This is a genomic window from Lysinibacillus sp. NPDC093688 (assembly GCF_050280145.1).
Classification (GTDB): Bacteria; Bacillota; Bacilli; order Bacillales_A; family Planococcaceae; genus Lysinibacillus; species Lysinibacillus xylanilyticus_B.
Map to the genome: position 1 here is coordinate 1 of NZ_JBNNUX010000012.1, position 57,671 is coordinate 57,671.

Sequence of the window (57,671 nt, forward strand, 5' to 3'; positions counted from 1 at the left end):
TTTGATGTCCAAAATTTTGTTTCGTTCCCTAACTCAAGGTTAGCTACTAAAAACTTTATTGATTACGTTTTGCTTGTTCAGTTTTCAAGGTTCATGTCGTTGCTGTTTTCTCAGCAGCAACTCTTATATAATATCATGTCGCAAACTCAATGTCAACAACTAATTTATTTAATGTGATTGTTGTTTTTTCAGTAGTTATCTTAACGACTTGTATAATAATACACCCATAATTCAAAAAGGTCAACACTTTTTCTAATAAATTTTTATACTTTTTCATTTCACTGAAAAGCTTCCTATATAATAACTAATTTTATTTTAATACTTTAGTGTCCAAGGTCCCCCCTAAGTTAGTAGCGCCCAAACTAAACCATACTTAATGAAAGGTAATTAAATGAGAAAGTACATTGTTTTTTGACGTTTAGAAGGGAGAGACTTTTTTGAGGGAGAAGTTAAATCTAAGTAATTAAACAAAAAGACCCTTTCCTTTTGATATAATTCCATTAATACTAATAGGTGACCTATGCGGAAAGGAGTTAAGTAAAAATGTCCTATATTAACAAAGATCTTGCTCGTACCTTAGAACAACAACATAAGCGAAGTGTAAGAGGTTTGTTTTTAAAATTCCAAGACTTAAATAATAATTGTACATTATTAAGAAAACGACTTGAACCACATATCGACTTAGCCGTTTATAAGCATGCTATTGATTATGTCAATCAATTCGTTTCTCACACTACCATCCTCAACTTAAAATTCATTACAAATACACAAAATTTAGAAGTCGTTGTGTTACATACACTTTTATTAGCGCATATAGTAGAAAACGAAGATTCTTATACTTTTGAATATGAACAGAAATTACTCCAAGGATACATTCATGAAATATTTGCGTTAAACGATCATGCCAAAGCACTTTATACTAATCACCAGGAAAAGATGCTTCATTATATAGAATCTCAACCAATATAAAAAGACGATCTTCGTAGCGCTTTACTACTCGATCGTCTTTTATATTATCTTCTTTCTTCTATTATTCCTTTAATAATCATTGACCGGACTGGTAAGAACTGCTCTCCTGTATCACCATAAGTGAGAATGACATCATCACCTTCTTGTAAATAAATTGCAAGCGGTTCTGTTTCTGAGCTTACCAAATAGTTTTCCCCGTTATTAAGTAAAAATGATACAACTGTATATTCACCAAGACGTTCCTTGTATACGCGAAGTACCTTTCCACTTACATTTTTCTCTTCTGCATGTGAGCTTCCTTCTACTGTACCTCCACCGCGACTTAAGGCTGTTTTATATAATTTCAAAGCCTCTTTAGGAGTTGTCGCATAAACGGAAATTTCAGGATTTGCCGCAGATACGATGAAATAATTTTGTAAGAAACCATTTGAGTCAAGCACCGCGGTTAGCCAGCTAGCCTCACCGTAAAAGTTATACAACACTGGCATTTCCCCAGACCATTTCTTCTCTATAAATTTCTTCTCGATAATTTGCAAGTTACCTTGTGAATCCATATAAGAAGCGTCTAAATTTCCAGTGTAATAAGTTGCTTGACCTGTTCGGGCATTTGTTAACGAATAACCAAGCATCGAATCGACACCCTCTTTAGGGCTCGTAAAGTCTGTGAAATAATACATATCGCCCTTCTCATCAAAAATTGGGCTAACATTTGACTCTGTTCCCTCATCGGAAGGAAGTTTTACGTCTTTCTTACCAAACTTACTATTCCAAAATCCGTGTACATAGTTACCGAAATAACTATTTTGTAAGCTTACTGTCTCTGGAGAAACCGCTCCATCAATAAATTCTGGGACATCTTCCAACTTGATTACTTCTGATTTTCCTGATAGCGCATCTACAAGCACGATCCCTTTTACATCGAAGCCATTACGTGCTGAAATAAATTCACCATATGAACGGATGTAGTATGGCTTACCTTCATCATCTATTTCAAGTTGAACATCTCCACTAAAAACAAGGAATGGATGTTGTAAACGTATATGACGCTCTAAATTTGAATTTAAATAAGCAGACGGAACATACTTCATTTCCTGCTCAACAAATTTAGGATTATCCGCTGAATCTGTTGCACTCATTATAAAGTAACCAGGAGTCGTCCCGCCATTGAACCATTTAAAGAAACCAGAGAACTCAACTGGCGCTATATAAACATACTCGCCATTCACTTTTTGAATTTGTAAGCGCCCTAGCTCGTAATAACTCGTATTCGGTACTTGTCCGAACGCTTTTTTCATCTTATTGCGCGCAAATTTAGGAGGAACACTAGCTGGAGTTTGTGTTTCATCGAATGGTTTTATTTCAACCTTTTCCTTCATTTCAGCTGATTTATATTTTTCGTTCGCATTCCATAAAGGAGCTGATAATACAAACACAGCAACACCTAAACTAGCTAAAAATAAAACACCCTTTATTTTTCTTTCAATACCACTTGCAAGAAGCGCGCCACCTAATGTTATTAGAATAATAGCGGGCCAAAAAGCAAGCCAGTTTACATCCATTTTTGTCACATAGACTGTTATACTAGTAGCTAAAAATCCTAGTACAAATACACCTATAAAGAAGTATCCAATTACCTTTTTAGATCCGTCTTCTCGCTTTTTCGTTATAAGCGGTGTTAATAAAACACTCGCGATTAGTCCGATGACTGCCGAAGCTATTAATAGCTTGGTCATTTCATTCACCCTTTCTTATCTACTGTCCACTTATTTACGGCTACATACTAAAAAAGTTTCATTCATACGATGAGTATAGAAACCTCTTTGTGCATTTCTTTCACAAAAGAATAAAGGAAATTCTGACATAGATAAAGAATTTCAAAGAAAAGGAGATGAGAAATTTGTCTAAAAAAATTTTATTAACATGTATTATTTTGTTTGGTCTTTATTATATTTTTTTCTTTACCCATATTGCAGAAAGCCTGATACTTATCTTTAAAGTGATTCCAATGCTTTTAATCATTATTTTAGCCGCTACACCAAAAAATTTAGGCATTAAAAAGTATCAACTACTGATCGTCATCGGACTTGTCTTTTGTATGGTTGGTGATTATACACTACAGTGGTTTCTAATTGGGCTAACAAGTTTCTTAATCGGGCATATTTTTTATATCTTCGCCTTCTTTTCTACTAATGAACGACAAGTACCTACTTGGGCGAAGATTGTCTTACTCGTTTACGGGGTAAGTATGGCTGCGTGGATTGCAGGTACAGTGTTTTCATCAGGAGAAGTCGTGCTTGGTATCGCGGTCATTGCCTATATTTCGGTCATATTAACGATGGGTTGGACTGCGATTCGAACAGGTTCTACATTTGCAACGATTGGAGCTCTGCTATTTATCTCATCAGATTCCTATTTATCTATTAACAAGTTTGTTATGCCCTTACCATTTTCACATGAGGTTATTATGTTGACCTATTACGGTGCCCAAATACTAATTGCGTTAAGCATCCTTCAATATTCCGAAATCCGAAGTAAAGTGTTACAATAATATCAATTATGCCTCGGCATAATTGCGTCTGGTATTGCCAGAGGCTAGTGGGTGTTTAGACACCCTCTGAAAGAAGTTAAACATACACATTAGGAGGCCATACTTATGAAAGAACAAGTAATCGAGCGTTTAATTCGTTATGCAAAAATTGATACACAATCTGATTTCACAAGCGAAACAACTCCTTCAACTCAAAAGCAATTTGACTTATTGCATATACTAAAAGATGAACTTGCTGCAATAGGCTTAACAGATATTACATTAGATGAAAATGGTTATTTATTTGCAACACTCGAAGCAAATACAGATAAAAAAGTGCCTACTATTGGTTTTTTGGCGCATGTGGACACAACAACAGATTTTACTGGAACGAACGTTAATCCACAGCGCATTAACAATTATGATGGTGGAACGATCCAGCTAAATGAACATCTAGCGATGTCGCCAGCAGATTTTCCTGAGCTTAAAAATTATGTAGGTCAAACGTTAATTACAACGGATGGTACGACATTATTAGGTGCTGACGATAAAGCTGGTATCGCAGAAATTATGACTGCCATGGAATACCTAGTTAAAAATCCTTCTATTAAACATGGTAAATTACGTGTAGCGTTTACGCCTGATGAAGAAATTGGTCGCGGTCCTCATAAATTTGATGTGGCTGCCTTTGGAGCGGAATATGCTTATACGATGGATGGCGGACCACTTGGCGAGCTACAATACGAAAGCTTTAACGCAGCAGGTGTAAAGGTTGTGACAAAAGGTACGAGTGTACACCCTGGTTCTGCGAAAAATAAAATGGTCAATGCTATCACAATGGCGATCGCCTTCCAAAATGAAATGCCTACTGATGCCGTACCAGAAAAAACGGATGGCTATGAGGGCTTTATTCACTTAATGGGCTTTAACGGTGCGATTGAACATACTGAGCTTTCTTATATCGTCCGTGACCATGACCGTCAAAAGTTCGAGGCGAAAAAACAATTAATGCTTGAGGCTGCAGCAAAAATTAAAGCCCAATATGGCGAGGATGCTTTAAGTATTACAATGGAAGATCAATATTATAATATGGGTGAAAAAATTGAGCCTGTAAAAGAAATCGTTGACGTTGCACGTACAGCAATGGAACAGTTAGATATTACTCCGATTACATTACCAATCCGTGGCGGTACTGATGGTTCACAGCTTTCTTACATGGGCTTACCAACACCAAACATTTTTGCAGGCGGCGAAAATATGCACGGTAAATTCGAATATGTATCTGCAGAAACAATGGAAAAAGCAACACAAGTTATTATTGAAATCGTACAGCTCTTTGAACAACAAGGAAAATAGTAACGAAGAAGGGTTTACCCCTTCTTCGTAATTTTTTCAGAGGTGATGACTGAATTTTCAAATTACGTAAAGGTATTGAGGTGACTTTAATGAAAGAAATTGCATTGGGCATAATAGCCTCGCTTTTTTTTGCGGTTACATTTATCTTGAATCATGCAATGGAAATGCAAGGTGGTAGCTGGCTATGGAGTGCATCCCTACGCTATTTCTTTATGCTACCGTTTTTACTTGTGATTGTCTTCTATCGAAAAGGTTTTTCCCAACTATCAGGTGAAATGAAAGCACAGCCTGTAGCTTGGCTGCTATGGAGCTTTATTGGGTTCGTATTGTTCTATGCCCCACTGACATTTGCAGCAGCATTCGGTCCTGGATGGCTCGTTTCCGGAACGTGGCAATTTACAATTGTCGCAGGCGTATTACTAGCTCCCCTATTTGTTTCAGTAGTAGCTGGGAAAACAGTACGTCAAAAAATACCGCTTATTTCATTACTAATATCATGTGTCATTTTAGTCGGCATTTTACTGATCCAAGTACCACAGGCACAATCTGTTCCATTTAAAAGTTTAATGCTTGGCATTTTACCTGTTGTCATCGCTGCTTTTGCGTACCCTCTTGGCAACCGCAAAATGATGGAAATCTGTGGCGGACGCATCGATACATATCAACGAGTTCTTGGGATGACCATCGCCTCGATGCCCGCATGGATTATTCTAGCCATTTATGCAATGGCAACGGTCGGCCTCCCTTCAATCAACCAAGTGATGCAATCGTTGCTTGTAGGTATAAGCTCCGGCGTCATCGCCACAACCTTATTTTTCATTGCGACCGACCGTGTTCGCAATCATCAAGGCAAGCTTGCAGCAGTTGAAGCAACACAATCGACTGAAATACTCTTTGTCATTATTGGTGAAGTATTGTTGCTCGGCATCGCATTCCCAAATCCAATTGCTCTCGCGGGTCTAGGTGTCATCATTGTTGGCATGCTATTACATAGCTACTATACGATGATACTAGGGAAAAAGAGTGCTGTTCCTAGCAGCAGTTCTACTTAGTCATATGAAAGGCATGTACATTACTAAATTACTTTTTAGTAGTGTACATTTTTTTATTCTAGAGAACACTAAAATTTATAAATCATTGTTTTAGATGTTCCTACTACTTCATAATCTTTAAAGCCTAGTTTTTGATAAATATGAATGGCAGAACTATTTTCAAGGTCTACGCTAAGTGAAATGGCATTGTATCCTTCATCCTTCGCTTGTTGAATTATGTTATGCATCAGTAAAGTTCCCACTCCTCTTCCCCTTACTTCTTTTGAAACAGCCATTCCTATTTCAGGCGTATTGCCATCAATATAACCATAGCTTTTATTATTGTCATCAAACAATCTGTACCAAACTGCACCAACAGTTTTATTTTCTGCGTCAACAGCAATCAACGCTTTATCTCCCTTTCTCCCCCAACCTTCATGATATTTTCTTATGTCAGGCGAAATGAGTAAAACTTCTTTTGATGGTTTATTCTCAGGAATGTGTATAGATTCATATAACATATCTTGAAAGAACTCAAACTCGTTTTCGAAATTTCTAATAGTAAACATGACATAATCACCCCTTCACCATAACGTGGAGTTGATTTCCGTTCCGGCTGGGCGCTTTCCTGGGGGCGTCCGATGAGCCGCTTGGGGCAACAGGATGTTGGTCACGAAGGCGTTATCACAGGACGTGATGCTTTTAGCCTTCGTTCCCCTACTTGCTCGCTCCAGGGTCTCGGGCCAACAGGATGTTGGTCACGAAGGCGTTATCACAGGATGTGATGTTTTTAGCCTTCGTTTCTCTATTGCTGATCCCCGAGGAGTCGCCCAGCCTCCACTCCAATCAACACTAATATATGTAGCGTACATTTAAAAATATTTAACTTTCGATCTCTGTACCAAATTGTTCCGATAAAATGCGATTATATTCCGTTAAATTTCCTAAGTATTCCTATAAAATGAAATCATCCCAAGATTTTTCAATCAAAAAAAAGACGACTCAGTCACAACGGAGTGAGTCGTCTAGAGATTTTACGTTCCCAAAAAATGAGGGGGGTTTTAGGAGCGTTATCATGAACTAGCAAACTTCTGGAGAAAAGTAGCTAAAGTCCATCCTCTCTACACTGTATTGTAGACGAGGAATAATCTTTATACGATAATGATAATCATTATCAATTATAAAGTCAACATTAATCTGAAAATTTCTCAAAGTTTTTTTAATTCCTTTCCACCGAAAGAAATAATGTCACAATGCCTTCTTCAGCGAGCGACGATATTGCCATTGCTTTAGCTGAAAATGTAGGAAACAACCTACACAAAAGCCTGCAATTGCTACCGATGAAGCTACAGCAACCATTCCCGTAAAGATATAGCCAACCACCTGCCATTTTAGCCAGTAACCTAAAATTCCACCTGCTAAACATAAGCTAGCAATACTGGAATTGACTTTTTGCTGCTGCGCATCCTCTGGTATATATGTAGATGGCGCCTTTTTTAGAAACAGCTTCCCTACTCGAATAATAGGGTTAAAATTGCATAAAACACCAAGTAAATTTGCTATTAAAGGAATTGCTAAAATCCAAAAGACACCTGTTACCCACGTTAGAATGACACTTAGAAGAATCGTCCATTGATTGAGTCGAACGAGCGGCCTTGGAATTGCATGGGGCTGTGACATTTTAAAACCTACCTTTCAGATATGTTTAATGTATTTTACTATATTGCCTTCCATTTGTGAAGCGAAAATGATTAATTTATAATAAACGTAACAGATGATTGAAAGAAAAGGTGATAACAATGCCAGCATTAACGATGGATCAAGTTCGACAATTGAATTCCTATAGCATTTATACGACAGAACCAAAGCGGACATTATTTACATTAGCTGATATACATAAAGACTTTTACCATCCTGATTTTTTAAACCTAGTGATGGGTATTACAGATGCAGCAACGGAAACTGCCGCTATTTCTCATTTTGCACGCCGCTACGGTATGTTTTTCGCTATGCAACTTTACATGCTAGCCGCCTATGACGAGGTGTGGGACGGTAAACCGATCGAGCTTCGCTTTGATGCAGCAAAAGAATTCGACAGTTTTACAGTTGCAATGTTTGTTAACCCAAACGATTGGCGCTATGTCGAGGAGGAAGAACGCCAAGCCGTTATTGAGAAGATTCTCTATGATGGGCATGTTATCGTTCAACAGCTTCGTAAAGTAACATCTATTTCCCCTCTCACTATTTGGGAAAATTTCTTTGGATATTTACTTTGGCACTATCATGTATTGCTTTCTAACCCTGGCCTAGCCGATCAAGCGATGGAGGATATTGAAACTTTAGAGGACCCTAAAACATGGGCTCGCTTCTCCAACAAATCTTGGTGGGCACAATATACAGAAGGTCAAAGTCCCACTAATTTAGTGAACGTCCCAGTACGAAAATCATGTTGTTTTTCTAAAGACATCCCTGGTTTAATGGCTTGTGGATTTTGCCCGATAAAATAAAAAAGCCTTACCTCTCATATGAAAAAGAATCCATTTTGATCAATCTTTTATTCAAACTGGATTCTTTTTATTTTTTTACTATTACTTAAAAAAGTTAAAACTTTTTCCAAATTGAGTCGTCTCTTTAGTGCGCGATATCTTACGGAGGATAAAAATGATTAATCAAAATCCATTTGAGGTGATTGAAGAGATTTACGAGGAGCATTACACATATTTGCGGAATTTTTTAATTGGATTAACTAAAAGTTATGACGTAGCCGATGACATCATTCAAGAGTTATTTGCAAAAATCTTAACAGATCCATCAAAAGTTCAAGAAGTTACTTATATGAAAAGTTGGTTAGTAAAGGTAGCCAAAAATACACTCCTCGATCATTACAAAAAAAGAAAACCAGCGCTGTTTCATGATGAAACTGTAATTGAAAGCTTATTAATTGATAATCAAACACCCGAATCAAAAGCAATCATAAATTCCCAAATTACAACTACCTTAGGTTATTTATCGACGAGTGATAAAGCCATTTTTTTAGCTAAGTTTCATTATGGTTATGATTATCAAGAAATAAGTACACTTTTGGATATACCTATCCCTACATTAAAGTCCAAGATATTTAGGATGAGAAAGCAGATGGCTAGAAAGAGGTGAAAAAGATGGAGGATTCCCAAAAGATTCATATTCTTTCGCGGGAGTTAATCTCTGTATTTGATGAGTTAGAACAAGAAACACAAGAAGTAGTCTTGGAACATATTCAAGACTGTAGTGAGTGTAGACAATTATTTAATGAATTAGCTGAGGGAAATTATCCGATGTTAGAGCGGCATGAGGAAGTAAAAATTAAGCCATTAAAGAAATTAGTTCAGTTTAATCACGGTCTTAAATGGTTATTTATTTCCATTAGAGCTCTCATTTTATTTTATATCCTATATTCTTCTTTTCATTTTTACAACTGGGAACTGTCTGCAGATGCGGCCCTTGAATATATCAAAAGTGTCACTTTTATATTCTATTTCCCAGTAGCTATTTTTTTATCAGTATTCACGATTGTATTTTTTTCTAAAAGGTGGATTATACCTTCAATTCTCTTTGATTTAGGAATTATATTTTTTTTAGACACATTGATATCGATTTTCTATGAATACATGGGGTGAACAAATTGGAAATGATAATTTTAGTTGGGTTCATTTTAGGGGCAAGTATTTTCCTTTTTACTTTAATAGCGTTGAAAAAAACAGGAAAGTTCTACTTGGCTCCGATTGTGACATTTTTAATTGCTGTGCTCATCGTCCTATACGGATTGTTCAAAGTGAGAGGCTTCGAAGGGATGGGGTTTGGCATTCTTGGAGTATGCATTTTGATAGCAGCCATAGTCGGGACGATATTACTTCCTTTTATGAAAGGCCTAAAAAAGTCTGAATTTAACAAAGTAGATAAATCAATCTTATTGATAATCCCAGTCCTTATTTTTGCTATTATTGGTTGGACGATTACTTCAAATAAAGGTTATTGGGTCAATGAAGAAGGTGTTATAGAGGCTGGTAAAGATACTTCCTCCTACTACGAGGTATCTACGATTTCAGAAGGAATGAAACAAATTCATATTCAATTAGGCGAGAGATATGAAGGAAAGCATCTGGAAGTAAAAGATGTAAAGACCTTAGGAAACACTGAAATTACAGTTAAGGTCGTCGATAAGGGAAATGCAAAAGAGGGGCTCCCATTTATAGAGATAGGTCTAGATAAAATTGTTGAGCCGCTAGTAGTCCAAACAACTGATGGAGAGATAATCAATTCTAAATCTAATAACTAAAAAACTAGCTATAATGTAAATTGTAACTGTATACCTTTATTAAACAATCGGGCTCTCTTGTTTGTGTAGTTAAATACCTTACATCAAAAATTAAACAACTATATTTTTAACCCCGTCTAAATTTAGAACGGGGTTGTGCTTGTTTGAGCTTTTAAAATTAAATAACTTTATTGTCATTTTAAATGGCTTTGTTTTTTTATCATGGTTATAATACTATTTTGGTTCAGCTTGTCACTCACACTAGTGATGAGGAGCTGTTGATTTTTCACGGAGAGTGGCGACTCCTGCGGGATTAGCTTGAGCTGAAAGCCCCGCAGGAACGTAGTGACGAGGAGATTGAAGCCAAGCCCGCGGAAAGCGCCAACTCGGAGTGAAAATCAACCATTGTTTATTGATACACCTTAATTTATATATTATTTTTTGTTGATAAGGTAAGGCTTTTTTCTGTTATTTATTTTTCATAAACGACGAACCAATCATCTTGATCCTCATACATAGAAGTACCTATATAGCCCTGCTTCAAAAGCTGTTGCTGGCCAACTGTATCCCCCATCGATATCGACTTCTTCTCTGTAAAGATTGATAGCTCTTGTCGCAAGTCTTTATAGAAAATATATCGTAGCTTATCTACATACTTAATTTTTAATCCCTTTACGACTAATCCTTGAGAAAATTTATCTTTTAAACTAGGGATATTATATGGCTTGACCGTTGAGCATACATAATCATATTTTGTTAAATCGATATGACCCATGACAACTTGGGCTAATGTTTTTTGTAATCCGTAGCCACGATATGTTGGTGAGACATTCGATATTTCTTGATATAACACTTTATGAAATTCATCCTCGCTAATCCCACAATCATAGCCAAGGTGCTCGTCGTCAACAGGAGGGTTCAATAGTGCGCGAAAGGCCATTAACTCATCCCCTACGTAAGCACCTATCATCATGCCATTGCCGCTTAAAATATAGTCAAATTCCTCCGTGCTTAATGGCTGTAATATACTTTGGTCTGCTAATGATTCATAAACCTCAAGCTGTAATGTTTCAATTTCTTGTAAATGCTGAAGATTTAATGGTGTCACAAAAAACGGCGTTTCCCCAAGCATACCTTCAAAAATTTTCTCCAATTCGCCGCCTCCTTAGTCTGTTACAATTGTTGAGAACTTACATAATTCTTTAAGGATTTCTTCATCTACGTCGACACCTAATCCTGGTTTTTCATTTAAACAGATAAATGGAACATCATAGTGTAAGTTTCCGACATCTTTAGAGAACTTTAATGGACCTGTTAATTCTACACTTGTCATTATTTTTTTAGAGAATGCTACATGGAAGCCAGCTGCTGAACCAACGGATGATTCGACCATTGAACCGATTTGGCATTCAATGCTTGCCATTTCAGCCATAACCACTAGTTTCATAGCAGGATAAATTCCACCGCATTTCATTAATTTAATATTTACTTTATCTGCAGCACGCTTTGCGATAATTTCACGCATTTCACGTACACCGCGAAGACCTTCATCAATCATTAATGGAACATCAGATTTTGACTTCACCTCTACCATTCCATCAATATCTTCACTATCTACTGGCTGCTCTAACCAATCGATATTTAGATCTTTCAATGCACGTAAACCTTGTAATGTAGTTGACGCATTGCCCCACCCTTGGTTTACATCTACACGAATGGCAATGTCTTCACCAACACGTTCACGTACCGCTTTGATACGAGCAACATCACGAGTTACCTCTGTTCCTACCTTCATTTTAAATGATTGATAGCCCATTTCTACACGGTTAGCCGCCTCTTCTGCCATCGCCTCAGGTGTTCCAATGCTCAATACATGAGTAATCGGGAATTTCTCATGATAACGTCCACCTAGTAGTTGATATACTGGAACTTGTAACGCTTTCCCTGCAATATCAAAACAAGCAATGTCAATCGCTGCTTTCGCTGCTGGGACATCCTTCACTACTTTGTTCATTTTATCGTGAAGCTTTTCAAAGGCCATTGGATTTTCTCCAATGATTGCAGGAGCAAGTTGGTTCTTTAATAGCGCGTACGTGCTTTCCCACGTCTCCCCTGTTACGTGTTCATCTGGTACAGCTTCTCCATAGCCTACAATACCTGTGTCTGTCGTAACCTTCAAAATAATAGAAGGCATCGTATCATATGTAGCATAACTGATGATAAATGGATCAATAAGTGGTAAATGGATTGCAAAAATTTCTACTTGTTGGATTTTCATTTTTATCAGTCTCCTGTATAATATAGTTGTCGCTAATACGTCGCTAATTATTAAAAAAAATAGAAAAGGAAGTTGCCTATGTCTACTAAAATAGCGGTTATCTGCTCTAAAGCATTTATGAAGCGTATAAATAGTATCGCACAAAACATAGAGAATATTCAAATAGATTTTTATCTTTACAAGCAACCTACAGAGGCACCCGCTTTGTTAAAGGAAATTAAACCATGTGATGCACTTTTATTCGGCGGAACGTTACCCTATTTACATGCCCAGTCTGCACTGTCCGAACTGCCAATACCTTGGAATTATATAAAACAAGATGAGACGGCAATTTCTACAACTTTACTATCGCTTATAGCGAATCATGCAGTGCCTTTAAATAGAATTTCCATCGATGTTATGAATCCAGCTATTGTCGAAAATGTTTTAACAGAAATAGAGTATTTTGGTCCCAAACCATATATACAGGCTATTTCTATCACTGTACCTACTCAATCTATATTGCAGCATCATATCGCTTTATGGAAGGCTAACAGCATTGATTTTGTCATAACAAGTATTCATAGTGTGTTTGATGAACTACAGGCTCTTCAAATACCGGTAATGCGTATGTTAGATGCAACTAACTCCATTGTTCAGTGCTTAGAGGAAACGAAATCCCAATCACTTCTTACAAAGTCCGAATCTGTGAAAGCTGCCGTTGGACTATTAGAAGCTTCTGAAAATAAACCTATAGACGATAACATGTTAACGCAAATCACAGCAGCTACACATTCAACTTATAAAGAAATTTCGCCGTATTCTTTTGAGCTATATACGACAGCTGGACATTTGCAAAAGGCACTCGAAAAAGAGAATTTACAGAACTTATTACAACAAACCGATCAGTCATTTAAGCTAGCATTTGGGTATGGTCATTCTATAGTTGAAGCTAACCATAATGCCAAAAATGCATTAACATTTGCCAAACCTTGTGAAATTTATATACTCGATGAGCATAAAAACTTGCTAGGTCCATTCCCTAAATCAGAAGTAAGACTAGCTTTAAAAACAGATGATCCCTTTGTTTTACAAATGGCAAAGCAAACAAACTTAAGTCCATTAAATATTTCCAAGATCATTCATTTTAGCCGAGAGCGACAATCAGCTCAATTTACATCCCATAATCTTGCAGAATATTTGCAGGTTACACGTCGCACAACAGAACGCATTATTAAAAAATTAGTGGATAACGGCTATGCAAACGTTGTTGGTGAAGAGATGCCTCACCAACAAGGTCGCCCACGTACAATTTATGAATTGAACTTTGCTGTCTATTAAGATCAATTATGCCTCGGCATAATTGCGTCCCTGATTCGGCTTTGTGCTTGCACAAAGAACTCCTTTCCGAATTCGTGACATCCGCCGGAGGCATTAACTCCTTTCAGCGGATGTTTGGACACCCGCTGAAAGGAGTTAATTGATAAGCTCTCGCAGATGTTTTTCCGTCCGCGAGAGCTTAACATCAGAGAAAAGTGAACTTTTAACTCTTGGATTTAGTCAGCCATGACCATATTAGCATCATCTATCTCTTGCTCTTTTTTGCGCTGCTCTGCTGCTTCCATTTCTTCAGGTGTCAGCTTAACAATCGCAAATCCGATATATGCGTAAAAAATTGAAATAATAGGTACTAGGAAGTTAATAATTGCATATGGTGCGTATTCCATGGCTCCTACACCTAACGTCGCTAAAATAAAGACTCCACAAGTATTCCATGGGAAGAATACAGAAGTTAGTGTTCCTCCATCTTCTAACGCGCGAGATAAGTTTTTCGAATGCAAGCCACGCTCTCGATACACATTCGCAAACATACGTGATGGAACAACAATCGAAATATACTGCTCAGAACATGTAGCATTTGTTGTAATACATGCAGCAATCGTTGAAGCAACTAGGCTTCCTGTAGATTTTGCAAATTTTACAATGACATCCATAAGTGCTTTTAACATGCCGGAATATTCTAACACCCCACCGAATGTCATAGCCACAATTGTCATTGAAACCGTATTCATCATCGAATCTAAGCCACCACGGTTAAATAGGTTGTCCACCATGTCATTGCCAGTTGAAATAACAAATCCTTCTTGTAAAGCATGTACAGCCATTGTAGGTGTGCCGCCTTGTACGAAGATTTGTAGTAAGAATCCTGAGACAATTCCGACAACTAAAGCTGGAATCGCAGGTACTTTTTTCGCTACCAATACAATTACACCAACTGGTACAAGCAATAACCAAGGAGAAATAACGAAACTTTCCTCCATTACTTTTAATGTTGTTAAAATGCTTTCTGATTTCATTGAGATATCTGCGAAGCTTCTTCCCATAAATCCAAATACAACGATTGCAATGACTAAAGCTGGAATTGTCGTATAAAGCATGTGCTTAATATGATCAAATAAGTCGGTACCTGTTAAACCTGCTGCGAGATTAGTAGTATCTGATAACGGTGACATCTTATCACCAAAATATGAACCCGAAATAACCGCTCCAGCAATCATTGCTGCAGGAATTCCCATACTTAAACCAATCCCCATACCAGCAACGCCGATTGTTGCCATCGTCGACCATGAGCTACCAATTGCCAAGGAAACAATTGAACATAACAGCATGATTGTTACTAAAAACCAAGCTGGGGAAATTAATTTTAAACCAAAATAAATCATTGTCGCTACGACACCGCCGCCAATCCATGCGCCGATTGTCAAACCTACTAAAATAATAATAACAATTGCTGGCAAAGCTAGACGTATCCCCTTATACATCATTTCCTCAATTTCCATCCACTTAAATCCATGCATTTTGGCCACAATTGCCGCTACAGTTGTTCCAACAATAAGTGGTACGTGAGGACTTTGCTCTAACACGACTACTGTTATTAGCATAGCTATAATCATTATTGCAAAAGTCAGAATTGCCCAACGAGCATTAATTTCCTTTTTCATATATTCCATCCCCTTTTTTGCACCAGTAGCCAATCTCCGTTGTCAAAGACGCAAATATTTTTATATGTTTTTTAGCATAATATTCGAAAAATTAAAAGTCAACGCAAAAAAATTATGCTTCTCGAGCAATTTCGACTATTTTAGCGCAATAAAACGCTTTCAAATAGCTATTAGGGACAATCCCAAATATTCATACATTTCGATAAAAAAGAATATAAAAAGGAACTATATCAAATGAATTTTGATATAGCTCCCTCTCGCAATCATTATTCGTATTCAGGTTTTTTTTCTAACACACAAGCAAGTACTTTCGCAGCATCCATTAATGCACTTCGTTCAAAAGTCATTTTTGGATGGTGTAATCCAGGCGTTAAGTTCGCACCAATACCAACCATCGTTGCTTTTAATTCAGGCTTTTTAACTGTGTAAAAATGGAAATCATCACTTCCAGGTGTTGTAATTTCCCCTGCTAGATGCTCTTCCCCAAGTGTTTCAATAATTGCGTCTTTAGCCATACGCGCGGCAACTGAAGAAACCTCAGCACCAGGTGTGAAATCTATCCACTTCCAGTCCATATCAATCTCAAACTGCTGTTTGATTGAGTTTAAGCCAAACTCAATCCGACTACGAAGTAATTCTAGTTGGTTATTATGTTGCGCTCGAATATCCATCGAGAAGCTCGCAGTTCCTGGAATAATATTTGTACTCCCACCATCAGCAACAATCTTCGTTAGCTTTGCAGAATGAGGCTCGAAAGGTGATAAATGTATGCTATTGAGCATTTGTTGTACGGCCATAATCACATCGATTGCATTTTTCCCTTGATGAGGTCTAGCACCATGGGCATCAGTGCCTCGTATTGTTCCTTCTAAAAAATAAGCTGCCCCATGATGAATAGCAGGCGAAACCTTGCCAAGTGGCAGCTCTTCAATTGGTCTTAAATGAACACCAAATAAATGCGATACGCCATCAACAGCGCCGCGCTCAAAAGCTGCACAAGCTCCATTCCCAAGCTCTTCAGCAGGCTGGAAAATAAAACGAACGCGATGTTGCAACGGTCGATCTTTCAGCAGTAATAAAGCGCCCAGTACCATCGTTATATTGGCATCGTGCCCACATGAGTGGTTCGCTCGCCACTCCCCATCCACTTCCTGCCATAAAGCGTCTATATCTGCACGTACAGCAACAATTTCATCACCTGTCCCAATTTCAGCAATTAGCCCTGGAACATCTCCTAACAACCGATAGGATACGCTAAACTCATCTAAAATCGACGCGATCTTTTTTGTAGTCTCAAATTCCTTCCAACTTACCTCTGGGTATTTATGAAAATGTTCAAACCATTGGTAAATTGTTTCCTCTAACACTGCATTTGACATAACGACACCTCTATACGCATTTTTGTTTCCCATTATACATGAAACGATTTCAAAAAAAAGAGGACAATGACCGTAGCGTGTGGTTGATTTCCGTTCCGACTGGGGGCGTTGATGAGCCGCTTCGGGTAGGATCTCATCTGTATTACTCCCAAAAAACAAAGGACTGTGTTAAAAGTAATTTCTACCTTTAGCACAGCCCCTCAAATAAATATTATAAACTTGTAAAAAAACCTTCTGGATATTCTTCATAATGTACCATTGTTAGTTGCTCCCCATTTTTTTCCTCTTCCATATTTAGCTCCATTTCCTGATCCATTAAATACGTTTCAAATTTTGAATTAAAAATTTTTTTCATGTAATCACCTCCTCAATTAATTTAATTGAATTTTCTGATAAATTAATTATATAATGACCTTTGTAAAAAAAGCAATAAACGATGCTCATTATGCATAAAAAACATAAAACCAATCTACTTTTTAGATTAAAATTCCATCAAAAAAAGAGATGTATCAAATTATGATACATCTCCCTTCATAGTAAAGCTTATAAACCAAGTGCTCGGTATATAATCGCCGTAAATTCTGCTCGTGTTAAGTTTTCATTTGGTCTAAAATTACCGTTTTCATCGCCTAGCGCAATGTTATGGTCTGCTAAAGCAGCAATATATCTACTCGCCCAATGTGATGGATCAACATCCTTGAATGTACTATTGCCCTCAGGCGTTAAACCAAATGCAATCACTATCACTTTTGCCATTTCTGCACGTGTTATAGAAGCGTTTGGTCGGAACGCACCATTTGAACCGTCCACGATACCCGCTCGTTGTAGACGTGTAATTTGTTCATAATTCACATGGTTTTTAGGGACATCCGAAAAGGATTCAACATCTCGAATTGGTGCTGGTTGTAAGGCACGGTCAATCATAAGCACTACGTGTTGACGTTGAATCATATCATTCGGTAGGAAAGTGCCATCTGGAAAACCTATAATAATGCAGCGCTCGGCAACTTCTTTAATCATATCTTGTGCCCAGTTATGATCAATATCCTTGAAAGTAATGTCACAGCCATGGCTTTCCTTCATCCATCGCGCATATAATGTGAGGTCTTCTGTAACAACATCTTTTGCAAAATCCCATGCTTTTGTGAATTTTTTATTTTTATACCAGCCGATAAATAGGTAGCCTTCCTTCTTCGGATTAGTAGGGACTTTCACTAAAGCTTTATATGGTACTGTTTGCGACGGAACTTCACTGCCTCCATTTGAATCAAACGTAACTATATAATCTTTTGTCCACTTCGCATACAACGTGATGTCTGCGGTTACTTTATCTTTCGCAAAGTCCCATGCATTGTTAAGCGCTGCCTCCTTATACCAGCCATCAAATCGATAGCCTTCTTTCACCGGAGTAGTTGGGGCTTTCACGAGGTCGTTATAACCGACTGTTTGGGATGGCACTTTACTTCCACCATCGGAGTCAAAAATGACTTTATAGTTTGGCGAACTTCCGCCCGATCCCCCACCGGAACCTCCACCCGACGTATGATCCTTCGTCCATTTCGCATACAACGTAACATTTTTTGTCACTACGTCTTTTGCAAAATCCCACGCCTCTGTTAGATCTTTGTCTTTATACCACCCCCCGAATGTGTATCCTGCTTTTACTGGAGTGGATGGGGCTTTTATTAATTCACCAGATTCTACTGATTGAGATGGAACTTCGCTTCCGCCATTGGCATCAAAAGTAACGATGTAGCTTACTTTCTTCCATTTGACGTAAAGTGTGATATCTTTTTCCACTACATCTTGATCGAAATTCCATGCTTCTGTCAGCCCTTTATCTTTATACCAACCTTCAAATGTGTATCCTTCTTTCACCGGAGTAGAAGGAGCCTTTACTAACTCACCAGAGCCTACCGTTTGGGATGGAACTTCGCTTCCGCCATTGGCATCAAAAGTAACGATGTAGCTTTCCTTTTTCCATTTAGCATATAGCGTGATATCTTTTTTCACTACATCTTGATCGAAATCCCATAGTTCTTTCAGTTCTTTATCCTTATACCAACCTTCAAATGCGTAGCCCTCTTTCACTGGATTCGACGGAGCTTCCATTTTTTCGTTATATGCTACCATTATCGATGGAACTTTACTTCCACCGTTGGAATCAAAAGTGACAGCATAATGGCTCCACTTTGCATAAATTGTCATTGGTTGTACTACTGTGTAATCCCAATCTTTCGTAAAGTCCTCATCTTCAAACCAACCTAAGAACGTTCTCCCTTCCTTTTTTTGTGGATTGAATGGAGAATTTTTTTCAGTCCATTGGAAATTATGTGAACCATTAAACGTTACAAAATCAAGACTGTTATTATAAAAAGCACTACTCTTAATCGTTGTAACACTTTCTGGAATTTCTAAACTTGTTATCGGATTTCCGTTAAATGCTGATGTTCCTATCGATGTAACACTCGATGGAATCTCTAAGCTTGTTAACTTATTATTAGTAAATGCAAAATCCTGTATCGTTGTTACGCTAGATGGAATCTCTACGTTTGTTAATCGATTATTATAAAATGCGGCCGCTTCTATCGTCTTAACGCCTTCAGGAATTTTTACGGTTGTTAACTGATTGTTATAAAATGCACTTTGCCCTATCGTTCGAACATTCGATGGAATATCCACATTCGTTAATTTATTACCAGAAAATGCAAGCTCCCCAATCGCTATTACACTTGATGGGATTTCTACACTGGTTAGCTTCTTATCCGAAAATGCTCCATGTCCTATTTCTATAACTGGTTTACCTCCGATTTCACTAGGGATAATAATATAATCCTTTGCTATACCAAAATAATGCTTAATAATTGCAACGCCATTGCCAAGATCCTTCGTTATGAAAACATCTTTTGGTGGTGGTTTGTTTTCATCATCCTTTTGAACACTTTCATCCTCTAAATTTCTCGATTGTACACTATCATTTTCATTGTTGCTTGACGCATAAACAGATAGATTACCCAAAGACAATTGAGAAAAGACTAAAAGCATAATAATTAAAAGTAATCTTGCTTTTTTCATTTAGCAATCTCCTTTCAACTCATTTAAAATATAAAAAGGATATCTATCTTAAAGTGGATATCCTTTAATTACAGTTATAAAACTAACAATCCTGACAAAAGTATGCAAATCAACTTTTTCTGGTTTTTGAACAAATTTTGATAATCAATTTTATTGCAATTTCTTTAAAGTTGAGTTATGTAGATGCTTCTTATCCTACTTTCATTTTCACTACCTGCAAAAGAAAAAGAATCTGCTCGTTCCCGTAGCTTGTAAGTTAAGCAAAATCCTTGTAAACATACAAGGCATGCACTTACTAACTCAGAGAATGAGCAGATTCATATTTTTTACTATAACTTCGTACCTAAACCCTTTTCCTTCTTACTTAAACTGTGACACTTGTTTTACTATTTCGATTGTCATCATCGTTACCTTTATGCTGTGTTACGTATTGGATAACAAACATTGCAATAAAGATTGCTAAACCAGCCCAATCCGAGAATTTTTCTGGATAGATAAGAAGTAAACCAGCTGCAATCGCAATAATGCGTTCAAACCAAAGCATTTTGCGATACCAGTAACCGATTACTCCCGCCCCTATAGCTACCATTCCCGTAATGGCCGTGAAGACTACCCATATAATTTCAGGTATAGTTGTATCTATCATTAACAATGCAGGTGAGAATACAATCATATACGGAATAATAAACGCCGCAATAGCAAGCTTTGCTGAGTTTACACCTGTTTTAATCGGATCTCCACCAGAGATTCCTGAAGCCGCAAAAGCAGCAAGTGCAACAGGTGGTGTTATATCAGCAATAATACCAAAGTAAAATACAAAGAAGTGTGCCGATAATAAAACGACCACTGGTACTAATTCCTGCGGTGTATTCGGCGATAATAATGCAACGATTGCCGGAGCAGCAATTGTTGACGTAATTACATAGTTAGCTGTTGTCGGTGCCCCCATCCCAAGAATTAGGGAAGCAATCATTACAAAAATCAACGTTAAAATAATACTACCACCCGCTAATTCTACTAAACTATTCGCTAAACTTAAGCCTAGACCTGTTTTCACAACAACACCTACGATAATACCCGCACAAGCTGTTGCCGCTACAACACCAAGTGCTGTACGAGCCCCTTCAACTAATGCCTCAATAATATCTTTTGGCTTTAAACGTGTTTCCTTATTAAACATCGCAACACCAATAGAAATAATAATACCGTAAAGTGCTGCACGCATTACCGGTGTACCCGTTAACATTAAAATGATAATTGCGACGATCGGTAATAGAAGGTAAATTTTCTTAAATACCTCTCGACGATTTGGCATTTGATCATCACGTAAACCTTTTAAACCTACGCGTTTCGCTTCGAAGTGAGTCATAATCCAAATACCTGTAAAATAAAGCAATGCAGGTATCGCCGCCGCTTTTGCAATATCCCAATACGTAATTCCGCGACCGATAAATTCAACCATTAAAAACGCTGCTGCACCCATAATCGGAGGCATTAACTGCCCACCTGTAGATGCCGCCGCCTCAACTGCACCCGCAAATTCTTTACGATAGCCCAATTTTTTCATCATCGGGATTGTATAGGATCCAGACGTTACAACATTCGCTACAGAGCTTCCCGAAATCGTACCTTGAAGTGCACTAGAAAATACCGCCACTTTTGCAGGACCACCAATTAATTTACCCGCAAGAGATACCGCTAAATCATTAAAGTATTGACCAACACCTGTTTTAACAAGGAATGCACCAAAGAGTAAAAACACAAAAATGAATGTGGCTGAAACACTAATTGGTGTTCCAAAAATACCATCTGTCGTAAAATACATGAGATTGACAATACTCTCAAAATCTTGCCCTCTATGTGCCATAAAATCTGGGAAGTATGGTCCGAAATACGCATAAATTAAGAAACATATAGCAATGATGGTAATCGGTAACCCTACTGCACGGCGAGCTGCTTCAAGTACTAATACAACAGCTATGAGACCTACAATAAAATCTGTTTGTGTAATGGTACCATTACTATTAACAAGCTCTGAATAGTTCATCGTCCAATACGAACCTACCGCAATGGATAATACCGCTAAAATATAATCGAACCATGCGATTTTATTCTTTGCTGCTTTTTTTCGAGCTGGGAATAATAAGAAAATTAAGGTCAAACCAAAACCTAAATGTATCGTACGCTGAATTTGCGCTGGAAATTGGCCAAAAACCGCTGTGTAAAGCTGAAACAATGAAAATGCTAGTAGTCCAAAGAAAATGATATGTTTCATAACGCCCGATACCGTTCGTACATTGGATTCAATATCATATTTCTCAAGTATGGCTTGCTGCTCTTCCGCTGATATTTGTTCGAATTCTTCTTTTTTTACTTCGTCGTTTGATTTATGCTGTGTCGTCATTTCATCCTTACTCCTTTCCATTGTTCATAAAGCGATAAACGCTTCAACTCAAATAAATAGGACTTTCCCCTTTGCAAATCTTTTTTTAAATCGTATTCATAATCCTCGTAATCTAATACAAGATCTAAATCTAAATCGCCTATATAAATCGTAAAATTTTCAATAACCTCATTGTCAAACTGCAAAAAATATTTACCATTTCGTTCTGTTAATGTTTGATTTTCCTCTGCATAGCTTGGCATGCCGATCGCTAAACTTTCATACTCCATCCCTAGCATTTGAATACTTGTTCCGTCTACACATTTATAATGTTCGAGTACATCCGTTTTATGAATAGAGTGAGTGTATCTAATATCAAATGTGTCCTCAGTTGTAAGTGGTATATAATGCACTACCGGGTCATTTATACGTGTTTCCGTAAATGCGAATACCTTTTGAAGAGGAAGAAAAATGACCACACTAAAGCAAATACATAAAAAAGCTAACACAATAATTAATTTTCTCTTTCGCACTACATCTGTTCCCCCACATCAATTATGCCCCGGCATAATTGCGTCCCGAATTCAGTGACATCCGCCGGAGGCTTTAACTTCTTTCAGCGAATGTCTTTTGTACCGAAAGCGTAGCGACAGGTACAGGTGTTTGAATACCGCTGAAAGAAGTTAAAGCTATTCGCTATTACTCACGATTTAGACTTAACGGAAGAAAGAGACTCGAAGCTTTACGCAATCCGAGCCTCTTCGTATTTAAGAAAATAACTTTTTACTCGCTATAAGCTATAGTTTGAGAAAATCTAAACACGAATGTTCTGTTATTTTTTCACTTCATCAAAGTATTTTTGAGCACCTGGGTGAACGTCAATACTAATACCCTGTAAACCTGTCTCAGCTTTGATAAATGCCCCTTTAGCGTGGGAAATTTTATTTGTATTATCATAAATAGCTTTTGTCATTGAATAAACAACATCTTCTGGAAGATCTTTTTTCACCGCTAGCATTGCAAGTACTGAAACTGTTTCAGTATCTTTCGCGATACCATACGTACCAGCTTTTACAGTATCTTTTGCATAGTAAGGGTATTTAGCAATTAACTCATCCGCTTTACCAGCATCCATACCGATGATATTTACTTTAGTTGTTGCATTTAATGCCTCAACAGCGCCTGTTGGCGTACCCGCAGTAATAAATGCTGCATCGATTTGGCCAGATTGTAGACCGTCAGTAGACTCACCAAAATCAAGGTTTTGTGCTTTGACATCATCCATTGTTAAACCATGAATTTCAAGTAATTGTTCAGCATTTGCATAAGTTCCAGAACCTGGTGCACCTACAGAAACCTTTTTCCCCTTTAAATCAGCGTATGATTTAATGCCCGACGCTTCAGTCGTTACTAATTGTACTGTTTCTGGATAAAGTGCACCTAACGCAGCAATTGTATCGATTTTTTTACCATCAAACATCATTGTTCCTTCAGTAGCGTAATAAGCAATATCTGATTGTACGAAAGCAATTTCACCTTTACCATCTTGCAAAGCCGTCATGTTGGCAGCAGATGCTTGAGATACTTCAGCAGTTGTTTTAATGTCTGTTTCTTTAGAAATTAGATCAGCAAACGTTCCACCTAATGCATAGTAAGTACCTTGTGTTCCACCTGTTAATAAGTTCAAAAATTTTGGCTTATCAGATGCTGTCGAATCACCCTTATCCGAGTCCTTTGAACCCGATCCGCTATCAGACCCACATGCAGCTAAAATCAATAGCGCAAAGGCACTTAATAGCATTAATAGCCTGAATTGTTTTTTCTTCACAGTAATATTCCCCCTTGGTTAAAAATAATAATCTATTTAAAATTAGCAAACATAGTATAATAATGTCAATCTATTTATTGTAAATTCAGTCTTTTATAATTATACCATTTTCCTCAAATACCCAACATTTCCGCATTAAATTAATAACTTCTTTACACCAATTTTATCTACATTAAGCTATTAAATTCTTTTTCCAAGAAAGCAATTTTAATTTTCAAATGTATAAAAAATGCATGTTCATTATCAAAGTAACCATTACCTTCTTCTTTAAAGTGGGGAGGTTATGTGATAAAAGGAATGTTATGTATATAAGTTGATTGGAGTGGAGGCTGGGTGACTCCTCGGGGATCAGCGATAGGGGAACGAAGGCTAAAACCATCACATCCTGTGATAACGCCTTCGTGACCAACATCGGTGCTGCTGCCGCTACGTTAGCACTACGCTTTCGCGCAGAAAACATCTGTTGGCCCGAGACCCTGGAGCGAGCAGCGAAGCGAAGCGGCTCATCGGACGCCCCCAGGAAGCTTTGCTCTGTGCGAAAGCGAAGCGTCAGCAACAAAGCGCCCAGCCGAAACGGAAATCAACCCTACGTTATGATGACGATTTATTTCGGACATTAATCATTTGTTGTCGATTTTTACCCTTAAAACAAAAAAACTGTATCTAAAGTGATATACTTCGGATACAGTCGATTCATTTTCCTTATTGAATAATGCCACAAGCCATTCTAGCACCAGAATTACCGGAAGGATCTGTTTTATAATCATCCTCAGATTCATGAATGATTAACGTAGTGCCCCCATCACGTAACAATGAGTTGGCAGCATTTTTTTCTAATGTTAGCCCTTCAGCTAAAAAAGTCAAATCCACTTTACCATCTTCTCCAACTTCTAAATTCGGAAGATCCCCTAAATGATATCCTTTAGGATTAAGCTTCCCATGCTCTTTACTCGTTGGATTAAAATGAGGACCTGCTGATTCAAACGTTGGTGGTTCACACTTCCCAACGGAATGAATATGAATGCCATGTGTTCCCGCTGGCAATCCTGATAGTGCGAGTGTCATCTTAACCCCATTACCCTCTTCCTCAAAATATGCATTGCCATAGCTTTCATTATTTTTACCAATTACTTTCGCGGTTGCCGTTGCTGCTGAATTTGCATTTACTGCCACTTTTTGCTCCTTCTTTTCAAAGAAACCACAACCACCAACAAAAACTAATAAAGAAATCATTATTAAGCTCATTTTTTTCATGAAAATCCCTCCTCTTTTTGATGGTTTCCAACAAACCTTCCACTTATGCAATTTCAATGAGGATTTTGCGAATTATTGATTAAGGAGTAAATTTTTGTAAACTTTTAAAAATACAAAAAGGATATCTCCAATTCAAGGGGATATCCTTCAACTTACATTAATTTAAAATTTTTACAGTTACGTTTTTAACGCCCCACTGACGAGCTTGTCCCTCGGTAGGAATAAATACATCTATTTTATTACCTTTTATCGCTCCGCCAGTATCTGCTGCAATTGCTTCACCATAACCTTCAACCCAAACCCTTGTCCCAAGAGGAATTACTCGTGGGTCTACTGCAATTACCTTTAAGTTTGGATTCGATCTTATATCTGTTCCATTCGCTGTAATCCCTGAACATCCCGGACAATATGCTGTATAGGCTGTAGCTCGCATTGTTAACGTTTTGCCAGAATTTGTTGGAGCACTCTCTGAATTTGCGCTTGATGTTGAAGTTGTTACTTGCTTTTTACTAGTTGTTGCTGCTACCTTTTTAGGTCTGCTTTCGGACGTTTTAGGTTTTGCTGCTGAAGCTTCGATAGCCAATGATTCACCTACATAAATTACATCAGATGCGAGGTTATTCCATTCCTGCAATTCTTCCACTGACACATCATTCACACGTGCAATTGAAAATAAAGTATCCCCGGCCTCAACAAAATGTTGGTCTTTCTTTGAATTATCTTTTTTCGTTTCGACTAAATCTAAACTTTGCTCTGGGTAAAACCATTTCGCGTCTGCACCAATCATTGGCTCATAATCTTCTAAAGATAAATTGTAAATTTTCGAGATTCCCCACAATGCGTCGAATGGCGTAAAAGTGGGTTTGTCCTTTGCAGATGACGGACTAGCAAATAAACTTAATCCCAAGGTCAATGTTACAGCTAAAGCTAAAGCTTGTTTTTTCATATTTTGTAACCTCCAAATATTTTTATTTCGCAGTCTTCTGCTAGCACACTAGATTTAGGCTTTTAATGCTAGAGAATTCAAGCAATAATTCAGGACAACAGACCTGATATTACGAATTATTGCTAAAAATTCGGAAAAATATACAAGTTCAATTATATTTTTGGTAAACAAACAATTTTATGGAGGAAATATTAGAACTCTATTTGCAATCTTTATATGTTGGAAAATCAGTGCTTTTATCCGATAATATGGTAAAGGAGGAATGTAGGATGGAAATTAATACAATTATGTCTTCTCAGATGATGGAGCTACAACATACTGTGCAAATGAGTGTTATGCAAAATGCGCTCAATCTAAATACTGCAGCAGCGGTTGAACTATTAAAAGATCTGCCACAGCAGCAAGCGACCATACATCCGTATAAAGGGTCAGTCATTGATATTTCAATTTAACCTACTTCACTGAAAATTTTAACATTGGAAAGTTGGTGCCCATTTTGATTCGAGCGATAGTAATGGATGATGAGCCATTAGCTCTTATAAACATGGAGAAAAAGTTAAAGGAATTTAATTCAATAGAGGTCGTTAAATCTTTTACGACTGTAAAAGGTTTGCTTACAGAGGGGCCAAGCTTAGATTTCCAAGTAGCCTTTTTAGATGTTGAAATGCCTGGCATGAACGGTTTAGAGATTGCACAGCTTTTAAAAGAACGGAACAAAAACATTTATATCGTATTTGTCACTGCTTATCGGGACTATGCTGTACAAGCATTTGAAATTCACTCCACTGACTATTTATTAAAGCCTATTTCAAAAGCTCGTCTAGAGACAACTATTAACAGAATCCAAGAACTCCTTCAACTAGAAAACAAACCGAATTCTATAGAAATACGAAATAAACCCGCACTTACAATACAATGCTTTGGCGGATTCGTTGTTTTACATAATGACAAAGCAGTCCATTGGAGAACGCTTAAAACAAAAGAATTATTTGCCTTTCTTTTTTCCAATCTTAATAGCCATGTACCTCGTGATACAATTATCGAAGCTTTATGGGCAGATACAGAATGTAAAAAGGCAAGAGTGCAGTTACATACAACAGTTTCCTATCTACGCACTACGCTTTCAGCATTGGGCTATTCAGAAGTCATACAGTATGCAAATGGTGGCTACATTTTGCAATTAAGGGAATTTCAATGTGATGCCCATGACTTAGAGCATATTTTAAATGGTAGAACGGAGACTGGAAAGATAGATGTAGAAAGAGCTGAGTCGTTCATACAAAACTACCAAGGTGAATTTATGACCTCATTAGATTATCCCTGGATTACTAGTAGAGCAAATTTTATGAACAACAAATTTACTCTTTTACTTTATGATTTAATAGAGCACTATACAGCAATTCATGATGTAAAAAAACGAGAGCATATATTACTTTTAACAGTAGAACATAACCCATATTCTGACAAAACCATCCAACAGCTAATGAGGCACTATATAGAAGTTGATAATCGAGCAGGTGCAGTAAAGGTTTACAATACCTTTAAAAGTACCTTGATAGCGGATCTTGGTATTTTACCAGAGCAAGAAACAACCGAGCTGTTGAATAATTTTAATCTATAAAAGGCATCGAGAAGTTAACTCTCAATGCTTCAGCTTATTGCAAAAGAATAAATATAAATTAAGGTGTATCACTATAACAAAGGTTGATTTCCACTCCGAGTTGACGCTTTCCGCGGGCTTGGCTGTAACTTCTATCAGCAGGTGTTTGGACACCTGCTGATAGAAGTTACAGCCTCCGGCGGATGTCACGGAATCGGAAAGGAGTTATTTGTGCAGTCACACAGCCGATCCCGGACGCAATTATGCCGAGGCATAATTGATTCTCCTCGTCACTACGTTCCTGCGGGGCTTTCAGCGCAAGCTCATCCCGCAGGAGTCGCCACTCTCCGTGAAAAATCAACAGTTCTTCATCATTAATATGGGTAGACACAATCTGACCAAAAGAATATAGATATGATTAACATACTAATAAGATTCAGCCTAATTGATAATAGTTTTATTAAAATTTATGCCATGTATATAAGTTGATCTTCGTTACGACTGGGCGACTCCTTGGGGATTAGCAATAGAGGAACGAAGGCTAAAACCATCACATCCTGTGATAACGCCTTCGTGACCAACCTCGGTGCTGTTGCTGTCGCTGCGCTTTCGCACAAACAAAACCCTCTGCTGCCGCTTCGCTTTCGCGCAAAAAACATCTGTTGGCCCGAGACCCTGCAGCGCAGCGGATGTTTTCTGTGCGAAAGCGTAGTGCTAACGTAGCGGCAGCAAATGTTTTATCTGTGCGAAAGCGTAGCGACAGCAACAACAAAAGCACCCAATCGGAACGGAAATCAACCCCACGTTATGATGATGAGATATTAATTGTAAAAGCCAAAATTTATTTTGAATTTGGCTGATAATTTATTTAATGATTCTTTCAGACAATTCTCCGACGACACAGATGCAATTCCTTCCTGACTGCTTCGCCTTGTATAGAGCCCGGTCTGCAATTGTAATTATCTGATTAGCCGTCTTAATATTTGCTGTAAATGCTGTAATTCCGGCAGACATTGTAACATGCCTTCCATCTACAGTATCTAACATTGCCTGCTTAATGCGTAAATTCTCCGCTAACGCTAAAGCTTCATCTATTGTCGTCGATGGCAATATCACCATAAACTCTTCCCCACCATATCGAAAGCACAAGCCCTGTTGCTCAATATTCCCTTGCATATGATTGGCGAAAGCTTTTAAAACTTCATCCCCTACAATATGCCCATAAGTATCATTTATACTTTTAAAGTCATCTAAATCTATTAAAACAATTGCATGTGGCACTTTATTGATGATTAACTCATTTAAAATTTGATCCATCCTTCTACGGTTAGGAATTCCTGTTAAGGAGTCTACATTCAGCTGATTCGTTAAATCAACTATTTTGCTTTCTGAGCTAATCGCCATGTTTTGCACTACTTTTTTTAACGAATGTGCTTCGTAAAACCAGTCATTAATTTCTTCAAACTTCTGTATTTCTTCTCTCTCCACGCTAGTAGAAAGCTCTTTTAAAGGTCGTGCAATTTTGGAAGCAAGCCATACAGCTAATACAAATACTATGACTAATCCTACTAATGAAGGCACGATTATAATTTTTATCAACGCGTTAAATGAAACTACTCTTTCATCAAGTAACTTGTCAATCACTCGCGCCACATCGGGCTCGATCGATTTATCTTGATTTGGTTCTCTTAGTTTTTCTTGTACGAAGCTCTCGGTGATGACGGATATTTCCTGCATAACAATTTCATTTTGCATAAGAATGTCATTAAAATTTCGATAGCTACCCCAAATACTAATACTAAAAGTCGCAAGTACAACAATTACCGTCATACTAACAATAACAAACGATAACTTCAACTTGAATTTACCCACAATAGATCATTTCTCCCATTGAGATTTAATTCCATCATCATACGTCACGCCTCTTAAAGAAAACTTAAAACTAGAAAATATAGATTTATTATTAATTGATAAAAGGATTTTTTTCGATTTTTTACTATGTGCGCACATTTTTAGCTGGTTGTAGCAGAGTGCTACTCTACTACCGCGAGAAAGCGAGACCGACGAGCCCCTGCACGGAGCGAACGTTTTCTGTGCGAAAGCGCAGTGTAACGTAGCGACAGCAACATTGTTTTATCTGTGCGAAAGCGCAGTGTAACGTAGCGACAGCAACATTGTTTTATCTGTGCGAAAGCGCAGTGTAACGTAGCGACAGCAACAACAAAGCGTAGGAAGGCGAGTAGCCCGGAGCGGAATTCAACTTTTTCTGATACTGAAAGCTTTTCTTTTTTAAAATTTCTTATTTCCATTTTCTAAATTTCATGGCATGGTAAATATAGGCCTTTTAATACAAGAGAAAAATTTTGGAGGTTCTTATGTCCCTGTTAAAAAAAGCGACTATACGCCATTCGCTTTTCATTATTTTTATTTTTATAGTTCTTACTACACTCCGTTTACTATGGCTAGCCTATTTTCTCCCTTCCGGTGAACAACCGATTGCCCAGGAAGGTGTATTTGATCTACGGGATCATCAGCTATCCGATAAAGAAGTTCTTAACTTAGATGGGGAATGGCTCTACCATCCCGGATTATTAATAGATCCGATAAACACTGATCACAACAAGTCTCTTCAATCATTTGAACAAGCTACTCGGGTGATTCCCATGCAAGATCCTGAGGCAACTGCAGAACGATACGGTACATATCGTTTAAAAATCTTACTCAATGACAATGCTCCCAAAGATAATCGTTATGCCGTTGAGATTCCTTCAGTATCAACCGCTTCAGCATTATATATTAACGGGAAGCTGGTTGAACAGTCAGGAACTGTAGCTACTGATTCACATAGTCATAAAGGTCAAACCGCGCCTTATACGTTTTACTTTACAAATGAGCAGCCTGAAATTGACTTACTTTTACATGTATCTAATTTTGATACATCGGCAGGCCCTATCATTGATAAAAGAATTTTATTTGGTTCTGCTGCAGCTATGGCAAATCACCAATTGATTAACAATTTATCCCTTGCCACAATCTCAATAACGCTACTATTATTCGCACTTTTTAGCAGCCTTGTGTTTTTGTTTATTTATCCAAAACCAATTGTTTTACTGTTTACGATAGGCTTTCTTTTACCTTTAGCAGATGAATTAATTTCATATGATCGATCCATGCTCAACTGGTTACATCTCGATTATGTATGGACATTTAAGCTATCTACTATCATTTATCTCGGGGCTTCTTTTTTCTTTGTTCAATTTATGCGTGTTTTACTAGTTAAATATCATCATGCTAAATGCTTTCAGTGGCTCTTTGCTTTCTACGCCCTTTCAGCATTTTTCACTGTCGTCTTACCGATAAATTGGTTATACACAATAAATTCCCTTTACTTTATACTTTATGTCATTTCATTTTTATCTGTAGTAGTACTCGCTTTAAGAGAGTATCTTGAAAATCAAAAACAGAGTACTGCTTTTATAGCACTGACGGCTCTCGGAACAATGAACGGTATCATATGGGGGTATATCAAATTTATCTGCGCTTTTGATATACCAATGTATCCTTTCGATTATTTATTTATCATGCTCGGTTTTTCAGGTTATTGGTTTAAACGTTTTTTTGAAAATAAAGAGCAGATTAATCAATTGATTGCTAAATTACAAAAAGACGATGCTTTGAAAGATGAATTTTTATCCAGTAGCTCACAAAAGCTATGGGATCCTATGAATAAAATGGTTACGTTAGGACAGTCCATTTATGATAATCCAAACAATAAGCTTATGGCTGATGATAAACAAAACCTAAAGCATCTCATTGATATCGGGAGAAGTATGTCCTTTACATTAAATGACATACTAGATTTTACTCGTTTAAAGGAAGGTAATTTACATCTCCATAAAAAGAACGTTAGCGTCCAAAGTATAGTTTATGGCGTTTTTGATATGTTACGCTTTATAACAAGCGAAAAACAAATTCAAATGAATTCAACGATTCCTAGGTCATTCCCTAATGTAGTGGCCGATGAAAATCGATTGATTCAAATTCTTTTTAATCTCCTACACAATGCCATTAAATATACGAGTGCAGGATCTATAAAAATCAGTGCCCATATAGAAAATAATATGGCGGTTATCCATATTCATGATACTGGGTCAGGAATGGATGATGATATCCAAAGTCGTCTATTTTCCCCTTACGAACAGAGAAATGACAATAATGATGGAATCGGTCTCGGGTTATTAATTTCAAAGAAGCTCATCGAATTACATGGTGGAACTTTGCAAATCCATTCTATCCCTAACAAAGGATCGGATGTCTTTTTCACCTTATCGTTAGCAGAGGAAAGCGTTAATGAGGAGCAAGCCTATATAGAGGAAGAGGACATGCATCTTCCTATTGAAGAAGATAATTCATCACCGACAACGGAAAAACAATTTAAAATTTTAATGGTCGATGACGATCCTGTTAACTTAACAATTATGCGTAGCTTATTTGCAACTACAGAATATGCTGTTACTACGGTTGCTAGCAGCGAAAAGGCATTAGAATTGCTACCGCGAGATGATTGGGATTTAATCATTATTGATGCGATGCTCCCTTATATATCTGGCTATGCATTAATTGAAATTATTCGAGAACACTACTCATTGCTTGAATTACCTGTCTTATTACTAACGGCTCGTAATTATTCCGAGGATGTTTATACTGGTTTCGCCCATGGTGCAAATGATTATGTGACGAAGCCTATTAATTCTTTAGAGTTAAAGGTTAGGAGTAGAGCCTTAATCGATTTAAAATATAGCATCAATCAACGACTACATTTGGAAACAGCTTGGCTTCAGGCCCAAATACAGCCTCATTTTTTATTTAATACATTAAATTCAATTGCATCACTTAGTACGATCGATACAGATCGAATGATTGACTTAATGCATCATTTTGGTGAGTATCTACATGCAAGCTTCGATGTGCGAAATTTACAGCGGGTAGTGCCACTTAAGGATGAATTAGAGCTAGTACGGTCATATCTCTATATTAATCAGCAGCGTTTTGGAGACTTACTAAACATCGAATGGGATATTGATAACATTATCAATATTGAAATCCCCCCTATCTCCTTACAAACTTTAGTGGAAAATGCAATTTGTCATGGTGTATTAAAACGGGAAGAAGGCGGTACAGTTTGTATCCGTATAAAAGATTTTCCGGATCATGTCGCAGTAAGTGTTATAGATGATGGCGTTGGGATCGATTCAAGTATATTAGATGAACTACAATCCGGTAGCCATTCGCCAAACTCTGGCGTAGGTCTACGTAATACGGATTTACGTCTTAAAAGGATTTACGGACAGAGGTTACAAATTAACAGCACTCTAAATGAAGGAACAACTATCACTTTCCATATTCCAAAAAATAAATGAAAGAGGTCACCACATTCCAATTGGGTTTGTGGTGGCTCTTTTTTATAATTTCAAGTTACAATTACTATATTAATGTAAATATTTTTAGCTCTTCGCCAAAAGCTAGGAATGATATTTATTAAAGCATACGCTATGTAGATAGTTGTAGTTGATTGGAGTGGAGACTGGGCGAATCCTTGGGGATCAGCGATAGAGGAACGAAGGCTAAAATCATCACATCCTGTGATAACGCCTTCGTGACCAACATCGTGTTGGCCCGAGACCCTGGAGCGCAGCGAAGCGGCTCATCGGACGCCCCCAGGAAAGCGCCCAGTCGGAACGGAAATCAACCCCACGTTATGGTGATGAGCCATATTTATGGATTTTTAAAAATCAGGGTACATTAATAGTATGTTAATAAAGAAAGGTCGATACTATGTACAAAATTTACATAATAGAGGACGATATCAATATTTCAAATATTATTGAGGAGCATTTATCAAAATATCAATTTGAATGCTATACCGTCCAACAATTTAATCATATAGTAGAAGAATTTCAAGCAATTCAACCCCATCTCGTTGTTATGGACATTAACCTACCAACCTATGATGGGTACTTTTGGTCGCGCAAAATCCGTCAGCTATCCAACTGCCCTATTATCATTGTATCTGCTCGTGTTAATGATATCGATCAAGTATATGGTATTGAAAATGGTGCAGATGATTTTATCACGAAGCCCTTCTCGCTAGATGTGCTTATGGCAAAGGTGAATGGTCTTATTCGTCGTACATACGGAGAATATGCTTCCTCCGATTCTACTTCGATCTCCATTGCTAATACAACATTAAATACTAGTACAGTTCGCCTTTACACCGACAAAAACGAGAGCCTGTTAACGTTAAAAGAGATGCAACTTAGTACATTACTATTTGAAGCTTATCCTACTGTTGTTCCTCGTCAAAAATTGTTAAGTGCCATTTGGGATGATGAATCCTTCGTTGAAGAAAACACTTTATCTGTTAATATTGGCCGATTGCGCAAAAAATTTGAGGCGATTCAATCTAGACTAGAAATTAAAACAATTCGCGGACTTGGTTATCAATTAGTGGAGGCAGAAGAATGAAGCTTTTCTTTCGAGACCATGTAAGTGTAATTATTCTTTATTGTGTAAGCTTTCTATTATTACCCTGGATCATTCATTCATTGGATGATTTATCTTCACACTATCTTTATTTTATCTTTCTCGTTAGCTTCCTATTCACCAGTTGGTTGATCGGACGTTATTATCGTAGAAAAAAGCTCTATGCTCATTTACAGAAGAACACATTAACAGGCGATGACCTCTATCTGCATGAACCACAGGCTATGATGGAGCAAGCCTATAGCCAAAAACTACGACAAATGCAATATCTATACTTAACACAGCAGCAATATCTAGAGGAGCAAGGGAAAGAAAAACAGCTTGTACTTTCACATTTTGCCCATCAAATGAAAACACCATTGTCGGTTATTCAACTGATGATCCAATCTAATGCAACTAACCAATCAGAGCACTTGCAAACAATTAATCAGGAATGTGATAAGCTGACGTTTACCCTCAACCAGCTACTTACTTATGAACGCACGTCCAATCTAGTGGCTGATTTAAAAATAGAAGCACTGTCATTAAAAGAGCTTACGAAGGAAGTTGTTAATGATTTAAAGGATTATTTCATCGCCAAAGAAGTTTTTCCAAAAGTGACGTTTGTTGAAAATACGATTATTTATTCAGATCGTAAATGGTTAAAAGTCGTGCTTTATCAAATCATCAATAACGCCATTAAATATAGTGAGTCTGAAAGCTCTATTCAAATCATTAATGATGAGGCTACTTTACGCCTTAAAAACTGTGGAGAAACGATTCCCGAGAGTGAAATTTCGCGTGTCTTTGATTTATTTTATACAGGGGTGAAAGGAAGAACGAGTGGTGAAGCAACAGGTATAGGTTTGTATTTAGTGAAAAAGATTTTGACTGTTTTAGAGCACCCTTTTACTTTACAATCCTCTGAGCGCGTTACCACCTTTTCTATAGACTTTTCAAATAGCGCGAAAAAATCATAATTGTAAGCCCCTATTATGACAAAGTTGTCATATTGACGTCATATAGCCAAATAGGTAATATGCCTCTCCTTCTTTATACTTAAGCTATTCAATCGAAGTAAGGGAGTTGTTCAAAGATGGGAAGCTCAATCCTACAAGTAACCAATCTGCAAAAAGAATATATCGGCGAGATCACATATAAGGCATTGAAAGGTATAGATTTTCAGCTTGGTGAGAACGAATTCGTAGCCGTTATGGGGCCTTCAGGAAGTGGGAAAACTACATTTTTAAATAGCGTGTCAACAATCGATCGCCCTACAACTGGCGAAATTCTTATAAATAATAGAAATCCTTATTCTTTAGATGATGAAGAACTTGCAAAGTTCCGTCGTTCAGAATTAGGCTTTGTCTTTCAAGATTTTAATCTTGTCCACACATTAACGGTGAAAGAGAATATTTTATTACCGTTAACTTTAGATAGCTTACCTGCCGATAAAATGCAGCAACGACTTAAACATGTATCTCAATTTCTCGGAATTGAGGAACTTCTGCCAAAACGAATTTATGAAATTTCTGGTGGGCAAAAACAACGTGTAGCAATTGCTCGTGCGGTTATTCATGAACCAAGTATATTGTTGGCAGATGAGCCTACAGGAAATCTCGATTCAAAAGCAGTAAATGATGTCATGCACTTGTTTAGTTCGATTCATACTGAACTGAAAACCTCCATTTTAATGGTGACACATGATCCTTATGTAGCAAGTTTCGCCAATCGTATTATATTCATTAAGGATGGTAAATTATATAACGAAATTCATCGTGGTCATAATCGCAAACAATTTTACCAGGAAATCATGGACACACTTGCTTTTCTAGGTGGTGGACAGCATGAGCTTTAATCATATCGTTGTTCAAAACATTTTACGTGATAAATGGACCTATGTTTCGTATTTCCTTAGCAGTATGTTCTCTATCATTATTTTCTTTCTATTTACAGTCATTGTGTTTCATCCGAGTCTTGCAAGTATAGATACCGACTCAACACTTGGCCTTGCATTAATGTTAGCGAGTTTGCTCGTTTATTTGTTTTCATTTATCTATATCACCTATTCCATCATGGCCTTTTTAAAGAAAAAAACAAAAACACTAGGTATTTTTATGATTACTGGTGCATCGATGAAACAAATTCGTACGTTAGTCTTTCGTGAAAATATTCTAATCGGTGTCATGGCGATTATTACAGCCATTATTCTTGGGCTTGTCATTGCACCTCTCTTCTTAATGGGTGCTAAGGTTGTTTTAAAGGCAGAAACTTTCGGTATGTATTTACCTATTAAAGCAATTGGTTTAACTATTGGTTTATTCCTTGTATTATTCGTTGTGATTTCAAAAATAATGACAAGATTTATTAATAAAGAAGCGTCCATTCAGCTATTAAAAAGTGATGCTGTTATTGAAAAATCGTTAAAACCACATTATCTTTTATTATTCATTAGTATTATTATATCTGCTTCTCTAGCTTATTTATTAAAAATCAATCCTGACATTGTAGAGAGCCTCGGAGTTCTTTACTATACAGTGTTTTTCATTAGTGTTCTTTCCACAATTTATTTAGTCATCTCACAAGGAATGCGATTCCTACTAAAAACTTTTGAGAGATCATCAGCCTATATGCAAAAAACAAATATGCTACTGGCTTCCAACCTCAATGCAAAAATGAAATCGCACGCAAATATGCTATTTTTAATCACTCTCTTATTAAGCGGTGTCTTTTTAAGTACAAGCATTTTATTTAGCTCTTACTATAATGTTAAAAAGGATACTGAAGAGAACTATCCTTACAGTTTTCAATACATTGCAGATCCTAAAGCTGACGTAGGGAAGGTAGCAGCGGATGTTGCATATCTTGAAAAACAATTGTCCACAGTGGATTCAGAAAAATATTTCATTGAATTTAAATCAAATATAGATAAACGACTCGGTTATATGTCAGTTTCCAATTATAATCTGTTGAAAAATCAAAAAGTTAGCTTAAATAACGATGAATTTATAGCTGTTGCTGGCAATCGTAAACTATTGCCAATAACGAATACAGTTGAAGATCATTATCTCAAGAACCTTAAACTTGCTTCTGTTGATGAGCGAAACTTATTATCTACTGGCTTCCAGCAAACATATTTTATTGTGCCAGATCATCTTTATAACAGTATCGATTCCCCTGTTTATAAAACTTATTTATTTGAACTAGACAATTGGACAGCACATACAGAACTTGCGAAAGAAGTTAGTGGGAATATGCCGTCTATATATGGGGAGCGTTATGTAGCTTCAAAAATCGAATTGTATGACGTAGAGATGTTCACAAAAAGTGTTATGTTTTTTATCGGCTCTATGTTAAGTCTGATTTTCTTAAGTGCGGCTCTGAGTATACTCTACTTTTATTTACAAACGACACTTCTTCAAGAAAAAGAAAAGTATGTAGGCATAAGGAAACTTGGTCTATCTAAAAAAGAGTTATTCACAGTTGTTTCTAAGGAGCTGGCCATCCTTATATTTGTACCATTCGCCATAGCCATTACGATGTTATTTTCTACCCTATTTGCCATGCGAGCAATGGTTTCAACAGCATTTTTACAAGTCTCTATGGTGAGCTCTTTATGCTTCTTTGCCCTGTTCTTCGGTAGTTATATATTTATTCGCAAAAGCTATTTCAAACGCTTGCTTAGCAATTGATGAAAAAAATTCGCACTCCTCTCAGGGTGCGAATTTTTCATATTGTTGAAAATTAAAGGATGGCTCTTCAGCAAAACGAGGGGTTGGTTTCCGTTCCGGCTGGGTGCTTTCCTGGGGGCGTCCGATGAGCCGCTTCGCTGCGCTGCAGGGTCTCATCTGTGACGCTGATCCCCAAGGAGTCACCCAGCCTCCACTCCAACCAACCACTTCACATAGCATGTTTCTTTTGGTTTATCACTCTAATTTATAGGGATAAACTTCAGCCAATAGATCTTTTTTGTGCGAAAGCGCAGTGAAACGTAGCGGCAGCAACATTAAAAAAACTTAGGGTGCATTTTTTATTCTTTACCAAAGCACAGGCTTTGCTACCATTAGCCATAACATAATTAGCAATAACAAAATGTACATCCATGCTTTGCGATGTAACAATGAAGCAAATTTTTGCTGGTCATAGGCGGGTGTGTTGAATGTCTGTAATGTTGGTTTGAACGCCCTTGCTAAAAAAACAATGGAGGCAAACATCACGAGAAATGTAAGAACAATCCACGAGGTACTCCAATGATAGCCGGCATGCCACATTAATAAAATACCAGATGCAACAAGAACATGCCCCGAATGCTTGACGATCGTAATTGCTCCTTTAAATGCCTCAATATAAGGTGGCATTTCAATATGAGATGCTGTACGCATTTTCTTAACAATTGTTAAAACAACGAACAAAGGCCCAATCGAAAGAACAGCACTTAAAATATGTATGTAAAGAAGAAGTGTATAAATTGAAATCATGATGCGTACTCCCCTTTTTCACGGAATCGGAAAGGATTTCTTTGCGCTAGCACAAAGCCGATTCCGGACGCAATTATGCCGAGGCATAATTGACTCAGTCCCCCCTCATTATAGCATTCAACCTAAGCGCGCTTTATCGCCAATTGTGAATCCTTTGTAAACGCCAAATTGAATCCTTGTTAAATTGTTTGAAACTTGCACAAAGAGGGTATGGATTATAGTAACATGCACATATAGAACAAAAAGGAGTGATTTTTATAGGTATTCATCAATTTTTTACAAGTCTTAATGACCTAGAGCGTATTATTCGTTGCCCTGGACGCTTCAAATTTGAAGAGCACAATGTGGCTGCTCACTCTTGGAAGGTATCACAGTATGCGATGTTCTTTGCCACACTTGAGGAAATGAATGGAGCTACGATTAATTGGAAATCATTATATGAAAAAACCATCAACCACGACTTTGCCGAAGTATTTATCGGTGATATTAAAACTCCGGTAAAGCATGCGAGCCCAGAGCTAAAAAAAATGCTTGCACATGTGGAAGAAAAAATGATGGAAAAATTCATTATTGATGAGATTCCACAAGAGTTTCAGGCTGTCTTCTTTGATCGCATGAAAGAAGGTAAGGATAAAACTACAGAAGGTCGCCTACTTGAGTTTGCTGATAAGCTTGACCAATTTTATGAGGCCTTTGCTGAATTAAAACGCGGAAACACAGATAAAGAATTTGTGCATATGTATCAATCCGCTCTTTCCAAGATTTTAACGATTCCTCTTGAAGCGTCGGTTCACTATTTCCGTACTGAGATTCTGAAGGATGCTGTGAAGGAAAAAACACATATTGATATTCAAGCTTTGACAAACGAAGTATTAACATCAAATTAATAGGTGCATGTAAGTTTTCCGAACGAATTAACTCACGGAAGGCTTTTTTTATTTCCCTAAAAAAGTCGTATAATGGAAAGAGATCGATTGGAGGGAAGCTTTTGTCACAGGAATGTTCTATTGTAGAAGATTTATTACCTTTGTATAAGAAACAAGCGCTCCAAGCAACTACTATCCAATTTGTCGAACACCATTTAGCTAATTGTGAGCATTGTCGGCAGCTTGCTACTTCAAAGCAAACACTAGGCTATCACTTACTAATGAAAAGAACGATAACGTTTTTCCATCTTGTTTTTATCGTACTATCCTTTATGTTTGCCATTAACTCATCCTTACTTGGTAATCAAACAAGCTTTGCTGTATCTTACGCGATATTTGGCTGTCTTACTTATTTCTTTTACAAAAATATTTGGATTGTTTTTGCTATCAGCTCTGTACCTGTTTTCGTCTGGGCTATTATTAACAATATTAATAATTCACTCTATGTCACCCACTACTCCTTAACGGAGATTGGCACACTGTTGATTGGAGCTAGCTACATAGCCCTTTTACATACTATTTTTGCACTATTTGGTGCTGCTTTTGCGATTATATTTCGTAGATTTATAAAATAATGTTCCACCTTGCAGAAGGAAGTTGTCTCAAGTATCTGAGACAACTTCTTTCATCACCAATTATACCCATTCATAAGTTCAACATCCCCTAGCATTTCATTAGAAATACCTTCTAAAAATTGAAGCTTCCATAGTTCCCTTGTCGGTCCTGTTACAACAGCACCATAAGCTTGAAAACCATTCTTTTTTATATAATCATAACGTTCTTGCAAATGGTGTAAACCGAGAAACTCCTCATAATAGCTTTGCTTTTCATTTTTCAATAGTTTTTCCATATTTCTAACCATCCAAAGCTCGCTATCTTTCAAACTTGTTAAGTCCTGTGCTTCAGATATATGTGAATAATCATCACTAACTGTTAAGCCACCTGATAGCCCGATTCTATCATGGATTGTAATTGTGCCACTAGAGCGGTCAGAAGAAGTTGGTTCAAAGGATTTATACTCACCTGTATATAATGGCATCCAAACGATTCTGACTTCGTACGGAGCAAGCATTTTTAACAATTCTTTAGGCTCTTTAAATGTTGAAGTCGAAAATGCCATTTCCGCTACAGTTCCCTCAGGTAATTTATCTAACGTCTTCCATACATTGTTATTAAGATGAGATGAGGTTGCTTTTCCCGTTACAGGATCTTCGGGTAAATTAAAATTAAATTGTTGTGAAGTATTTGACGACGTTAAGTCCATACTCGTAGATGAATTAGAATTCAATATAGATTTTTCAACATGCATTTCGCCGACTACTACTTTTTCCTTTCCTACCTGTTTCTCAAGAGGATAGTTCATTTTTTGTGTTAGAAATGGTGTTATTTCTGCAGGCAATCCCATAGAATATTGACCTTTAATATTCGGTTGTTGCCATTCAAGTACCATTAAAGAATTATAAGCATGTTTAAGATCCGGACGCGTTTTATCAAAAACGATGGACACCCCTGCTAAATAGAGAGCATAAATAACGAAGCATATTAGCAATATACGTAGTACTCGAAATGTTAACGTAAAACGGTATTTTCTTAAAATCTTTTTTTCATTCTCCTGCGACCACTCAGTCATGTTGAAAACCCCCATTCTTTTTCACTACTTCTTCTAATCTTTTACGAGCACGATGCAAAAGTATTTTCACCTGCCCCTCAGAAAGCTCTAGTGCCTCCTGCAATTCTAAGTAGGTGAATTGTTCATATTCACGTAAATATAAAATCGTTCGGTAATTTTCAGGCAAAAATTTCAGCAACGCCTGTACATCTTCTGATACTTCTTGCGTTAAAAGATCCTCTTCTGGTAACCCATATGGACTTAGCATTTCATCTTTCCAAAATAAGTGTGCGAACGGAATTGTCCTTCGTCTCTTTTGCTTACGCCATTCATCTAAGTACGTGTTCCGTGCCACTTTGAATAACCATGCTCTCACATCCTCTTCTTTATAAAACGACAACGATACCGTGGCTCGTACAAATGTTTCTTGAACTAAATCTTCCGCTATATGTACTGATCCAGACATCTTCAGCAGAAAATAATATAACGATTTCGCGTATTTTTCATAAAGTTGCTCTAGCTCGTTTTTCCGCTGTCGGTCCATGCCATCTCCCTCATTTCGTTTTTTCACAAGTAAAACGTATGTCTTTTCTAAATGTTACAGTAATTACTAATTTTTTTATTAAAATCAATTTCGCCTTGGCGTAACTGCGTTCGGAGGCTCTATTTTTATTCAGTAGGTGTTTAGACACCTACTGAATAAAAATAAAAAAGAGTCGATTTAGAATGACCTTCCAACATCAAGTTGGAGCGATTCATTTCACGACTCTTTTTACAGTAATTATGCCTTTTTAACGAACTCTGACTTTAATTTCATTGCACCAAAGCCATCGATTTTACAATCAATATTGTGATCGCCTTCAACGAGACGAATGCTTTTCACCTTTGTCCCAATTTTTAATGTTGAAGAACTACCTTTAACCTTTAAATCCTTAATAACTGTAACAGAATCGCCGTCCGCAAGTATATTGCCATTCGCATCCTTTACGATTAGCGTATCTGCCTCTTGCTCCGTTCCATCAGTACTCCACTCATGCGCACATTCTGGACATACGAAGTTCGTTCCATCCTCATATGTGTATTCAGAATTACATTTTGGACAATTTGGATAAGCTGCCATTTCTGCTTCCTCCTTTTACTTTTTATCTAGGTAAACCCTATATATGCTCCTTTATCTTACATACTCCGCCCTACTAAGTAAAGTTTGTTCGTATTTTTCGTTCGCATTTGTGAATAAAGTATGAATCGGCTTTATGTTTTTGGAGATATTTCATTTTGGAAATGTATGAATTGGGACACTTGCCCATTGACTTTTTTGTACAAACCATCTTACTTGCAAGTTCGTTTAACATGCCTTATTATATCCTTAAAGGCTGCATTGTTCGTACAATATTAAGTTTTAACCTTTAAGCTGTAAAAGGGAGTTTTATTATTGGAGTTGGAATGACGGGCCTCACACCATGGTGCATGAGGATAAGCAGGAAAGCTTCTGCGAACACCCACTTTGAGGAGTGGTGGTTTAAAACTTTCTATAATAACTACGGCATACGCGGCTTTTTTTAATTTAATCATACAGCCACAAGGCTTTGAAGTAAATCTCTCATAGTGAAAACTATGGGAGATTTTTTGTTGTGGGGAAAAAATGGAGAAAATGTTGAGGGAATTAAATATTCTACCGTTTCATTCTATGGTTTATTTCTAATCACGGTACTTATATAATTGCAATATTTACAAAAGAAAAAGCATATCCATTATGAATACGCAGTTACTTTTTACATATATTTAATCTCATCATTAAGTAATCCTTACATTGCAATTATACGACGATTGCCTAATATCATTTGTCTCTCAATTCTAAGATTTCCTTTTATGCCGTTTCTTCTTTTATATCTGTACTTCGATTTTAACTTCTTTCTTTAATTTACTTTCATCAAAGAATACATAGACCATACGCGGCTTTTTAATTTAATCATACAGCCACAAGGCTTTTGAACGAATCACCCTTCATTATTGGAGGGTGATTTTTTTATCAACATGAGCTGATATCGGCTATCTGTTTTTTTGTTCATTTAATTAGTCATTAATTTTTGTGAATTATTAGGGAATCAGTCTTAAGGCTGAGAGAGCGTACCGTCTAAAGTTCGTTTCCTGCAAAAAGGAAAAATGGTACAATTACACCATTAAAGGAAAAATATCGATCGGAGCATTAAGATTTATCAACAAAAGTGTTTTATTAAATAGCGTATTGGTTTTAGAATGCTTATTGATTTTCGTTCTTGCGCGACTCTAGAATAGAAAGGAGATATTTATTTTGGGTATGAAAATATGGTGGGCTCTAAATATTGTATGGCTATTCATTTTTGCTGCTGGAGCAATATTTATTGGAGTAAGAACAGTTGATTTTGCAGGGGTAGTTCAAACTCCTGAACTTAAAATGGTAGCATTCATTATTTTGGGTATTGTATTTTTATTTGTTGTACTATTCCAACTAATACTACTCATTTTTATTCATTTTGCTAGAAAAGGTTCCACTAATACTTTAACAAAAAGACTATCTTAACAACGGTGGTTTTTGTAGTTTTCTAAGTCACTTAAAGTGGCTTTTTTTATATGGAAAGAAGTTAAAATGCCTATTGTTGTTGGACCGATGATCATTAAACTCCCCTTCCATTCTTCCACTAAACTTTCCGTTAGCCATTCATGATTGCGATAACCACACACTTTAAACATAAAAAAATTGCACCCCAATTGGAGTGCAGTTCAATTTTTATTAAATTAAATAACGAAACCTACAATTGTAGCCGTTAAGATACTAACGAGTGTTGCTCCATACAACAACTTTAAACCAAAGCGAGCAACTATATTCCCTTGTCTTTCATTCAAACCTTTTACCGCTCCAGCAATAATACCGATAGATGCAAAGTTTGCAAAGGATACAAGGAAGACAGAAATAATCGCCACTGTATGTGCACTCATAGACTTAGCTGCCTCTCCTAAGCTTATCATTGCAACAAATTCATTCGTTACTAATTTAGTTGCCATAATTCCTCCGGCAGTAATAGCATCTGCCCACGGTATACCCATTAGGAAAGCTATTGGTGCAAAGATATAACCTAAAATATCTTGGAAGGATACACCAAGAATCATATCAAATAGTGAATTGATTAAATCCATTAATGCTACGAAACCGATCAGCATAGCTCCCACAATGATGGCTACTTTAAAGCCATCCATGATATATTCTCCAAGCATTTGGAAGAAAGATTGCTTATGCTCATCTTCAATTTTTAAAATATCTTCGCTATCTTCTACTGTATACGGATTAATGATTGAAACAATAATAAATCCGCCAAACAAGTTCAACACAATCGCCGTTACAACATATTTTGGTTCAATCATCGTCATATATGCGCCAACAACTGACATAGAAACGGTCGACATTGCAGATGCGCATAATGTATACATTCGCTGTGGACTAATTTTATCTAATTGTTTTTTTACAGTAATGAATACTTCAGATTGACCTACCATTGCAGAAGCAACAGCATTATATGATTCCAATTTCCCCATGCCATTTACTTTACTTAAAAGTAAACCTATCCATTTCATGACGAAAGGAAGAATTTTAAAATGCTGTAAGATCCCTATCAATGCAGATATAAATACAATTGGTAATAACACATTTAGGAAGAAGGAATACTCCCCTTCATTCGCTAAACCACCAAAAACAAAAGTTATGCCCGTACTTGCGTAAGACAATAAATGATCAAATACGTTTGTAAATCCTTTGATTAGAACATAACCAAACTTTGTATTTAGCAGTAATGCTGCAAATAAAAATTGGATGATCAACATAATAATTATGTTTTTATATTTTATTTCTTTTTTGTTTTTACTCATCAACAGAGCTAAACCAAAAACAAGTAGCAATCCGCAAAAGGATATTAAGTATCTCATGAGTTCCTCCATAAATAATATTGATAATTTTTTCGCGTTCGATAGCCGTTTCACTCATTATGTTCCATTATTGGAACTGGAATAACAGCTATAGATCTTAAAACTTAAAATATGCAGACGGTCAGACGTCAGACAAATCACTTCACTATACATTGTTTTCACTAGCAATTCAATAGTTAAAAGAAAAAACTCTGCTAAAAGTGTATACGCTTACAAGATTATCGTATAAAAAAAGACCCTCATAAATGATGGTCTCCGTTTACTACAAGTTTTTGTAAACTGTATTCAAATTATACTGATTTAAATGAACTTATATTAGGTGTTTGAACGCCTGTACCTGTCGCTACGCTTTCGGTACAAAAGTCATTTGCTGAAAGAAGTTAAATTTAATGCTTGTCGGGTAGATTCAATAAGTGATACATCACCTTTAAGTTCCCTTAGCTTTAATGCTTCTTTAAAGCATTTTTCTGCCTCTGCCATTTCCCCTAATTCTAACAAACACTTTCCTTTATGTTGAATGGCAAAGTCCACATATAACGAATTATTGTCTGCCTTACATTTATCTAAAACATCATTGAAGATTGTTAATGCTTCCATTGGATTACCGTTATATTTAATTGCCTCTCCTAGACGTATTAATGACACGATTTCTCGATTGATGTCGTTCTGATTGTAGGCAATTATAATGCATTCTGATAAGATGTTAATGGCTTTTTGTGGTTCTCCATAAATTCTATATAAGTTCCCCAGCGTTCCCATTAAAAAATATTTCTCATCTTCATTCGTTGTATTTGCAAGTAAATTTTCAGCAATGTCTATCATTTCTTTTAACCTCAAAGGATTAGACGTTTTTTCACGAAGATACTCATTGTTATCAAAATAAATTATTTCGCTTATTGTCAAAAGACAGTTTTTAAACTTTGAAAAGTTCATTTTTCAATGCCTCCAATAGTTTTTCTGATCTTCATTTACATCCCCACTTAAAACGGAAAAAATAAAGATAAATATTATCCATAAAGAAATTATTCTATTTCAATGCACTGTCATGTTGGGATTGTCCTCTGAATCCAATTGAAAGTAACTCCATGTTAATCTTGAAAAAGGAATTTATAACCTATCTTCTTTTTGTATAATTCACCTCCATTTTGCGCATATATGGTAGTAACAAGGGAGGTTATTACATTGAAGAAGTTATTTTATTTATTTTTACTAGTCACACTTTTATTATCAGCTTGCGGGAAAAATACTGCTCCAAAGGAAGTTGCTGTCGATAAAAATACTTCCGTTGAAGATATAGTAGGAGCTATCGTTAAAAATAAATTCACTGTGGAAGAAAAGAATGGTATCGTATCAATCTCTATACAGGATACTGATGTGACAAAAGGTATGAAAAATCAAATGCTAAAGGATTCCACAAAAATATTTGCAGAGCTATCTAAGCTACCAAGTGTTAAAACTCCAGCTATTAATTGGTATGCACCGTTAACGAAACCTAACGGTAACAAATCTATGACAGAGCTATTAAATATTTACTTTAGTGAGGAAGACTTTAGAAAGGTTAATTGGGCGAACTATACCCAACTAGATATTGAATCTACTGCTACTCATTATCATCAAGATGCTTCTTTAGGACAATAGAACATTTTTCAACAACAAGATACCCCCTCGCGTATACATAAGGGGGTATCTTTTTAATTGCTTCAGATAAAGGTTTTTGTAATATATTTCCTTCTAAATACCTTTTCTACCCTTCACTATTAAAGGCTACGTTTTAATACCACGAGGGGTATCGGAAGTGAAAAATTTGTACCTGACGCTTCGCTTTCGGTACTTAAAACATTTGCTGAAAAGAATTTATATCCCCTCTGTGTTCATTAATACTAGACGCCAGCCATCTGGATCTTCAATTGTGACGCCTTTTTCAGCCCAATATGAATTTTCTGGCTCCACCTCAGGATAGCCCATTTGCAATAAGCGTTCAGCAATACGCTGTATGGTTGAACGATTTGGAATATACAGTACGAGCAAATTATCCTTTGTTGGTGCTGGGCAAGGACTTCCTTCAATATGCTCTATAAATTCTAAATGATAGCTGGCATTTGGAAGACCAATCATGATGCCAGTGTAGCCTCGATGTCCTGAAAAAGAGCCGATTTTTTCTAACCCTACGCCTTCGCAATAAAATTTTTCAATTTCCTTTATTTTATCAGTCGGTCTTGCTACACGTACCTGTGCCACCTGTAATTCATCTGACCATTGTTGTCTCATAGATAATTTTCTCCTTTTCCATCATTATATAATGGCAAAATAGAGCTAGAGAACAGCCAATAGTCTGAAAAATCACAATCAACTTCATGCTCTTCAGAAATACCCGCGCTTGAAGGTAAAATACCCGCGATGTTGATTGAAATACCCGCGAATTGGAGACAAATACCCGCGCAATCCATGTAAATACCCGCGAAGTGACAATTCTACTTTGAAAAATCACAAATTTTATCTGCAGTTGCCAAGGGATTTTCTTTTTCTAAATAATACTCCTCAGCTGGCCAATATCTTCTTTGATACTTATTTAGTCGTGCTTGAAAATCTCCAATATAGGCATCCCTTTGTAATACTCTTTCCTCTCGAACTGTTCGAGGGATATCTAGAAATAAACGATAATCATAAAAGTTTCTCCATTCATGCCTTAAAAGGAATACGCCCTCGATTATAAAAATACTATTCGTTTCTAATTTTATTTTTCTATCGTTCACGGTATCTGATGATTGATTATAAAACGGAAGTTGGAGTTGTAAATTATTATTATGTAATGGTAACAACATATTATTTTTAAGCAATTCAACATCCCATTGTAAATAATAGTATTCATACCATTCAGCATGGCCAGTATCATAACGTTTACTGCTTTCTACGATATGATTATCTATATGGATTAATTTTACAACACAAATCGATTGTAGTTCCTCCGCCAGTTTGTTAGCTACAGTGGACTTGCCTGCACCACCTAATCCATCAATCGCAACAATGAATGGTCTCTCTTTAACAGAGCTCTTATCAATTATGCCACGGCATAATTGCGTCCGGAATCGGCTTTGTGCTTGCACAAAGCACTCCTTACCGATTCCGTGACATCCACCGGAGGCTTTAACTTCTTTCAGCGAGTGTTTGGACACCCGCTGAAAGAAGTTAAATTGATTAATAATATCGCACTTTAGTTCATGTATATCCATTTATCGATACTCCTAATAAAAAATAACCAGCTCTATCAAAAGAACTGGTTTCATTTAATTTATGATGTTAAAGCAACAATAAAGGAAGCAGCTGTCTTCTCTTTTACTTCTTCTAACGTGACACCCTCTGCTAATTCTATAAGCTGCATTCCTTCATCTGTAAAATCGAAAACAGCCAAATCTGTAATTAGTCTATGCACAACGCCCTTTCCGGTTAACGGTAGCTCACATTGTTTTTTTATTTTTGACTCACCATTTTTATTGACATGCTCCATCACGACGACTACTCTTTTTGCCCCGACTACAAGGTCCATGGCGCCTCCCATACCTTTCACCATTTTCCCCGGAATCATCCAGTTCGCAAGGTCACCCGTTTCAGATACTTCCATGCCACCTAAAATAGCCAGATCGATATGACCTCCGCGAATCATGGCAAATGATTCGGCACTATCAAAGAAGGAGGCACCTGGAACTGCAGTGACTGTTTCTTTACCTGCATTAATTAAATCAGGATCGACCGCGTCTTCTGCTGGATATGGACCAATGCCAAGAAGTCCGTTCTCTGATTGTAAAAGGACGTCATAATCAGATGGAATTGCATTGGCTACTAGTGTTGGGATACCAATACCTAAATTGACGTTCATGCCATTTTGTATTTCTCTTACTGCTCTATTTACTATTCTTTGTCTTGTATCCGCCATCACGCATCCCCCTTTTTTACCGTCAAACGCTCAATACGCTTCTCATAGCTGCCACCTAGTAAAACGCGCTGCACGAACACTCCAGGTGTATGGATATGATCTGGATCTAGCTCTCCAACTTCAACAATTTCCTCTACTTCTGCAATCGTAATTTTTCCTGCCATTGCAGCTAGTGGATTAAAGTTACGTGATGTTTTTCTGAAAACTAAATTTCCTAGCTTGTCCGCCTTCCATGCTTTGACTAGTGCAAAGTCTGCGACAATACCTTTTTCTAAAATGTATTCCTTGCCATCGAAAACCTTTACTTCTTTCCCTTCAGCGATGGGTGTCCCCACTCCAGTAGCTGTGTAAAAACCCGGAATCCCGGCTCCACCAGCTCGCATACGCTCTGCCAACGTACCTTGTGGTGTCAATTCTACTTCAAGCTCCCCACTTAAAAATTGCTGCTCAAAAATTTTATTTTCACCTACATAGGATGCGATCATTTTTTTAATTTGTTTATTTGCTAATAAAAGCCCTAAACCCCAATCATCCACACCGCAGTTATTACTTACAACCGTTAAGTCCTTTGTTCCCTTTTGGACTAGCGATGCAATAGATTTTTCGGGGATTCCACATAGCCCGAAGCCCCCTACGGCTAACGTATCTCCATCTTTAATATCAGCGATGGCCTCCTCAAACGAATTCCACACTTTCCCCTTCCCCATATCGAAACCCCCTAAAATTTCTCGTTTATTAAGGAAAATTCTACCTCAATACTATTTTATAAGTAAAGGAATTAATTAGAATACTATTTATTCTAAAAGTGCATAAATCAATTGTCAGAACGTATTGTACTGAGTAGCTGCTTTAATGCAAAAGATTGATAAGTATTTTTCTTCGTAATAACACCTAAACGCCATGGCATGTCAAAGTTAAGTAATGGAATAATTTTGACATTTTTGTTCGTCTGCTTTGCGGCAATTGAGTATGGTAAAAGTGTCACCCCTAAGTTCGAGGATACTAACTCCACTATTAAATCCCATTGCGAGCTTTTATAGCCGACTACTGGTGTAAATCCTACGCTTTTACATGATTTAATGACATAATCATGTAGTGTGAATTCCTCTGTAAAGATAATGAATGTTTCATTTTTTAAATCCTGTAATCGAATATGTTCTTGCTGAGCTAGTGGATGGGATTCATTAATAAAAACAAAAAATTGGTCTTCTACAAATGATTGGACAGAAAATTTCCTATCATCGGTAGGTATAACGACGATTCCCATATCAACATCGCCATTTTCTACTAATGTTCCGATCATTTTAGCTCCCCGTTCCACAAGCTCTAAATGCACCTCTGGATATTGCTTATGAAACTTCCGAGCAATTTCAGGGAAAAATAGTGTGCCGATTAGCGGCGGAATCCCCAATTTGATCGTACCTGTTTTGATGTTCGATAAATCATCCAATAATATATGTAAATCGTGTACTGAACGTATTATTTTTTGTCCTTGTTTATAGACAATACTACCTGCGTCTGTTAATTCTATATTGCGTGTAGATCGGTTTAACAACTCTACATGAAGAGCATTCTCCAACTTTTTAATGCTTTTACTTAATGAAGGCTGTGACATAAAGCACTCATTAGCTGCCTTTGAAAAACTCCCATGTTCAACAACGGTCATAAAAGCTTTTAAATCTCGCAACTCCATATAGATACCCCCTATTTATTCTAATTTGGTATAAAAAATATTCCAAAATTCCCTATTTAGTAATAAATTCTCCTCATTTTCTACTTATCCTTCTTCTTTAAAATATGTAGACCAAACACAATAGCAATAAGGCTTTGTTATGATTTCAATCACATTTATATCCCGCGATAGTAATCGTGAATTTATTTCTACATTATGTTCCATTTATTGTTCTTAATTCCGATTTCACCTTTCTTTATTCACTTTCCTATGTACAATTAGCAATAAGGGATGGCAGAAAATGAAGGGGGATTTCTAACATGAAAACGTTAACAAGAATTTCAAATGCTATTATGGAAAAATATTTACCTGACCCATACATATTTGTCACTATACTCACAGTATTAGTATTACTTTTAGGGGTTACATTAACAGATTCTTCTCCGCTCGATATGGTGATATATTGGGGAGATGGTTTTTGGGAACTATTAGCATTTACAATGCAAATGGTGATTGTCTTAGCTGCAGGTCACATTTTAGCCAATAGTCCTGTCTTTAAAAAAGGATTATCATCCATTGCAAGTAAAATCAAAACACCAGGCATGGCGATTATCATTGTTACATTCGTATCACTAATCGCTTGCTGGATTAACTGGGGATTCGGGCTTGTTATTGGGGCCCTCTTTGCAAAGGAAATTGCTCGTCATGTTAAAAAAGTAGATTATCGTTTATTAATTGCTAGTGCCTATTCAGGCTTTGTTATTTGGCATGGTGGATTAGCTGGCTCAATTCCGTTATCCATCGCGACTGAAGGTCATAAGTTTGCTGATATTATGGGAATCATCCCAACAAATATTACATTATTTTCAACGTATAATTTATTTATAGTTATTGTTATCGTCTTCACTTTACCGTTCTTTAATCGCTGGATGATGCCAAAGGAAGTAGATACAGTAGAAGTTGACCCTGCTTTATTAGTAGAAGAAAAAACAGAGTTGCCTAAGCCTGAAAACAACTTTGCTAGCCGCTCTGAAAGAAGTTATATTTTAACAATTCTAATTGCTATTATTGGACTCGTATATTTAGTACATCATTTTATGACGAAAGGCTTTGTCCTTGATTTAAATGTGGTCAATACGATTTTTATTGTGTTGGGTATCATTTTTCACGGGACACCACAGCGTTTCCTTGCGGCTGCACAAGATGCTATTAAAACAACAACAGGCATCGTTTTTCAATTTCCGTTTTATGCAGGGATCATGGGCATGATGACCGCTTCTGGTTTAGCTGCTGTATTTTCAGAATGGTTCGTTACTATTTCCAATGAACATACCTTCTATTTGTTTACATTTTTCTCTGCGGGACTTGTTAACTTCTTTGTACCGTCAGGTGGTGGACAATGGGCGGTGCAAGCTCCTATTATGCTAGACGCCGCAACCTCTTTAGGTGCCGACTACGCTAAAACTGCTATGGCTATCGCATGGGGTGACGCTTGGACAAATATGATTCAGCCTTTCTGGGCACTACCAGCCCTTGCAATTGCTGGCTTAAAGGCTAGAGATATAATGGGCTTCTGTTTATTCATTTTACTCTTCACAGGCATTATTATTAGCATTGGCTTCCTGTTTTTCTAGCTGGATATAAAGTACTTCACGGAATATTTATCCGTGAAGTTTTTATTTTCCTTTTGAATGAGCTGAATTGACCTTTAAAACGTTCGTACAAATTTAATGCATTGTCCTTTTGTAGAAATTATTTTTTCTCATACTTTTCACGTTACGTTAGCTTTTACAATGAAAAATATTGAATTAGAACAGGACACTCTACTCTTCCCTTCTCTCTTTCATCAGAAGAAGAGGAGTGGCTTGCACAAGCAATGCAATGCTATTTGAATAAGGAAATGATAAATAGCTATTTTATGGAACTATTTTACATACAGTTCGTACTAATAGATAATAGGATATATCAGGAAAATAGTTGACTCACATATATAAGGGGAGGGTTTCAAATTGAAGAATTCTACGAAAGTAATTGAATGTCCAAAATGTGGTGGGAAGGAGTTAGGGAAAGGTAAGCATACGGGGCCTGCAGTTATGTACCCAGATAATATGCCTAGTATAGGTTCAGTTGTTGAATACATTATTTGCACAGACTGTGGATTTATTATCGAAAGCTATGTAAAAAAGCCAGAGAAATTTAAGGATACACTTTATTGGAAATAAGGATAGAAATGATTCATGTAACGGACGCTATTGTTGGAAAAGGCTTAGATTATTTTAAATAACTTATATTTTCTAGTGTTGTTTATAAAACCATACCTTTCACCCCGTCCTAAACTTAGAACGGGGTTAATTAAATAACTTTATCTTCATTTTATATAGTATGGATTTTTTCTTATTTAAGTAGCTCTATCATTTTTCGAATGACAAATTAGTGGGCTTTTTCTAATGCCAATTTAATGCCAAAGCCTATTAACACTGCGCCTGTCAATCCTTCGATAACAGCTTTCGTCGTCGGCTTTTTCATAAATGCGCTAATTTTATCCAACAAGTAAACATAAAATACAAACCAAAATCCTGTTAACGCTGTATAAATAAGCCCCATGATAAGAAACGGAATAAATGTACCGCTCTTGCCATCTACAAACTGAGGTAAAAATGTGAGAAAAAATACAGCCACCTTGGGGTTTGTAACGTTCGTTAAGAAGCCTTGCTTAAAGCATGATTGCTTCGAATATTTATGATCAATTTGGGTCTCGTCTTGCACTACAGGAGGCTGCGTACGTAATGCCCATAAGGTTTTGATACCTAAATAACATAAATAGACCGCTCCGACGTATTTTAAAATGGCAAATACATATGCTGACTTTACAATAATCGCGGAAAGTCCAATAACTGCTGCAAAAGTATGAATCAATAATCCACAGCACGAACCGAGTAAAGTCTGTAAACCCCCTTTTCTACTTACGGTAAGTGTATTTTTTGTTGCAATCGCCGTATCCGGACCAGGCAAAATAATTAATAAAATACACATTAATAAAAAGACAGATATGTTCACCACTTTAATACCCTCCCTTTTAATCAGAAAATTATAAAAATAATTTTAACATACGGATAGCAATTCAAAAAGGTATGGAAAGAAATTTATCTAAAGTCAGTGCTGTTGATTAGGAATTTATTATTGAATGATAAAAGGAGTTTTTTGTGGATATTTTGCTAATGTATGCCCATTTTTACTGATTGTAGTGTAGGGCTACTTGACTCCCGCGGGAAAAGCGAGACAGACGAGACCCTGCACGGAGCGAAGCGGAGGAAGCGGCTCGACGCTCGCCCGCAGGAAAGCGAGTAGCCCGTAACGGAAATCAGAGCCTTCTAATTAATTAGGATGGATAAAACATTTACAATTGACATGTAACCTTAAGGTGTTATATATTCATAACACCTTAAGGTTATATTTTTTTGAAAAGGAGTTCATTTTAAATGACTGAAAAACTAGAGAATATTGTTAAGACAGTTACACTCAATGCACCGATTGAAAAAGTATGGGAAACAGTAACAGACGCTGAAAAGATTGCTTCTTGGCTTATGCCAAATAATTTTAAGCCAATTGAAGGGCATGAATTTTCAATACAATCACCGTTTGGCCCTTCACCATGTCGAGTAGAACAAGTAGATGCTCCACATTTTGTTCGTTTTGCATGGGATACAGATGGATGGTTTGTCACTTTTGAACTGAAAGAAATTGGTGAGCAAACAGAATTTACGTTAACTCATGGTGGCTGGAAAGAAGCATCACATATCATTCCTAAAGCTAACATGCCTGCTGCAGCTATTCGTACAACAATGGAAGGCGGCTGGACAATGCTTGTCGGCAAAAAATTAAAAGAAGTTGTGGAATCACAATGACACCACTTGCTGTAAAGTATGATGTTTTTCAAGCTATCGCTGATCCAACAAGACGTCATGTCCTACAGCTACTTGCCTCAAGTGATAAACCGATCTCACTTATTTCTGAGAATTTTTCTATAAGCCGAACTGCTGTCGTGAAGCATTTAAAAATTTTAGAACAGGCTGAGCTAGTCTCTGCCCAGAAAAAGGGACGAGAAAAAGTATACACATTACATGCCGAAAAACTAAAAGAGATTGAAGACTGGCTACAGTACTTTGATTTATTTTGGGATAATAAATTGGCAAAACTACAAAGTATTTTTGAAGATAATTAAATGGCAAGGAGCTGTCCTACTATCAGGGACAGCTCCTCGTTTAATTTTAATAAAGATAAAATAATCCACCATTAATAATTTCTATTTTAATTTTCGTATCGTATTGTTCCTCTAATGCCTTCTTTTCAATTTCATAACATTCTGGTTTGTCTTCTTCCTCTTCATAAAAATAATCGAGAACTCGCTGATCACGTTGCCATCGTTTTTTTGCTTTAGTAGCCCATGAATGATCATCTTGTTCAATGATTTTTTCAATAGTAGCATTTAATCTTTCGAGTGCTCTAAGGGGCTTTATGATAAATTGCACATGAAAAGCATTATCTGCTGGAACAGTGTCAAATTCGGCTGTACATATTGTCTCTTGAAATTCCTCATTTATGATCCCCGTTAGCAAGTTTATGCCAAATGAATAAAGCATTTCTTTCGTTTGGTCGCAGCAATACGACACTTTAAAATTAACACCTAGCCATGGAGTCAGGATAACTTGCCCTATTGCGGTATCCACCTTCTCAAAAAGCTGAACATAAGCTCCTAGCTCCCTTGTTGCTTGAAAAAGCTGGTTCATTCTCGGAGAACCGAAATGAATACCTTCGCCATAAAGGCTCCCAGCTGATGCTGTTTGATTTGTAATGAAAGTTACTTGGGCTGGGTTTGCTTCACTATTTGTAGCTTCTACGTATTGCCAATAAAAAGGGCGATTCATTATTCTTTTATCGATATCAACTGTTAATTGTACTGTAAGATAATGCTGATCTTCTCCTACAATACGGCAATCATTTTCAGTGAAAAATTGTCGTAAATAACTATGAACTTGCTGTGGATACATAGTCCTTCTCCCTTACACTATACAGATTCTTTAAAGTTAGATAGAATCGCATCTAAGTCGCCTACTACCTTTTCGAAAACATCAATTTTCGTATGAAGTAATGCTAATATATTCTCTTCAATCGTATTGGCAATAGCCAGATTATAAATATGAACATCATGCTCTTGCCCTAATCGATGTACACGACCAATTCGTTGTTCTAGCTTCATCGGATTCCAGGGCAAATCATAGTTAATGACATGATGACAAAATTGAAGGTTAATCCCCTCACCACCTGCCTCTGTTGCGATTAGAACCTGTGCCCTTTCCTTAAAAAGATGCTTCATATAATCACGTTTACTTTTATTATATTTACCGTTGAACAGAACACTCGTAATACCGTTAGAATGTAAATACCATTGCAAATAAATTTGAGTAGCTCTATATTCTGTAAAAATAATCACTTTATCCTTGGCCTGTTCGACTATTTCAAGTGTCTTTTTCGCCTTTGAATTCACTTCTAAGGCCATTAATTTTGCTAGTATATCTTCAATTTCTTGTGATTGAGTATTGTCTTCAAGCATTTTAGTTAACGTTAAAGCCGTTGCCTCTTTGCTACTACACATTTCCTTCTGCAATGTAATCATTGAAAAAGAGCCTGTATTTTGAAGCGTTCCGAGCAGATTATAAACTTCCTCTTCTTCCTTCGTAAATCGAATAGGAACAATTTGAACACGGCGATTTGTCCATTCAATACCCGTGTCCTCCCTCCTATTCCTCACCATCACCTGATTCACTAATTCTTTTAAATAATCATTATGCTCTAAATCATGCTTACTTGCCGAGAATGCAGATTGAAATGTATCATAATTGCCAAGATGACCAGGCTTAAGTAAAGAAATAAGATAAAATAATTCAAAAACATCGTTTTGAATCGGTGTTGCCGTTAATAATAAACAAAACTTTTTCTTTAAGCCTTGTACAAATTCATAAATTTGGGTTTTATGATTTTTTAGTTTATGCGCTTCATCGATTATAATCATGTCGTAATTCTGCTCATAAATGCGCTCTCTGTGAGGACTCTTCTTCGCCGTATCCATACTCATAATAAGAACATCATGGCGCTCAATCTGAACATTTTTTTTATAAGCTACTGCTGGAATGTGGAACTTTATATTTAATTCTTCAACCCACTGATTAATAAGAGATGCTGGAGCTAATATTAAAACTTTTTTTACGAGTCCTCGAATCAGGTATTCTTTTAAAACTAAACCTGCTTCAATTGTTTTACCAAGACCTACCTCGTCGGCTAATATCGCTTTACCATTCATACGCTCAATGACTGTCTCTGCTGCTTCCAACTGGTGCTTAAGCGGCTTTAAGTTTGGTAAATACTTTGTCGCCTGTAAACCTGTGAAATCAGTTATTAACTTCATTTTCACAATGTCATAATTCATCTTGTACAATGTCCAACTATCCCACTTTTCAAGATGATTTAGTTTATTTATAAAGCCCTCTTCCCATTCGGACGACCTTTCTATTTTCATGATCATCACCTCATACCATTATTTCTAGTTTAGGTTGTCCAAAAAAGAGAAAGCTATGTTAAGCTTTTGCGAAAGAAAATAAATATCTAATAAAGTTTTTC

The 57,671-nt window shown here is 36.8% G+C and carries 55 protein-coding genes and 1 other RNA gene; 25 read left to right on the plus strand and 31 right to left on the minus strand.

Annotation, left to right across the window (positions count from 1 at the left end):
- Positions 1 to 543: 543 nt before the first annotated feature.
- Positions 544 to 969, plus strand: coding sequence for a hypothetical protein (locus tag ACQKN2_RS11370; RefSeq protein ID WP_427415069.1), 426 nt, complete (start codon positions 544 to 546; stop codon positions 967 to 969).
- A gap of 44 nt (positions 970 to 1,013) precedes the next feature.
- On the opposite strand, the gene ACQKN2_RS11375 is transcribed toward ACQKN2_RS11370, so the two are convergent.
- Positions 1,014 to 2,702 (minus strand): hypothetical protein, encoded by a 1,689-nt coding sequence (locus ACQKN2_RS11375; protein ID WP_427415070.1) that lies wholly within the window; start codon positions 2,700 to 2,702, stop codon positions 1,014 to 1,016.
- A 155-nt stretch (positions 2,703 to 2,857) separates the two neighbouring features.
- On the opposite strand from ACQKN2_RS11375, the gene ACQKN2_RS11380 reads away from it, so the two are divergent.
- The 3 genes from ACQKN2_RS11380 to ACQKN2_RS11390 all read left to right on the plus strand — a co-directional run bounded on the left by ACQKN2_RS11380 (position 2,858) and on the right by ACQKN2_RS11390 (position 5,904).
- A complete protein-coding gene (locus ACQKN2_RS11380; RefSeq protein WP_427415071.1) occupies positions 2,858 to 3,517 on the plus strand; it encodes a lysoplasmalogenase in 660 nt (219 codons plus the stop codon).
- 105 nt (positions 3,518 to 3,622) lie between these two features.
- The gene (gene pepT / locus ACQKN2_RS11385) at positions 3,623 to 4,852 is read left to right on the plus strand and encodes a peptidase T (RefSeq protein ID WP_427415072.1); all 1,230 of its coding nucleotides are present in this window, start codon (positions 3,623 to 3,625) and stop codon (positions 4,850 to 4,852) included.
- A gap of 89 nt (positions 4,853 to 4,941) precedes the next feature.
- A complete protein-coding gene (locus ACQKN2_RS11390; RefSeq protein ID WP_427415073.1) occupies positions 4,942 to 5,904 on the plus strand; it encodes a DMT family transporter in 963 nt (320 codons plus the stop codon).
- Between the two features lie 68 nt (positions 5,905 to 5,972).
- Here the strand turns inward: ACQKN2_RS11390 and ACQKN2_RS11395 are convergent, their stop codons facing one another.
- Both ACQKN2_RS11395 and ACQKN2_RS11400 read right to left on the minus strand, forming a co-directional pair.
- Positions 5,973 to 6,452 carry an N-acetyltransferase family protein gene (locus ACQKN2_RS11395; RefSeq protein ID WP_427415074.1) on the minus strand — a complete coding sequence of 160 codons (480 nt, stop codon included), beginning with the start codon at positions 6,450 to 6,452 and terminating at the stop codon, positions 5,973 to 5,975.
- 679 nt (positions 6,453 to 7,131) lie between these two features.
- Entirely contained in the window at positions 7,132 to 7,563 is a 432-nt protein-coding gene (locus ACQKN2_RS11400; RefSeq protein ID WP_427415075.1) for a DUF4395 domain-containing protein, read from the minus strand.
- Between the two features lie 119 nt (positions 7,564 to 7,682).
- On the opposite strand from ACQKN2_RS11400, the gene ACQKN2_RS11405 reads away from it, so the two are divergent.
- The 4 genes from ACQKN2_RS11405 to ACQKN2_RS11420 all read left to right on the plus strand — a co-directional run bounded on the left by ACQKN2_RS11405 (position 7,683) and on the right by ACQKN2_RS11420 (position 10,198).
- Positions 7,683 to 8,390, plus strand: coding sequence for a Fe-S oxidoreductase (locus ACQKN2_RS11405; RefSeq protein ID WP_427415076.1), 708 nt, complete (start codon positions 7,683 to 7,685; stop codon positions 8,388 to 8,390).
- A 154-nt stretch (positions 8,391 to 8,544) separates the two neighbouring features.
- Entirely contained in the window at positions 8,545 to 9,036 is a 492-nt protein-coding gene (locus ACQKN2_RS11410) for an RNA polymerase sigma factor (protein WP_427415077.1), read from the plus strand.
- 5 nt (positions 9,037 to 9,041) lie between these two features.
- On the plus strand, positions 9,042 to 9,539 hold the full coding sequence (locus ACQKN2_RS11415) for a zf-HC2 domain-containing protein (RefSeq protein WP_427415078.1): 498 nt from the start codon (positions 9,042 to 9,044) through the stop codon (positions 9,537 to 9,539).
- Positions 9,540 to 9,550: 11 nt separating this feature from the next.
- On the plus strand, positions 9,551 to 10,198 hold the full coding sequence (locus tag ACQKN2_RS11420) for a YesK family protein (RefSeq protein WP_427415166.1): 648 nt from the start codon (positions 9,551 to 9,553) through the stop codon (positions 10,196 to 10,198).
- A 451-nt stretch (positions 10,199 to 10,649) separates the two neighbouring features.
- Here the strand turns inward: ACQKN2_RS11420 and ACQKN2_RS11425 are convergent, their stop codons facing one another.
- Positions 10,650 to 11,330 (minus strand): GNAT family N-acetyltransferase, encoded by a 681-nt coding sequence (locus ACQKN2_RS11425; protein WP_427415079.1) that lies wholly within the window; start codon positions 11,328 to 11,330, stop codon positions 10,650 to 10,652.
- A 12-nt stretch (positions 11,331 to 11,342) separates the two neighbouring features.
- Positions 11,343 to 12,455 (minus strand): mandelate racemase/muconate lactonizing enzyme family protein, encoded by a 1,113-nt coding sequence (locus ACQKN2_RS11430; protein WP_427415080.1) that lies wholly within the window; start codon positions 12,453 to 12,455, stop codon positions 11,343 to 11,345.
- A 78-nt stretch (positions 12,456 to 12,533) separates the two neighbouring features.
- Here ACQKN2_RS11430 and ACQKN2_RS11435 point away from each other — a divergent pair, with 78 nt between their 5' ends.
- Positions 12,534 to 13,775, plus strand: coding sequence for a hypothetical protein (locus ACQKN2_RS11435; RefSeq protein WP_427415081.1), 1,242 nt, complete (start codon positions 12,534 to 12,536; stop codon positions 13,773 to 13,775).
- 215 nt (positions 13,776 to 13,990) lie between these two features.
- Here the strand turns inward: ACQKN2_RS11435 and nhaC are convergent, their stop codons facing one another.
- The 9 genes from nhaC to ACQKN2_RS11480 form a co-directional block, all read right to left on the minus strand.
- Positions 13,991 to 15,436: a Na+/H+ antiporter NhaC gene (nhaC, locus tag ACQKN2_RS11440; protein WP_427415082.1), complete on the minus strand. Its 1,446-nt coding sequence runs from the start codon at positions 15,434 to 15,436 to the stop codon at positions 13,991 to 13,993.
- Between the two features lie 266 nt (positions 15,437 to 15,702).
- Positions 15,703 to 16,815, minus strand: a complete 1,113-nt coding sequence (locus ACQKN2_RS11445) for an amidohydrolase (RefSeq protein ID WP_427415083.1) — start codon at positions 16,813 to 16,815, stop codon at positions 15,703 to 15,705.
- A 211-nt stretch (positions 16,816 to 17,026) separates the two neighbouring features.
- Positions 17,027 to 17,170: a hypothetical protein gene (locus tag ACQKN2_RS11450; protein ID WP_427415084.1), complete on the minus strand. Its 144-nt coding sequence runs from the start codon at positions 17,168 to 17,170 to the stop codon at positions 17,027 to 17,029.
- 188 nt (positions 17,171 to 17,358) lie between these two features.
- On the minus strand, positions 17,359 to 19,890 hold the full coding sequence (locus ACQKN2_RS11455) for an InlB B-repeat-containing protein (protein ID WP_427415085.1): 2,532 nt from the start codon (positions 19,888 to 19,890) through the stop codon (positions 17,359 to 17,361).
- A gap of 364 nt (positions 19,891 to 20,254) precedes the next feature.
- Entirely contained in the window at positions 20,255 to 22,294 is a 2,040-nt protein-coding gene (locus tag ACQKN2_RS11460) for a TRAP transporter permease (RefSeq protein ID WP_427415086.1), read from the minus strand.
- The gene (locus ACQKN2_RS11465) at positions 22,291 to 22,806 is read right to left on the minus strand and encodes a DUF1850 domain-containing protein (RefSeq protein WP_427415087.1); all 516 of its coding nucleotides are present in this window, start codon (positions 22,804 to 22,806) and stop codon (positions 22,291 to 22,293) included. Before ACQKN2_RS11465 ends, ACQKN2_RS11460 begins: the two co-directional genes overlap by 4 nt.
- 299 nt (positions 22,807 to 23,105) lie before the next feature.
- Positions 23,106 to 24,101, minus strand: a complete 996-nt coding sequence (locus ACQKN2_RS11470; RefSeq protein ID WP_427415088.1) for a TAXI family TRAP transporter solute-binding subunit — start codon at positions 24,099 to 24,101, stop codon at positions 23,106 to 23,108.
- A 702-nt stretch (positions 24,102 to 24,803) separates the two neighbouring features.
- A complete protein-coding gene (locus ACQKN2_RS11475; RefSeq protein ID WP_427415089.1) occupies positions 24,804 to 25,355 on the minus strand; it encodes a superoxide dismutase family protein in 552 nt (183 codons plus the stop codon).
- A 157-nt stretch (positions 25,356 to 25,512) separates the two neighbouring features.
- A complete protein-coding gene (locus ACQKN2_RS11480) occupies positions 25,513 to 26,301 on the minus strand; it encodes a 3D domain-containing protein (RefSeq protein ID WP_427415090.1) in 789 nt (262 codons plus the stop codon).
- Between the two features lie 269 nt (positions 26,302 to 26,570).
- Here ACQKN2_RS11480 and ACQKN2_RS11485 point away from each other — a divergent pair, with 269 nt between their 5' ends.
- Together ACQKN2_RS11485 and ACQKN2_RS11490 are read left to right on the plus strand one after the other, a co-directional pair.
- Positions 26,571 to 26,753, plus strand: a complete 183-nt coding sequence (locus ACQKN2_RS11485; protein ID WP_427415091.1) for a putative motility protein — start codon at positions 26,571 to 26,573, stop codon at positions 26,751 to 26,753.
- Positions 26,754 to 26,797: 44 nt separating this feature from the next.
- Positions 26,798 to 27,922, plus strand: a complete 1,125-nt coding sequence (locus tag ACQKN2_RS11490; protein WP_427415092.1) for a response regulator — start codon at positions 26,798 to 26,800, stop codon at positions 27,920 to 27,922.
- Positions 27,923 to 28,765: 843 nt separating this feature from the next.
- On the opposite strand, the gene ACQKN2_RS11495 is transcribed toward ACQKN2_RS11490, so the two are convergent.
- Positions 28,766 to 29,773, minus strand: a complete 1,008-nt coding sequence (locus ACQKN2_RS11495) for a diguanylate cyclase domain-containing protein (protein ID WP_427415093.1) — start codon at positions 29,771 to 29,773, stop codon at positions 28,766 to 28,768.
- A 503-nt stretch (positions 29,774 to 30,276) separates the two neighbouring features.
- Between ACQKN2_RS11495 and ACQKN2_RS11500 the strand changes: the two genes are divergently transcribed.
- The 5 genes from ACQKN2_RS11500 (at position 30,277) to ACQKN2_RS11520 (ending at position 38,115) form a co-directional block, all read left to right on the plus strand.
- A complete protein-coding gene (locus ACQKN2_RS11500; protein ID WP_427415094.1) occupies positions 30,277 to 33,321 on the plus strand; it encodes an ATP-binding protein in 3,045 nt (1,014 codons plus the stop codon).
- Positions 33,322 to 33,736: 415 nt separating this feature from the next.
- A complete protein-coding gene (locus ACQKN2_RS11505; protein ID WP_427415095.1) occupies positions 33,737 to 34,426 on the plus strand; it encodes a response regulator in 690 nt (229 codons plus the stop codon).
- Positions 34,423 to 35,403 (plus strand): sensor histidine kinase, encoded by a 981-nt coding sequence (locus ACQKN2_RS11510; protein ID WP_427415096.1) that lies wholly within the window; start codon positions 34,423 to 34,425, stop codon positions 35,401 to 35,403. The genes ACQKN2_RS11505 and ACQKN2_RS11510 overlap by 4 nt, the downstream gene beginning before the upstream one ends.
- Before the next feature lie 116 nt (positions 35,404 to 35,519).
- Positions 35,520 to 36,281, plus strand: coding sequence for an ABC transporter ATP-binding protein (locus ACQKN2_RS11515; protein ID WP_323651542.1), 762 nt, complete (start codon positions 35,520 to 35,522; stop codon positions 36,279 to 36,281).
- Positions 36,271 to 38,115, plus strand: coding sequence for an FtsX-like permease family protein (locus ACQKN2_RS11520; protein ID WP_427415097.1), 1,845 nt, complete (start codon positions 36,271 to 36,273; stop codon positions 38,113 to 38,115). The genes ACQKN2_RS11515 and ACQKN2_RS11520 overlap by 11 nt, the downstream gene beginning before the upstream one ends.
- A 345-nt stretch (positions 38,116 to 38,460) precedes the next feature.
- On the opposite strand, the gene ACQKN2_RS11525 is transcribed toward ACQKN2_RS11520, so the two are convergent.
- Entirely contained in the window at positions 38,461 to 38,901 is a 441-nt protein-coding gene (locus ACQKN2_RS11525; protein ID WP_427415098.1) for a hypothetical protein, read from the minus strand.
- 248 nt (positions 38,902 to 39,149) lie between these two features.
- On the opposite strand from ACQKN2_RS11525, the gene ACQKN2_RS11530 reads away from it, so the two are divergent.
- Both ACQKN2_RS11530 and ACQKN2_RS11535 read left to right on the plus strand, forming a co-directional pair.
- Positions 39,150 to 39,788, plus strand: coding sequence for a YfbR-like 5'-deoxynucleotidase (locus ACQKN2_RS11530; RefSeq protein ID WP_427415099.1), 639 nt, complete (start codon positions 39,150 to 39,152; stop codon positions 39,786 to 39,788).
- A gap of 101 nt (positions 39,789 to 39,889) precedes the next feature.
- Positions 39,890 to 40,402 (plus strand): zf-HC2 domain-containing protein, encoded by a 513-nt coding sequence (locus ACQKN2_RS11535; protein ID WP_427415100.1) that lies wholly within the window; start codon positions 39,890 to 39,892, stop codon positions 40,400 to 40,402.
- Between the two features lie 53 nt (positions 40,403 to 40,455).
- On the opposite strand, the gene ACQKN2_RS11540 is transcribed toward ACQKN2_RS11535, so the two are convergent.
- The 3 genes from ACQKN2_RS11540 to ACQKN2_RS11550 form a co-directional block, all read right to left on the minus strand.
- Complete coding sequence (locus ACQKN2_RS11540) at positions 40,456 to 41,457, minus strand: anti sigma factor C-terminal domain-containing protein (RefSeq protein WP_427415101.1); 1,002 nt, start codon at positions 41,455 to 41,457, stop codon at positions 40,456 to 40,458.
- Positions 41,450 to 41,980, minus strand: coding sequence for a sigma-70 family RNA polymerase sigma factor (locus ACQKN2_RS11545; protein WP_427415102.1), 531 nt, complete (start codon positions 41,978 to 41,980; stop codon positions 41,450 to 41,452). The genes ACQKN2_RS11540 and ACQKN2_RS11545 overlap by 8 nt, the downstream gene beginning before the upstream one ends.
- 237 nt (positions 41,981 to 42,217) lie before the next feature.
- Positions 42,218 to 42,556, minus strand: coding sequence for a zinc ribbon domain-containing protein YjdM (locus ACQKN2_RS11550; protein ID WP_427415103.1), 339 nt, complete (start codon positions 42,554 to 42,556; stop codon positions 42,218 to 42,220).
- A gap of 247 nt (positions 42,557 to 42,803) precedes the next feature.
- On the opposite strand from ACQKN2_RS11550, the gene ssrS reads away from it, so the two are divergent.
- Together ssrS and ACQKN2_RS11560 are read left to right on the plus strand one after the other, a co-directional pair.
- A non-coding RNA gene (gene ssrS, locus ACQKN2_RS11555) (6S RNA) lies at positions 42,804 to 42,996 on the plus strand.
- Positions 42,997 to 43,753: 757 nt separating this feature from the next.
- Positions 43,754 to 43,996 carry a DUF3923 family protein gene (locus ACQKN2_RS11560; protein ID WP_427415167.1) on the plus strand — a complete coding sequence of 81 codons (243 nt, stop codon included), beginning with the start codon at positions 43,754 to 43,756 and terminating at the stop codon, positions 43,994 to 43,996.
- Here the strand turns inward: ACQKN2_RS11560 and ACQKN2_RS11565 are convergent.
- From ACQKN2_RS11565 to ACQKN2_RS11575, 3 genes are all read right to left on the minus strand, one after another.
- On the minus strand, positions 43,993 to 44,166 hold the full coding sequence (locus ACQKN2_RS11565; protein WP_427415104.1) for a hypothetical protein: 174 nt from the start codon (positions 44,164 to 44,166) through the stop codon (positions 43,993 to 43,995). The genes ACQKN2_RS11560 and ACQKN2_RS11565 overlap by 4 nt on opposite strands.
- Before the next feature lie 45 nt (positions 44,167 to 44,211).
- Entirely contained in the window at positions 44,212 to 45,393 is a 1,182-nt protein-coding gene (locus tag ACQKN2_RS11570) for a NupC/NupG family nucleoside CNT transporter (protein ID WP_323651085.1), read from the minus strand.
- Positions 45,394 to 45,756: 363 nt separating this feature from the next.
- Positions 45,757 to 46,326 carry a tetratricopeptide repeat protein gene (locus tag ACQKN2_RS11575; RefSeq protein ID WP_427415105.1) on the minus strand — a complete coding sequence of 190 codons (570 nt, stop codon included), beginning with the start codon at positions 46,324 to 46,326 and terminating at the stop codon, positions 45,757 to 45,759.
- Positions 46,327 to 46,575: 249 nt separating this feature from the next.
- Here ACQKN2_RS11575 and ACQKN2_RS11580 point away from each other — a divergent pair, with 249 nt between their 5' ends.
- On the plus strand, positions 46,576 to 47,031 hold the full coding sequence (locus ACQKN2_RS11580; RefSeq protein ID WP_427415106.1) for a hypothetical protein: 456 nt from the start codon (positions 46,576 to 46,578) through the stop codon (positions 47,029 to 47,031).
- Between the two features lie 216 nt (positions 47,032 to 47,247).
- On the opposite strand, the gene ACQKN2_RS11585 is transcribed toward ACQKN2_RS11580, so the two are convergent.
- The 6 genes from ACQKN2_RS11585 to ACQKN2_RS11610 all read right to left on the minus strand — a co-directional run bounded on the left by ACQKN2_RS11585 (position 47,248) and on the right by ACQKN2_RS11610 (position 51,017).
- Positions 47,248 to 47,661, minus strand: coding sequence for a VOC family protein (locus ACQKN2_RS11585; RefSeq protein WP_427415107.1), 414 nt, complete (start codon positions 47,659 to 47,661; stop codon positions 47,248 to 47,250).
- On the minus strand, positions 47,658 to 47,840 hold the full coding sequence (locus tag ACQKN2_RS11590) for a hypothetical protein (RefSeq protein ID WP_427415108.1): 183 nt from the start codon (positions 47,838 to 47,840) through the stop codon (positions 47,658 to 47,660). The genes ACQKN2_RS11585 and ACQKN2_RS11590 overlap by 4 nt, the downstream gene beginning before the upstream one ends.
- Before the next feature lie 24 nt (positions 47,841 to 47,864).
- Entirely contained in the window at positions 47,865 to 48,623 is a 759-nt protein-coding gene (locus ACQKN2_RS11595) for a kinase (RefSeq protein WP_427415109.1), read from the minus strand.
- A 59-nt stretch (positions 48,624 to 48,682) separates the two neighbouring features.
- Positions 48,683 to 49,324, minus strand: a complete 642-nt coding sequence (locus ACQKN2_RS11600) for a 3-oxoacid CoA-transferase subunit B (protein WP_427415110.1) — start codon at positions 49,322 to 49,324, stop codon at positions 48,683 to 48,685.
- Positions 49,324 to 50,031 (minus strand): CoA transferase subunit A, encoded by a 708-nt coding sequence (locus tag ACQKN2_RS11605; RefSeq protein WP_427415111.1) that lies wholly within the window; start codon positions 50,029 to 50,031, stop codon positions 49,324 to 49,326. The genes ACQKN2_RS11600 and ACQKN2_RS11605 overlap by 1 nt, the downstream gene beginning before the upstream one ends.
- A gap of 107 nt (positions 50,032 to 50,138) precedes the next feature.
- Positions 50,139 to 51,017 carry a LysR family transcriptional regulator gene (locus ACQKN2_RS11610; RefSeq protein WP_427415112.1) on the minus strand — a complete coding sequence of 293 codons (879 nt, stop codon included), beginning with the start codon at positions 51,015 to 51,017 and terminating at the stop codon, positions 50,139 to 50,141.
- Between the two features lie 299 nt (positions 51,018 to 51,316).
- Between ACQKN2_RS11610 and ACQKN2_RS11615 the strand changes: the two genes are divergently transcribed.
- Both ACQKN2_RS11615 and ACQKN2_RS11620 read left to right on the plus strand, forming a co-directional pair.
- Positions 51,317 to 52,630, plus strand: coding sequence for a short-chain fatty acid transporter (locus ACQKN2_RS11615; protein ID WP_427415113.1), 1,314 nt, complete (start codon positions 51,317 to 51,319; stop codon positions 52,628 to 52,630).
- 375 nt (positions 52,631 to 53,005) lie between these two features.
- The gene (locus tag ACQKN2_RS11620; RefSeq protein ID WP_427415114.1) at positions 53,006 to 53,218 is read left to right on the plus strand and encodes a transcription initiation factor TFIIIB; all 213 of its coding nucleotides are present in this window, start codon (positions 53,006 to 53,008) and stop codon (positions 53,216 to 53,218) included.
- Between the two features lie 208 nt (positions 53,219 to 53,426).
- On the opposite strand, the gene ACQKN2_RS11625 is transcribed toward ACQKN2_RS11620, so the two are convergent.
- Positions 53,427 to 54,056, minus strand: coding sequence for a LysE family translocator (locus ACQKN2_RS11625; RefSeq protein ID WP_427415115.1), 630 nt, complete (start codon positions 54,054 to 54,056; stop codon positions 53,427 to 53,429).
- Between the two features lie 419 nt (positions 54,057 to 54,475).
- Here ACQKN2_RS11625 and ACQKN2_RS11630 point away from each other — a divergent pair, with 419 nt between their 5' ends.
- Positions 54,476 to 54,901 carry an SRPBCC family protein gene (locus ACQKN2_RS11630; RefSeq protein ID WP_427415116.1) on the plus strand — a complete coding sequence of 142 codons (426 nt, stop codon included), beginning with the start codon at positions 54,476 to 54,478 and terminating at the stop codon, positions 54,899 to 54,901.
- Positions 54,898 to 55,218 carry an ArsR/SmtB family transcription factor gene (locus ACQKN2_RS11635; protein WP_427415117.1) on the plus strand — a complete coding sequence of 107 codons (321 nt, stop codon included), beginning with the start codon at positions 54,898 to 54,900 and terminating at the stop codon, positions 55,216 to 55,218. Before ACQKN2_RS11630 ends, ACQKN2_RS11635 begins: the two co-directional genes overlap by 4 nt.
- Positions 55,219 to 55,264: 46 nt before the next feature.
- Here ACQKN2_RS11635 and ACQKN2_RS11640 read toward each other — a convergent pair whose 3' ends face one another.
- A complete protein-coding gene (locus ACQKN2_RS11640; protein ID WP_427415118.1) occupies positions 55,265 to 56,044 on the minus strand; it encodes a YqhG family protein in 780 nt (259 codons plus the stop codon).
- A 17-nt stretch (positions 56,045 to 56,061) separates the two neighbouring features.
- Positions 56,062 to 57,576, minus strand: coding sequence for a DEAD/DEAH box helicase (locus tag ACQKN2_RS11645; protein ID WP_427415119.1), 1,515 nt, complete (start codon positions 57,574 to 57,576; stop codon positions 56,062 to 56,064).
- Positions 57,577 to 57,671 lie beyond the last annotated feature (95 nt).

Coding starts and splice junctions, on each gene's coding strand:
- ACQKN2_RS11370 (WP_427415069.1), top strand. CDS start 544: ATGTCCTATATTAACAAAGATCTTGCTCGTACCTTAGAACAACAACAT.
- ACQKN2_RS11375 (WP_427415070.1), bottom strand. CDS start 2,702: ATGACCAAGCTATTAATAGCTTCGGCAGTCATCGGACTAATCGCGAGT.
- ACQKN2_RS11380 (WP_427415071.1), top strand. CDS start 2,858: ATGAGAAATTTGTCTAAAAAAATTTTATTAACATGTATTATTTTGTTT.
- pepT (WP_427415072.1), top strand. CDS start 3,623: ATGAAAGAACAAGTAATCGAGCGTTTAATTCGTTATGCAAAAATTGAT.
- ACQKN2_RS11390 (WP_427415073.1), top strand. CDS start 4,942: ATGAAAGAAATTGCATTGGGCATAATAGCCTCGCTTTTTTTTGCGGTT.
- ACQKN2_RS11395 (WP_427415074.1), bottom strand. CDS start 6,452: ATGTTTACTATTAGAAATTTCGAAAACGAGTTTGAGTTCTTTCAAGAT.
- ACQKN2_RS11400 (WP_427415075.1), bottom strand. CDS start 7,563: ATGTCACAGCCCCATGCAATTCCAAGGCCGCTCGTTCGACTCAATCAA.
- ACQKN2_RS11405 (WP_427415076.1), top strand. CDS start 7,683: ATGCCAGCATTAACGATGGATCAAGTTCGACAATTGAATTCCTATAGC.
- ACQKN2_RS11410 (WP_427415077.1), top strand. CDS start 8,545: ATGATTAATCAAAATCCATTTGAGGTGATTGAAGAGATTTACGAGGAG.
- ACQKN2_RS11415 (WP_427415078.1), top strand. CDS start 9,042: ATGGAGGATTCCCAAAAGATTCATATTCTTTCGCGGGAGTTAATCTCT.
- ACQKN2_RS11420 (WP_427415166.1), top strand. CDS start 9,551: ATGATAATTTTAGTTGGGTTCATTTTAGGGGCAAGTATTTTCCTTTTT.
- ACQKN2_RS11430 (WP_427415080.1), bottom strand. CDS start 12,455: ATGAAAATCCAACAAGTAGAAATTTTTGCAATCCATTTACCACTTATT.
- ACQKN2_RS11435 (WP_427415081.1), top strand. CDS start 12,534: ATGTCTACTAAAATAGCGGTTATCTGCTCTAAAGCATTTATGAAGCGT.
- nhaC (WP_427415082.1), bottom strand. CDS start 15,436: ATGAAAAAGGAAATTAATGCTCGTTGGGCAATTCTGACTTTTGCAATA.
- ACQKN2_RS11445 (WP_427415083.1), bottom strand. CDS start 16,815: ATGTCAAATGCAGTGTTAGAGGAAACAATTTACCAATGGTTTGAACAT.
- ACQKN2_RS11450 (WP_427415084.1), bottom strand. CDS start 17,170: ATGAAAAAAATTTTTAATTCAAAATTTGAAACGTATTTAATGGATCAG.
- ACQKN2_RS11455 (WP_427415085.1), bottom strand. CDS start 19,890: ATGAAAAAAGCAAGATTACTTTTAATTATTATGCTTTTAGTCTTTTCT.
- ACQKN2_RS11460 (WP_427415086.1), bottom strand. CDS start 22,294: ATGACGACACAGCATAAATCAAACGACGAAGTAAAAAAAGAAGAATTC.
- ACQKN2_RS11475 (WP_427415089.1), bottom strand. CDS start 25,355: ATGAAAAAAATGAGCTTAATAATGATTTCTTTATTAGTTTTTGTTGGT.
- ACQKN2_RS11480 (WP_427415090.1), bottom strand. CDS start 26,301: ATGAAAAAACAAGCTTTAGCTTTAGCTGTAACATTGACCTTGGGATTA.
- ACQKN2_RS11485 (WP_427415091.1), top strand. CDS start 26,571: ATGGAAATTAATACAATTATGTCTTCTCAGATGATGGAGCTACAACAT.
- ACQKN2_RS11500 (WP_427415094.1), top strand. CDS start 30,277: ATGTCCCTGTTAAAAAAAGCGACTATACGCCATTCGCTTTTCATTATT.
- ACQKN2_RS11505 (WP_427415095.1), top strand. CDS start 33,737: ATGTACAAAATTTACATAATAGAGGACGATATCAATATTTCAAATATT.
- ACQKN2_RS11510 (WP_427415096.1), top strand. CDS start 34,423: ATGAAGCTTTTCTTTCGAGACCATGTAAGTGTAATTATTCTTTATTGT.
- ACQKN2_RS11515 (WP_323651542.1), top strand. CDS start 35,520: ATGGGAAGCTCAATCCTACAAGTAACCAATCTGCAAAAAGAATATATC.
- ACQKN2_RS11520 (WP_427415097.1), top strand. CDS start 36,271: ATGAGCTTTAATCATATCGTTGTTCAAAACATTTTACGTGATAAATGG.
- ACQKN2_RS11525 (WP_427415098.1), bottom strand. CDS start 38,901: ATGATTTCAATTTATACACTTCTTCTTTACATACATATTTTAAGTGCT.
- ACQKN2_RS11540 (WP_427415101.1), bottom strand. CDS start 41,457: ATGACTGAGTGGTCGCAGGAGAATGAAAAAAAGATTTTAAGAAAATAC.
- ACQKN2_RS11545 (WP_427415102.1), bottom strand. CDS start 41,980: ATGGACCGACAGCGGAAAAACGAGCTAGAGCAACTTTATGAAAAATAC.
- ACQKN2_RS11550 (WP_427415103.1), bottom strand. CDS start 42,556: ATGGCAGCTTATCCAAATTGTCCAAAATGTAATTCTGAATACACATAT.
- ACQKN2_RS11560 (WP_427415167.1), top strand. CDS start 43,754: ATGAAAATATGGTGGGCTCTAAATATTGTATGGCTATTCATTTTTGCT.
- ACQKN2_RS11565 (WP_427415104.1), bottom strand. CDS start 44,166: ATGTTTAAAGTGTGTGGTTATCGCAATCATGAATGGCTAACGGAAAGT.
- ACQKN2_RS11570 (WP_323651085.1), bottom strand. CDS start 45,393: ATGAGATACTTAATATCCTTTTGCGGATTGCTACTTGTTTTTGGTTTA.
- ACQKN2_RS11575 (WP_427415105.1), bottom strand. CDS start 46,326: ATGAACTTTTCAAAGTTTAAAAACTGTCTTTTGACAATAAGCGAAATA.
- ACQKN2_RS11585 (WP_427415107.1), bottom strand. CDS start 47,661: ATGAGACAACAATGGTCAGATGAATTACAGGTGGCACAGGTACGTGTA.
- ACQKN2_RS11590 (WP_427415108.1), bottom strand. CDS start 47,840: ATGGATTGCGCGGGTATTTGTCTCCAATTCGCGGGTATTTCAATCAAC.
- ACQKN2_RS11595 (WP_427415109.1), bottom strand. CDS start 48,623: ATGGATATACATGAACTAAAGTGCGATATTATTAATCAATTTAACTTC.
- ACQKN2_RS11600 (WP_427415110.1), bottom strand. CDS start 49,324: ATGGCGGATACAAGACAAAGAATAGTAAATAGAGCAGTAAGAGAAATA.
- ACQKN2_RS11605 (WP_427415111.1), bottom strand. CDS start 50,031: ATGGGGAAGGGGAAAGTGTGGAATTCGTTTGAGGAGGCCATCGCTGAT.
- ACQKN2_RS11610 (WP_427415112.1), bottom strand. CDS start 51,017: ATGGAGTTGCGAGATTTAAAAGCTTTTATGACCGTTGTTGAACATGGG.
- ACQKN2_RS11615 (WP_427415113.1), top strand. CDS start 51,317: ATGAAAACGTTAACAAGAATTTCAAATGCTATTATGGAAAAATATTTA.
- ACQKN2_RS11630 (WP_427415116.1), top strand. CDS start 54,476: ATGACTGAAAAACTAGAGAATATTGTTAAGACAGTTACACTCAATGCA.
- ACQKN2_RS11635 (WP_427415117.1), top strand. CDS start 54,898: ATGACACCACTTGCTGTAAAGTATGATGTTTTTCAAGCTATCGCTGAT.
- ACQKN2_RS11640 (WP_427415118.1), bottom strand. CDS start 56,044: ATGTATCCACAGCAAGTTCATAGTTATTTACGACAATTTTTCACTGAA.
- ACQKN2_RS11645 (WP_427415119.1), bottom strand. CDS start 57,576: ATGATCATGAAAATAGAAAGGTCGTCCGAATGGGAAGAGGGCTTTATA.